This window comes from Streptomyces sp. NPDC004126 (assembly GCF_050275515.1).
In the GTDB taxonomy this organism is placed as follows: Bacteria; Actinomycetota; Actinomycetes; order Streptomycetales; family Streptomycetaceae; genus Streptomyces.
Genome location: NZ_JBNNPF010000050.1, coordinates 1 through 54,307, shown reverse-complemented (window position 1 = coordinate 54,307; position 54,307 = coordinate 1). Strand labels below are relative to the sequence as shown.

General features: G+C 72.7%; 58 protein-coding genes, 1 tRNA gene and 1 pseudogene. 24 read left to right on the top strand and 36 right to left on the bottom strand.

The window, feature by feature from the left end:
- Nucleotides 1-281: 281 nt before the first annotated feature.
- The 3 genes from ACQKM2_RS33210 to ACQKM2_RS33200 all read left to right on the top strand — a co-directional run bounded on the left by ACQKM2_RS33210 (nt 282) and on the right by ACQKM2_RS33200 (nt 3,899).
- Nucleotides 282-1,379 (top strand): M4 family metallopeptidase, encoded by a 1,098-nt coding sequence (locus ACQKM2_RS33210; RefSeq protein WP_427716412.1) that lies wholly within the window; start codon nt 282-284, stop codon nt 1,377-1,379.
- A 50-nt stretch (nt 1,380-1,429) separates the two neighbouring features.
- Complete coding sequence (locus tag ACQKM2_RS33205; protein WP_427716411.1) at nt 1,430-1,933, top strand: hypothetical protein; 504 nt, start codon at nt 1,430-1,432, stop codon at nt 1,931-1,933.
- A 94-nt stretch (nt 1,934-2,027) separates the two neighbouring features.
- The gene (locus tag ACQKM2_RS33200) at nt 2,028-3,899 is read left to right on the top strand and encodes a serine/threonine-protein kinase (protein WP_427716408.1); all 1,872 of its coding nucleotides are present in this window, start codon (nt 2,028-2,030) and stop codon (nt 3,897-3,899) included.
- 75 nt (nt 3,900-3,974) lie between these two features.
- Here ACQKM2_RS33200 and ACQKM2_RS33195 read toward each other — a convergent pair whose 3' ends face one another.
- The 3 genes from ACQKM2_RS33195 to ACQKM2_RS33185 are packed head-to-tail and all read right to left on the bottom strand — an operon-like array spanning nt 3,975 to nt 5,932.
- Complete coding sequence (locus tag ACQKM2_RS33195) at nt 3,975-4,646, bottom strand: pentapeptide repeat-containing protein (protein ID WP_427716407.1); 672 nt, start codon at nt 4,644-4,646, stop codon at nt 3,975-3,977.
- 37 nt (nt 4,647-4,683) lie between these two features.
- Complete coding sequence (locus tag ACQKM2_RS33190) at nt 4,684-5,160, bottom strand: N-acetyltransferase family protein (RefSeq protein WP_427716405.1); 477 nt, start codon at nt 5,158-5,160, stop codon at nt 4,684-4,686.
- 19 nt (nt 5,161-5,179) lie between these two features.
- The gene (locus tag ACQKM2_RS33185) at nt 5,180-5,932 is read right to left on the bottom strand and encodes an aminoglycoside phosphotransferase family protein (RefSeq protein WP_427716421.1); all 753 of its coding nucleotides are present in this window, start codon (nt 5,930-5,932) and stop codon (nt 5,180-5,182) included.
- 206 nt (nt 5,933-6,138) lie between these two features.
- Here ACQKM2_RS33185 and ACQKM2_RS33180 point away from each other — a divergent pair, with 206 nt between their 5' ends.
- Nucleotides 6,139-7,518: an NAD(P)/FAD-dependent oxidoreductase gene (locus ACQKM2_RS33180; RefSeq protein WP_427716403.1), complete on the top strand. Its 1,380-nt coding sequence runs from the start codon at nt 6,139-6,141 to the stop codon at nt 7,516-7,518.
- Between the two features lie 97 nt (nt 7,519-7,615).
- Here the strand turns inward: ACQKM2_RS33180 and ACQKM2_RS33175 are convergent.
- Nucleotides 7,616-7,689, bottom strand: a tRNA-Thr gene (locus ACQKM2_RS33175).
- A gap of 162 nt (nt 7,690-7,851) precedes the next feature.
- Here ACQKM2_RS33175 and ACQKM2_RS33170 point away from each other — a divergent pair.
- The 5 genes and pseudogenes from ACQKM2_RS33170 to ACQKM2_RS33150 all read left to right on the top strand — a co-directional run bounded on the left by ACQKM2_RS33170 (nt 7,852) and on the right by ACQKM2_RS33150 (nt 11,663).
- A complete protein-coding gene (locus ACQKM2_RS33170) occupies nt 7,852-8,736 on the top strand; it encodes an RNA-guided endonuclease InsQ/TnpB family protein (RefSeq protein WP_427716400.1) in 885 nt (294 codons plus the stop codon).
- Nucleotides 8,667-8,855, top strand: a pseudogene (locus tag ACQKM2_RS33165) (zinc ribbon domain-containing protein); the annotation flags it as partial. The gene ACQKM2_RS33170 and the pseudogene ACQKM2_RS33165, both read left to right, overlap by 70 nt.
- 305 nt (nt 8,856-9,160) lie before the next feature.
- Nucleotides 9,161-10,237 carry an ABC transporter ATP-binding protein gene (locus tag ACQKM2_RS33160; protein WP_427716399.1) on the top strand — a complete coding sequence of 359 codons (1,077 nt, stop codon included), beginning with the start codon at nt 9,161-9,163 and terminating at the stop codon, nt 10,235-10,237.
- Nucleotides 10,238-10,427: 190 nt separating this feature from the next.
- A complete protein-coding gene (locus ACQKM2_RS33155; RefSeq protein ID WP_125813845.1) occupies nt 10,428-10,838 on the top strand; it encodes a hypothetical protein in 411 nt (136 codons plus the stop codon).
- Between the two features lie 54 nt (nt 10,839-10,892).
- Entirely contained in the window at nt 10,893-11,663 is a 771-nt protein-coding gene (locus ACQKM2_RS33150) for a nucleotidyltransferase family protein (protein WP_427716396.1), read from the top strand.
- 116 nt (nt 11,664-11,779) lie between these two features.
- Here ACQKM2_RS33150 and ACQKM2_RS33145 read toward each other — a convergent pair whose 3' ends face one another.
- The 6 genes from ACQKM2_RS33145 to ACQKM2_RS33120 form a co-directional block, all read right to left on the bottom strand.
- Nucleotides 11,780-13,357, bottom strand: coding sequence for a DoxX family membrane protein (locus tag ACQKM2_RS33145; RefSeq protein ID WP_427716394.1), 1,578 nt, complete (start codon nt 13,355-13,357; stop codon nt 11,780-11,782).
- A gap of 156 nt (nt 13,358-13,513) precedes the next feature.
- Nucleotides 13,514-14,485: a 23S rRNA (guanosine(2251)-2'-O)-methyltransferase RlmB gene (gene rlmB, locus ACQKM2_RS33140; RefSeq protein ID WP_007265519.1), complete on the bottom strand. Its 972-nt coding sequence runs from the start codon at nt 14,483-14,485 to the stop codon at nt 13,514-13,516.
- A gap of 101 nt (nt 14,486-14,586) precedes the next feature.
- Complete coding sequence (gene cysS / locus ACQKM2_RS33135; RefSeq protein ID WP_427716391.1) at nt 14,587-15,987, bottom strand: cysteine--tRNA ligase; 1,401 nt, start codon at nt 15,985-15,987, stop codon at nt 14,587-14,589.
- A 115-nt stretch (nt 15,988-16,102) separates the two neighbouring features.
- Nucleotides 16,103-16,600: a 2-C-methyl-D-erythritol 2,4-cyclodiphosphate synthase gene (gene ispF / locus ACQKM2_RS33130; RefSeq protein WP_401253171.1), complete on the bottom strand. Its 498-nt coding sequence runs from the start codon at nt 16,598-16,600 to the stop codon at nt 16,103-16,105.
- A complete protein-coding gene (ispD, locus tag ACQKM2_RS33125) occupies nt 16,590-17,336 on the bottom strand; it encodes a 2-C-methyl-D-erythritol 4-phosphate cytidylyltransferase (RefSeq protein WP_427716389.1) in 747 nt (248 codons plus the stop codon). Before ispD ends, ispF begins: the two co-directional genes overlap by 11 nt.
- Before the next feature lie 453 nt (nt 17,337-17,789).
- A complete protein-coding gene (locus tag ACQKM2_RS33120; protein WP_003953493.1) occupies nt 17,790-18,272 on the bottom strand; it encodes a CarD family transcriptional regulator in 483 nt (160 codons plus the stop codon).
- 555 nt (nt 18,273-18,827) lie between these two features.
- Between ACQKM2_RS33120 and ACQKM2_RS33115 the strand changes: the two genes are divergently transcribed.
- On the top strand, nt 18,828-19,499 hold the full coding sequence (locus ACQKM2_RS33115; RefSeq protein ID WP_427716385.1) for a DUF461 domain-containing protein: 672 nt from the start codon (nt 18,828-18,830) through the stop codon (nt 19,497-19,499).
- A 437-nt stretch (nt 19,500-19,936) separates the two neighbouring features.
- Here the strand turns inward: ACQKM2_RS33115 and ACQKM2_RS33110 are convergent, their stop codons facing one another.
- On the bottom strand, nt 19,937-20,617 hold the full coding sequence (locus ACQKM2_RS33110; protein ID WP_007265514.1) for a response regulator transcription factor: 681 nt from the start codon (nt 20,615-20,617) through the stop codon (nt 19,937-19,939).
- On the bottom strand, nt 20,614-21,852 hold the full coding sequence (locus ACQKM2_RS33105) for a sensor histidine kinase (RefSeq protein ID WP_427716382.1): 1,239 nt from the start codon (nt 21,850-21,852) through the stop codon (nt 20,614-20,616). The genes ACQKM2_RS33110 and ACQKM2_RS33105 overlap by 4 nt, the downstream gene beginning before the upstream one ends.
- 227 nt (nt 21,853-22,079) lie before the next feature.
- Here ACQKM2_RS33105 and phoU point away from each other — a divergent pair, with 227 nt between their 5' ends.
- The 3 genes from phoU to ACQKM2_RS33090 all read left to right on the top strand — a co-directional run bounded on the left by phoU (nt 22,080) and on the right by ACQKM2_RS33090 (nt 23,390).
- A complete protein-coding gene (gene phoU, locus ACQKM2_RS33100; RefSeq protein ID WP_007265512.1) occupies nt 22,080-22,757 on the top strand; it encodes a phosphate signaling complex protein PhoU in 678 nt (225 codons plus the stop codon).
- Nucleotides 22,758-22,877: 120 nt separating this feature from the next.
- The gene (locus ACQKM2_RS33095) at nt 22,878-23,027 is read left to right on the top strand and encodes a hypothetical protein (RefSeq protein ID WP_165365008.1); all 150 of its coding nucleotides are present in this window, start codon (nt 22,878-22,880) and stop codon (nt 23,025-23,027) included.
- A 186-nt stretch (nt 23,028-23,213) separates the two neighbouring features.
- The gene (locus tag ACQKM2_RS33090) at nt 23,214-23,390 is read left to right on the top strand and encodes a hypothetical protein (RefSeq protein ID WP_427716380.1); all 177 of its coding nucleotides are present in this window, start codon (nt 23,214-23,216) and stop codon (nt 23,388-23,390) included.
- 108 nt (nt 23,391-23,498) lie between these two features.
- Here the strand turns inward: ACQKM2_RS33090 and ACQKM2_RS33085 are convergent, their stop codons facing one another.
- Nucleotides 23,499-24,257, bottom strand: coding sequence for a phosphoglyceromutase (locus ACQKM2_RS33085; RefSeq protein WP_125813820.1), 759 nt, complete (start codon nt 24,255-24,257; stop codon nt 23,499-23,501).
- 139 nt (nt 24,258-24,396) lie between these two features.
- On the opposite strand from ACQKM2_RS33085, the gene ACQKM2_RS33080 reads away from it, so the two are divergent.
- Entirely contained in the window at nt 24,397-25,671 is a 1,275-nt protein-coding gene (locus tag ACQKM2_RS33080; protein WP_427716377.1) for an MDR family MFS transporter, read from the top strand.
- On the opposite strand, the gene ACQKM2_RS33075 is transcribed toward ACQKM2_RS33080, so the two are convergent.
- Nucleotides 25,668-26,168: a YbjN domain-containing protein gene (locus ACQKM2_RS33075; RefSeq protein WP_427716376.1), complete on the bottom strand. Its 501-nt coding sequence runs from the start codon at nt 26,166-26,168 to the stop codon at nt 25,668-25,670. The two genes, ACQKM2_RS33080 and ACQKM2_RS33075, sit on opposite strands and share 4 nt — an antisense overlap.
- Nucleotides 26,161-27,543 (bottom strand): D-inositol-3-phosphate glycosyltransferase, encoded by a 1,383-nt coding sequence (gene mshA, locus ACQKM2_RS33070; protein ID WP_427716374.1) that lies wholly within the window; start codon nt 27,541-27,543, stop codon nt 26,161-26,163. The genes ACQKM2_RS33075 and mshA overlap by 8 nt, the downstream gene beginning before the upstream one ends.
- Nucleotides 27,544-27,764: 221 nt before the next feature.
- Here mshA and ACQKM2_RS33065 point away from each other — a divergent pair, with 221 nt between their 5' ends.
- The 3 genes from ACQKM2_RS33065 (at nt 27,765) to ACQKM2_RS33055 (ending at nt 31,626) form a co-directional block, all read left to right on the top strand.
- Complete coding sequence (locus ACQKM2_RS33065; RefSeq protein WP_427716373.1) at nt 27,765-28,577, top strand: class I SAM-dependent methyltransferase; 813 nt, start codon at nt 27,765-27,767, stop codon at nt 28,575-28,577.
- Nucleotides 28,578-28,810: 233 nt separating this feature from the next.
- Nucleotides 28,811-29,932, top strand: coding sequence for an NlpC/P60 family protein (locus tag ACQKM2_RS33060; RefSeq protein WP_427716371.1), 1,122 nt, complete (start codon nt 28,811-28,813; stop codon nt 29,930-29,932).
- 467 nt (nt 29,933-30,399) lie between these two features.
- The gene (locus ACQKM2_RS33055; RefSeq protein ID WP_427716418.1) at nt 30,400-31,626 is read left to right on the top strand and encodes a PP2C family protein-serine/threonine phosphatase; all 1,227 of its coding nucleotides are present in this window, start codon (nt 30,400-30,402) and stop codon (nt 31,624-31,626) included.
- 4 nt (nt 31,627-31,630) lie between these two features.
- On the opposite strand, the gene ACQKM2_RS33050 is transcribed toward ACQKM2_RS33055, so the two are convergent.
- The 3 genes from ACQKM2_RS33050 to ACQKM2_RS33040 all read right to left on the bottom strand — a co-directional run bounded on the left by ACQKM2_RS33050 (nt 31,631) and on the right by ACQKM2_RS33040 (nt 33,101).
- A complete protein-coding gene (locus tag ACQKM2_RS33050) occupies nt 31,631-31,969 on the bottom strand; it encodes a DUF2516 family protein (RefSeq protein WP_007265496.1) in 339 nt (112 codons plus the stop codon).
- 124 nt (nt 31,970-32,093) lie between these two features.
- Nucleotides 32,094-32,651, bottom strand: coding sequence for a hypothetical protein (locus ACQKM2_RS33045; protein ID WP_427716369.1), 558 nt, complete (start codon nt 32,649-32,651; stop codon nt 32,094-32,096).
- Between the two features lie 21 nt (nt 32,652-32,672).
- Nucleotides 32,673-33,101, bottom strand: a complete 429-nt coding sequence (locus ACQKM2_RS33040) for a helix-turn-helix domain-containing protein (RefSeq protein ID WP_427716368.1) — start codon at nt 33,099-33,101, stop codon at nt 32,673-32,675.
- A gap of 211 nt (nt 33,102-33,312) precedes the next feature.
- Here ACQKM2_RS33040 and ACQKM2_RS33035 point away from each other — a divergent pair, with 211 nt between their 5' ends.
- Both ACQKM2_RS33035 and ACQKM2_RS33030 read left to right on the top strand, forming a co-directional pair.
- Nucleotides 33,313-34,140: a HEAT repeat domain-containing protein gene (locus ACQKM2_RS33035; RefSeq protein ID WP_427716366.1), complete on the top strand. Its 828-nt coding sequence runs from the start codon at nt 33,313-33,315 to the stop codon at nt 34,138-34,140.
- Nucleotides 34,141-34,326: 186 nt separating this feature from the next.
- Nucleotides 34,327-34,989, top strand: a complete 663-nt coding sequence (locus ACQKM2_RS33030) for a maleylpyruvate isomerase N-terminal domain-containing protein (RefSeq protein WP_427716365.1) — start codon at nt 34,327-34,329, stop codon at nt 34,987-34,989.
- A gap of 101 nt (nt 34,990-35,090) precedes the next feature.
- Here ACQKM2_RS33030 and ACQKM2_RS33025 read toward each other — a convergent pair whose 3' ends face one another.
- The gene (locus ACQKM2_RS33025) at nt 35,091-35,444 is read right to left on the bottom strand and encodes a winged helix-turn-helix transcriptional regulator (protein WP_427716363.1); all 354 of its coding nucleotides are present in this window, start codon (nt 35,442-35,444) and stop codon (nt 35,091-35,093) included.
- An 86-nt stretch (nt 35,445-35,530) separates the two neighbouring features.
- On the opposite strand from ACQKM2_RS33025, the gene ACQKM2_RS33020 reads away from it, so the two are divergent.
- Together ACQKM2_RS33020 and ACQKM2_RS33015 are read left to right on the top strand one after the other, a co-directional pair.
- On the top strand, nt 35,531-36,454 hold the full coding sequence (locus ACQKM2_RS33020; RefSeq protein WP_427716362.1) for an NAD(P)-dependent oxidoreductase: 924 nt from the start codon (nt 35,531-35,533) through the stop codon (nt 36,452-36,454).
- Between the two features lie 107 nt (nt 36,455-36,561).
- On the top strand, nt 36,562-36,903 hold the full coding sequence (locus ACQKM2_RS33015; protein WP_427716360.1) for a DoxX family protein: 342 nt from the start codon (nt 36,562-36,564) through the stop codon (nt 36,901-36,903).
- 38 nt (nt 36,904-36,941) lie between these two features.
- On the opposite strand, the gene ACQKM2_RS33010 is transcribed toward ACQKM2_RS33015, so the two are convergent.
- The 4 genes from ACQKM2_RS33010 to ACQKM2_RS32995 all read right to left on the bottom strand — a co-directional run bounded on the left by ACQKM2_RS33010 (nt 36,942) and on the right by ACQKM2_RS32995 (nt 40,765).
- Nucleotides 36,942-37,898, bottom strand: coding sequence for a sigma-70 family RNA polymerase sigma factor (locus ACQKM2_RS33010; RefSeq protein ID WP_427716357.1), 957 nt, complete (start codon nt 37,896-37,898; stop codon nt 36,942-36,944).
- A 22-nt stretch (nt 37,899-37,920) separates the two neighbouring features.
- On the bottom strand, nt 37,921-38,706 hold the full coding sequence (locus ACQKM2_RS33005) for a putative protein N(5)-glutamine methyltransferase (RefSeq protein ID WP_427716355.1): 786 nt from the start codon (nt 38,704-38,706) through the stop codon (nt 37,921-37,923).
- A gap of 94 nt (nt 38,707-38,800) precedes the next feature.
- Complete coding sequence (locus ACQKM2_RS33000) at nt 38,801-40,045, bottom strand: GNAT family N-acetyltransferase (protein ID WP_427716353.1); 1,245 nt, start codon at nt 40,043-40,045, stop codon at nt 38,801-38,803.
- Nucleotides 40,046-40,177: 132 nt separating this feature from the next.
- On the bottom strand, nt 40,178-40,765 hold the full coding sequence (locus ACQKM2_RS32995; RefSeq protein WP_427716351.1) for an AmfC protein: 588 nt from the start codon (nt 40,763-40,765) through the stop codon (nt 40,178-40,180).
- A gap of 132 nt (nt 40,766-40,897) precedes the next feature.
- Between ACQKM2_RS32995 and dtd the strand changes: the two genes are divergently transcribed.
- The gene (gene dtd / locus ACQKM2_RS32990) at nt 40,898-41,323 is read left to right on the top strand and encodes a D-aminoacyl-tRNA deacylase (protein ID WP_042801357.1); all 426 of its coding nucleotides are present in this window, start codon (nt 40,898-40,900) and stop codon (nt 41,321-41,323) included.
- Nucleotides 41,324-41,338: 15 nt separating this feature from the next.
- Here dtd and ACQKM2_RS32985 read toward each other — a convergent pair whose 3' ends face one another.
- The 13 genes from ACQKM2_RS32985 to ACQKM2_RS32925 form a co-directional block, all read right to left on the bottom strand.
- Nucleotides 41,339-42,307, bottom strand: coding sequence for a YgfZ/GcvT domain-containing protein (locus ACQKM2_RS32985; protein WP_427716348.1), 969 nt, complete (start codon nt 42,305-42,307; stop codon nt 41,339-41,341).
- 20 nt (nt 42,308-42,327) lie between these two features.
- Nucleotides 42,328-42,768 carry a Fur family transcriptional regulator gene (locus ACQKM2_RS32980; RefSeq protein ID WP_427716346.1) on the bottom strand — a complete coding sequence of 147 codons (441 nt, stop codon included), beginning with the start codon at nt 42,766-42,768 and terminating at the stop codon, nt 42,328-42,330.
- 82 nt (nt 42,769-42,850) lie between these two features.
- Nucleotides 42,851-43,423, bottom strand: a complete 573-nt coding sequence (locus tag ACQKM2_RS32975) for an FABP family protein (RefSeq protein ID WP_427716345.1) — start codon at nt 43,421-43,423, stop codon at nt 42,851-42,853.
- A gap of 271 nt (nt 43,424-43,694) precedes the next feature.
- The gene (locus tag ACQKM2_RS32970; RefSeq protein ID WP_427716343.1) at nt 43,695-44,531 is read right to left on the bottom strand and encodes a hypothetical protein; all 837 of its coding nucleotides are present in this window, start codon (nt 44,529-44,531) and stop codon (nt 43,695-43,697) included.
- Nucleotides 44,528-45,373: a hypothetical protein gene (locus ACQKM2_RS32965; protein WP_427716342.1), complete on the bottom strand. Its 846-nt coding sequence runs from the start codon at nt 45,371-45,373 to the stop codon at nt 44,528-44,530. The genes ACQKM2_RS32970 and ACQKM2_RS32965 overlap by 4 nt, the downstream gene beginning before the upstream one ends.
- Nucleotides 45,370-46,170, bottom strand: coding sequence for a hypothetical protein (locus ACQKM2_RS32960; RefSeq protein WP_427716341.1), 801 nt, complete (start codon nt 46,168-46,170; stop codon nt 45,370-45,372). The genes ACQKM2_RS32965 and ACQKM2_RS32960 overlap by 4 nt, the downstream gene beginning before the upstream one ends.
- Nucleotides 46,171-46,286: 116 nt before the next feature.
- A complete protein-coding gene (locus ACQKM2_RS32955) occupies nt 46,287-46,550 on the bottom strand; it encodes a DUF3099 domain-containing protein (RefSeq protein ID WP_427716339.1) in 264 nt (87 codons plus the stop codon).
- 111 nt (nt 46,551-46,661) lie between these two features.
- The gene (locus tag ACQKM2_RS32950; RefSeq protein WP_427716336.1) at nt 46,662-46,952 is read right to left on the bottom strand and encodes a DUF1416 domain-containing protein; all 291 of its coding nucleotides are present in this window, start codon (nt 46,950-46,952) and stop codon (nt 46,662-46,664) included.
- Between the two features lie 73 nt (nt 46,953-47,025).
- Entirely contained in the window at nt 47,026-47,871 is an 846-nt protein-coding gene (locus tag ACQKM2_RS32945; protein ID WP_427716335.1) for a sulfurtransferase, read from the bottom strand.
- A gap of 198 nt (nt 47,872-48,069) precedes the next feature.
- Complete coding sequence (locus tag ACQKM2_RS32940) at nt 48,070-48,153, bottom strand: putative leader peptide (protein ID WP_350206375.1); 84 nt, start codon at nt 48,151-48,153, stop codon at nt 48,070-48,072.
- Between the two features lie 162 nt (nt 48,154-48,315).
- Complete coding sequence (locus ACQKM2_RS32935) at nt 48,316-49,023, bottom strand: LmeA family phospholipid-binding protein (protein WP_427716333.1); 708 nt, start codon at nt 49,021-49,023, stop codon at nt 48,316-48,318.
- A 121-nt stretch (nt 49,024-49,144) separates the two neighbouring features.
- Nucleotides 49,145-50,521, bottom strand: coding sequence for a hypothetical protein (locus ACQKM2_RS32930; RefSeq protein ID WP_427716415.1), 1,377 nt, complete (start codon nt 50,519-50,521; stop codon nt 49,145-49,147).
- Nucleotides 50,522-51,032: 511 nt separating this feature from the next.
- Nucleotides 51,033-51,287, bottom strand: coding sequence for a MoaD/ThiS family protein (locus ACQKM2_RS32925; RefSeq protein WP_007265472.1), 255 nt, complete (start codon nt 51,285-51,287; stop codon nt 51,033-51,035).
- A 502-nt stretch (nt 51,288-51,789) separates the two neighbouring features.
- Between ACQKM2_RS32925 and ACQKM2_RS32920 the strand changes: the two genes are divergently transcribed.
- Both ACQKM2_RS32920 and ACQKM2_RS32915 read left to right on the top strand, forming a co-directional pair.
- Nucleotides 51,790-52,608, top strand: a complete 819-nt coding sequence (locus tag ACQKM2_RS32920) for a response regulator transcription factor (RefSeq protein ID WP_427716330.1) — start codon at nt 51,790-51,792, stop codon at nt 52,606-52,608.
- A gap of 24 nt (nt 52,609-52,632) precedes the next feature.
- On the top strand, nt 52,633-53,655 hold the full coding sequence (locus tag ACQKM2_RS32915) for a LacI family DNA-binding transcriptional regulator (RefSeq protein WP_427716328.1): 1,023 nt from the start codon (nt 52,633-52,635) through the stop codon (nt 53,653-53,655).
- Nucleotides 53,656-54,307 lie beyond the last annotated feature (652 nt).

Sequence of the window (54,307 nt, the reverse complement as noted above, 5' to 3'; positions counted from 1 at the left end):
CGGGGCTGCGCTTCTCGGTGCCGCCCTTGCCGGTGGCCTTGACCTGGGCCCGGACGGAGTCTGGGGGAGGGTAGGGGACCGCTCCGCGCAGCGGCGCCCACACCCCCACCCCCACCCCCACCCCCGCCCGGCCAGGGCAAGGGCAACGGCCCGGATCCGGACACTCCGCCCCGCTCTTCGGACAACCCCGCGCCGGACACCTGCCCCACCCCCGCCCCCCAATGGCACGCTCGGCCCCGCCGTCATCCGGCCACCACCCCGGCCACCGCGAAGGAGCCCGCGTGTCACACCCCCACCGCCCACGCCGCCTCGCCCTCACCGCCGCCGCTGCCACCGCCGCCCTGCTCGGCGCAGCCGCCCTCACGGCCATCACCCCCGCCACCGCGGCCACCGCACCCACCGGCGCGGCCACCGGCACCGGCATCACCCAGTACTCCGGCACCGTCCCCCTCGGCACCACCCACACCGGCACCGCCTACCAGCTCCAGGACCCCACCCGCGGCGGCCAGCGCACCCTGGACGCCCTCAACCAGACCAACAACCCCGGCGTCCCCTTCACCGACGCCGACAACACCTGGGGCGACGGCACCCCCGCCCACCGCCAGACCGCGGCCGCCGACGTCCACTACGCCACCGCCGTGACCTGGGACTTCTACAAGGCCGCCTTCAACCGCAACGGCGTCCGCGGCGACGGCGTCGGCACCACCTCCCGCGTCCACTACGGCAGCGGCTTCGGCAACGCCTTCTGGAGCGACAGCTGCGCCTGCGTCACGTACGGCGACGGCACCACCCCCGGACGCCCGCCGACCTCCCTCGACGTCGTCGGCCACGAACTGGCCCACGGCCTGACCGCCTCCACCGCCCACCTCGGCTACAGCGGCGAGGCCGGCGCCCTCAACGAAGGCACCTCGGACATCCTCGCGACCGCCGGCGAGTTCTTCGCGGAGAACAAGGCCGACCCCGGCGACTACCTCCTCGGCGAGCGCGTCTTCGACGGGCCGCCCCGCCGCATGGACCGCCCCAGCGCCGACGGCGTCTCCCGCGACTACTGGTCGTCCGACATCGCCGGCCTCGACCCGCACGCCGGCTCCGGCCCCGCCCGCCACTTCTACTACCTCCTCGCCGAGGGCAGCGGCCCCAAGGTCATCGACGGCGTCGCCTACGACTCCCCCACCCACGACGGCTCCAAGCTCCTCGGCATCGGCCGCGACAAGGCCACCCGCATCTGGTACCGGGCACTGACCCTCTACATGCGCTCCACCACCAACTACGCCGCCGCCCGCACCGCCACAATCCGCGCCGCCGCCGACCTCTACGGCCCCTCCGCCCCCGAGACCGCCCGCGTCGCCGCCGCCTGGACCGCCGTCAACGTCCGCTGACCCGGACCACCCCGCGCCGGGAGAGGCGCACCCGTGACACCATCGGGAACGTGCTCGACATCGGCTACTCCCTCTCCCGGCGCTTCCCGGACCCCCCGCAGACCGACTACCGCTCCGCGGACGTCCACGCGCTGCGCCACGACCTGTTCTGCGGCGACGTCTACCTCGCCGACACCGACAAGGACACGGAAGTGTCCACAGCCTGGGGATGGGTACCCGTACTCGACTTCGCCTGGGCCCTGTGCGACATCGTCGAGCAGCTCGACGAGGACCCCCGCGGCAGCCGCTCCGCCGACCGCCGGTACGCCGAGCTCGACTTCACCGAGTCCGCCGACCGCATGCTCTTCGAACGCCGCTTCGGCTGGGTCGACATCGAAGCCGACTGGATGGCCCCCGAGGAAGAACCCCTCACCTTCAGCCACCGCCTGCTCCGCCGCGAGGCCCGCGACTTCCTCCACGACCTGATCGCCGACCTCGTCGACATGCACGAGGGCCTCGGCGACAACCCGGTCATCTGGACGCTCCAGTCCCGCTTCCCCCGCGTCCCCGCCTGAGGCACGCCCCTGCCGGGGAGGGCGTTGGATACCCTCTCCCGGTTGGCTTCGGGCGTCGGCAGGCTTTTAACTGCCTGATGGGGGACGGTTTTTCATGAGCGACACGCATCCGGCCGAACTCTTTCAGCCCCTCGGACAGGACGACCCCGCCACCGTGGGCGGCTACCGGCTCAGCGCCGTCCTCGGCTCGGGCGGCATGGGCAAGGTGTACCTCTCGTACACCCTCGGCGGGCGGCCCGTCGCCCTCAAGGTGATCCGGCCCGAGTTCAGCGAGGACGCCGAGTTCCGGCGGCGGTTCCAGCAGGAAGTACGCGCCGCACAGCGGGTCCAGGGCCTGTACACGGCACCCGTCATCGACTTCGACACCGACGGCGCACAGCCCTGGCTGGCCACCGCCTACGTACCCGGCCCCTCCCTCGCGCACGCCGTCTCCGCACACGGCCGGCTGCCGCTGCGCAGCGTCCTGCTGCTGACCATCGGGGTCGCCGAGGCCCTCCAGGTCATCCACGGCGCGGACATCGTCCACCGCGACCTGAAGCCGGCGAACGTGCTCCTCGCCTCCGACGGCCCCCGCGTCATCGACTTCGGCATCGCCCGCGCCGCCGACGCCACCTCCCTCACCAGCAGCGGGGTCAGCGTCGGCACGCCCGCGTTCATGGCACCCGAACAGGCCTCCACCGGCACGGTCACCGCCGCCACCGACGTCTTCGCCCTCGGCCAGATCCTCGCGTTCGCGGCGATCGGCGCGCCCGCGTACGGGGACGGGAACTCGCACGCGATCCTCTACCGCATCGTCCACGAGGACCCCGACCTCAGCGCCCTGCCCGCCGAGCTGAAACCCCTCGTGACCCGCTGTCTCAGCCGCGACCCCGCCGGACGGCCCAGCCTCACCGAGGTCATCGAAATGTGCCACGCCCTCTCCCCCGCGCCGCTGCGCCAGGGCGAGGACTGGCTCCCGAAGGCCGTCGCCGGTTCCATCACCGAACGCCTGCGGCTGCCCGAACCGGCCCGGACCCCGCCGCCGCAGCCCGCGACCGCACCCACCCCGACCGAGCTCTCCGCACCCCCGCAGCCGCCCACCGCCCCGGCACGGCCCGCCGAGTACCCGCTCCAGCCCCCGTCCCCCGCGTACGCGCCGACACAGACGGCCCCCGCGGCCCCGGCGGCGGCCCCCGGCTACCCGACCCCGGCGCCCGGCTACCCGACCCAGCCGCCCGGCTACCAGACGCCCCCGCCCGGCTACCCGACCCCGGCCCCCGGCTACCCGACCGCCCCCGGCTACCCCACCCCGCCGCCGCTCCACCAGCCCGGCTACCCGCCCGCCGCCCCGCAGAAGTCCGGGCCCAACGGACGGATCATCGCCGGAGCCGTCATCGGCGGGCTCATCGGGATCGCGGTCATCGTCTCCCTGCTCCCGGACGGCTCCGCCAAGGACAAGGGGAGCAGCGCCGCCGGCAACCGCGGCAACAGCGGCGCCGCCGCCACCGCCCCCGGTCCCGGAAGCTCGGCCGCCCAGAACCAGAACAAGAACCAGAAGCGGCCCGACCCCACCCCCGCCACGTACCAGGGCATCGACATCACGGCCAACTACCAGGTCATGCTCGCCGACAACCCGCCGCGCCCGGCCACGGGCGGCAACGCCGGCGTCCTCTACAACGGCGGGGACTTCTTCTACTACTACGACAGCCTGTTCGGGGACACGAAGGTCGGCACCGCCAACGGCAAGCTCGTCGTCCTGAACAACGCCCAGAAGGGCTCCCTGGAAACCTGCCGCACGGAGACCCGCTACACCGAGAAGATCGGCCTCGACCAGCTCACCAACGGCTCCGAGATCTGCGTACTCAGCAACGCCGGACACATCGCGGTGCTCACCTACCGCGGCAAGTCCGACTCCAAGGACGCCAGCAACTACATCACCGTCGACCTCACCGTCTGGCGCAACGCCGAAGACCCGAAGAAGCACTGACACCGGCCCCGCCGCCCAGCCCGGCCCGTACGACCCCCGTCCGTACGGGCCGGACCCGCGCTCCGACACCCCCCGCTACCCCACCACCCGCAACCCCACGTGCGCCGCCAGCACCGGCGCCAGCTCGAACAGCTGCCCGGGACTGATCACCGCCCCCGCCAGCGCCTCCACCCCCCGCGCGATACCCAGCTCCGCGGCCCCCCGCAGGTCCACGTCCGCCAGCCGGGCCCCCGTCAGGTCCACCCCCCGCACCACGCAGTCCCGGAACTCCACCCGCTCCAGCACCGCGTCCCCGAAGTCCGGCTCCACCAGCACGCACCCCTCGAACACCACGTCCCGCAACCGCGCCGCCCGCAGGTTCAGGTAGTCGATCTTGCCTCCGCGTACGAGCACCCGCTCCAGCACCGCCCCGTACAGCTGCACCCCGCCGAGCCGCGCCTCCACCAGCTCCACGTCCCGCAGCGTGGCCCCCGACAGGTCCGTCCCCACGCCCCGGACGCCCTCCAGCACCGAGTCCAGGAACCGCGCCTTCGGCAGCCGCGCCCCGTCCAGCCCGCACCGCCGCAGCGCGCAGTCCATGAACCGCGCCCCGGTCCCGTCCTCCGCCGCCAGATCCAGGTCCGCGAACTCCAGCCCGTCGTAATCCCCGTCCGGCTCCAACCCCCCGCCGTCCCACGCCGCCGGCTCCGGCAGCCGCACCTCCGGCCGCCGGGCCGCCTTCACCTTCACCTGTCCGCTCCGCGCCATGCACCCATCGTGGCCCACGGCACCGACAACGGCCCCGCTACCGCGCCCCGCCCAGCCGCGCCAGCGCCCCGTCCGTCAACCGGTACACCGACCACTCCTCCTGCGGCCGCGCACCCAGCGCCTCGTAGAACTCGATCGTCGGCGCGTTCCACTTCAGCACCGACCACTCCAGCCGCTCGTACCCGCGCTCCACGCACGTCCGCGCCAGCTCCGCCAGCAGCGCCTTCCCGTACCCGCCCCCGCGCACGCCCGGCCGTACGTACAGGTCCTCCAGGTAGATCCCGTGGACCCCGCGCCACGTCGAAAAGCTCAGGAACCACACCGAGAAGCCCACCACCTCCCCGGCGTCCGTCTCCGCGACGTGCGCGAACACCGCCGGCCGCTCCCCGAACAGCGCCTCCCGCAACTGCTCCGGCGTCGCACGCGCCTCGTGCGGCACCTTCTCGTACTCGGCCAACTCCCGGATCATGGAGTGGATTTCGGCAACGTCGTCGACCACAGCGGCACGGATCATGGCGCCACCCTAGGCGGTGTCACCGCCCCAGCAGCAGCCCCGCCACCGCCACCTCCCGCCGCGGCAGCCGCCGGCAGCCCTCCTCCACCTCCCACAGGCAGTTCTGCAGCACCCGCCCCAACGTCCACGCCCGCGCCCGCTCCCGGTCCGCCCCCACCGCCTCGGTCAGCAGGTCGAACCGCCAGCACACGTCCCGCTCCCGGTACTCGTTCACCAGCGCCGGCAGCAGCTCGAAACCCGGATCCCCGGCCAACGGCTTCGGATCGATCGCCAGCCACGGCTCACGTTCCCCCGCCAGCACGTTCCCGAAGTGCAGGTCCCAGTGCAGCAGCCGGTCCCCCGGCTCCCCCGCCACCTCCGCCAGCGCCCCCGCACAGTCCCGCAGCACCCGCCGGTCCGCCGCCGAGGCCAGCCCGGCCGCCGCCCGCGGCACCCGCTCCAGCATCCCCGCAGCGACCGCCCCGAGCCCCCGCAGCCCCTCCGGCGCCGGCACCGCGCACAGCCGCGCCAGCAGCCCCCCGATCACCCCGACCGCCGCCCGCACGTCCCGCCGCGCCAGCCGCGCCAGCGGCCGCTTCTCGTCGAGCCGCTCCAACAGCAGTGTCCCCGTCGGCGCGTCCCACTCCAGCAGCCGTACGCTGCCCCGCCCGCCCCACGCCCGCAGCGCCAGCGGCTCCCCCGCCGTCTCCTCGTCCGGGGTCAGCACCTTCAGCGCCGCCGCCGTGCCGTCCGCCCGCTCCACCGGCAGCACCACCGCCGTCATCCCGCGCATCCCCGGCCCGGTCACCCGCAGCCCCCAACGCTCCAGCAACGCCTCCGCCACCACCCGGACACCCCTCCCGAACCAGCACGAAACCCCCCGCCACCCTACGGCGCACCACCCCGCCCGCACAGCGAACATCCCGCCGCGCAACCGGCCCCCGACCACGACATCCGGTACCTGGACACCCCGGCCGCACCCCGTGTACCAACTCCCCCATGACGATCAACGGCGGTATCTCCTTCTGGTACGCGACCGACACGACGGCCCCCCAGCCGACCCGCGCGCCCCTCACCACCGACGCCACGGCGGACGTCGTCATCGTCGGCGGCGGCTACACCGGCCTGTGGACCGCCTACTACCTCAAGCGCGCCGCCCCCGACCTCCGCGTCACCGTCCTGGAGCAGAAGTTCTGCGGCTACGGCGCCTCCGGCCGCAACGGCGGCTGGCTCTACAACGGCATCGCCGGCCGCGACCGCTACGCCGCCCTGCACGGCCACGAAGCCGCCCGCCGCCTCCAGCTCGCCATGAACGACACGGTCACCGAGGTCATCGACGTCGCGACCGCCGAATCCATCGACGCCGACATCCACCGCGGCGGAGTCCTCGAAGTCGCCCGCACCCCCGCCCAGCTCACCCGCCTCAAGGCCTTCCACACCGCCGAGGTCTCCTTCGGCGAGACCGAACGCGAGCTGTACGACGCCCCCGCCACCCGCGCCCGCATCGACATCGCCGACGCCGTCGGCTCCAGCTGGACCCCCCACGGCGCCCGCATCCACCCCCTCAAGCTCGTCCGCGGCCTCGCCGACGCCTGCGACCGCCTCGGCGTCACCATCCACGAATCCACCCCGGTCACCGAGATCGCCCCGCGCCGCGCCGTCACCCCCTACGGCACCGTCCGCGCCCCGTACGTCCTGCGCTGCACCGAGGGCTTCACCGCCGCCCTCAAGGGCCAGAAGCGCACCTGGCTCCCCATGAACTCCTCGATGATCGTCACGGCCCCCCTCCCGCCCTCGGTCTGGAAGCACCTCAACTGGCAGGACGCCCCGCTCCTCGGCGACATGGCCCACGCCTACATGTACGCCCAGCGCACCGCCGACGACCGCATCGCGATCGGCGGCCGCGGGGTCCCGTACCGCTTCGGCTCCCGCACCGACAGCGACGGCCGCACCCAGCCGGCCACCATCACGGCCCTGCGCGACCTCCTGTTCGCCTTCTTCCCGGTCCTCACCGGCACTCCGATCACCCACGCCTGGTCGGGCGTCCTCGGCGTCCCCCGCGACTGGTGCGCCACGGTCACCCTGGACGCCGGTACGGGCCTGGGCTGGGCCGGCGGCTACGTCGGCTCCGGCGTGGCCACCGCCAACCTCGCCGGCCGCACCCTGCGCGACCTGGTCCTGGGCGACCGCACCGACCTGACGACCCTCCCCTGGGTCCACCACCGCGTCCGCCGCTGGGAGCCGGAACCCTTCCGCTGGCTCGGCGTCCACGCCCTCTACGCCGCCTACCGCGAGGCGGACCGCCACGAATCCACCACCCACCGCCCCACAACGACCCCCCTGGCCCGCCTGGCCAACCGCATCTCGGGCCGCGACTGACCCCACCCCGGGAACGCGAAAAGGCCCCGGGTGATCACCCGGGGCCTTCCACTTCCGTACGAATCCCCTCGACCAGATTCCCTCTGACCTGGGACGGAGCCCCCTGTCGGATTCGAACCGACGACCTACGCTTTACAAGAGCGTGGCTCTGGCCAGCTGAGCTAAGGAGGCATGACACCCGTCCGTATACCCGCTGCGGACGAAGCCGCCATCACTCTACACAGCACTCGATTCCCCGATCCATCACATTGATCCCACACCCGTGACCCCTCAGCCACATGTTCGTTGTACGGACTGGTGTGCCGTTCTGAAGATCGGATCTTGGGAGGGGCGATGGCAGACCGCACGACGGGGGAGGAGGCCCGGCGCATCAAGCGTGAACTCCTCGGGGTGGGCGACCGGACCAAACACCAGGGCCGAGCGGCCACGTCACTGAAGGGCCTGCTCCGACAGCCGGGCACGCAGCAGCGCACGCACCGTTTCCGCTTCTACCCGACCGCCGACCAGGCGGACCAGCTCACCCAGACCTTCGGCGCGTGCAGGTGGGTCTACAACGAGGGCCTCGCCCTCCGGGTAAAGGCCTGGGAGGAGCACCGGGTCTCGCTGGGCTTCGCTGAGACTTGTCGGGCGCTGACCGGGTGGAAGCGAATACCGGACACGGCGTGGCTGAAGGAAGCCTCGTCCACCGTGCTCCAGCAGGCGCTGCGCCACCTGGACTCGGCGTTCACGCGGTTCTTCAAGGGGCTGTCGAAGTACCCGAAGCGGAAGTCGAAGCGCCGGTCGAAGGACTCTGCGACCTACGTCCGCACCGGTTTCCGGTGGGTCGAGGATCCGGAGCGTCCGGGTACGGCCTCGGTCACGCTCGCCAAGCAGACGGTGCCTCTGGACGTGCGCTGGTCCCGTGCGCTGCCGCCGGGGCAGTTGCCGGTGAAGCTGACGGTGACGCGCGACCGTGCCGGCCGGTTCTTCCTCTCCGTGCTCGTGGAGGAGGTGATCGCGCCGCTTCCGGAGGTGTTCCTGGCCGACAGCCGGGCGCCGAAGGCGGTGGGGCTGGACCTCGGGCTCGCGACGCTGGTCACGCTGGACGACGGGGAGAAGCTTCCGCATCGCGGTGCTCCGCGTGCCACGCGAAGGGCCAGAAGCTCGACGTCTCGGTCCGGGAGTGGACCTGCGCGGAGTGCGGCGCCGGCCACGACCGGGACACGAACGCTGCGGTGAACCTCCGGGACGAGGGGATGCGGCTGTACTGGACGGTGGCGATGGCGCTACCGCCAGGACGTGTGCCGCCGAGCGTGATCAGGGCTTCGGAGCTGCTGGAGCTCGTCTCGGCGGCATAGCGGAGTGAATTGCGGTACGGACCGACGGGCCGTCGGCCGTCACGCCTGTGGAGCCTGCGTAAGACCGACCAGGTGCGACCCCCAGGGTCTCGCCGGGCCGGCAGTGGCGTCGAAGCAGGAATCATGGCCAAAAGTCGGGTGCTCTGCCATAGGCCCCCACCACCCAATGTCCCCACAATCCGGGCCGTCAGATTGCTGACAGGAGCCGTACCGCCAGGTAGCGTCGGGCGGAGTCCAGGTGACTGGACTAGACCTTCCACTCGGATCGTCCGGCACGTTCCTGCCGGTAGAAGGGATTCACCACCATGGCTTCTGTCACCTTCGACAAGGCGACCCGCCTCTACCCGGGCGGCGACAAGCCCGCCGTCGACCAGCTGGAGCTGGAGATCGAGGACGGCGAGTTCCTCGTCCTCGTCGGCCCCTCCGGCTGCGGCAAGTCCACCTCGCTGCGCATGCTCGCCGGCCTGGAGGACGTCAACGGCGGCGCCATCCGCATCGGCGACCGCGACGTCACGCACCTGCCGCCCAAGGACCGGGACATCGCGATGGTGTTCCAGAACTACGCGCTGTACCCGCACATGACCGTCGCCGACAACATGGGCTTCGCCCTCAAGATCGCCGGCGAGGACAAGGCCACCATCCGCCGCAAGGTGGAGGAGGCGGCGAAGATGCTGGACCTCACCCAGTACCTCGACCGCAAGCCCAAGGCGCTCTCCGGCGGCCAGCGCCAGCGCGTCGCCATGGGCCGGGCCATCGTGCGCAAGCCGCAGGTGTTCCTCATGGACGAGCCGCTGTCGAACCTCGACGCCAAGCTCCGCGTGTCCACGCGTACGCAGATCGCCGCGCTCCAGCGGGACCTGGGGATCACCACCGTGTACGTCACCCACGACCAGGTCGAGGCCATGACCATGGGCGACCGGGTGGCCGTGCTGAAGGACGGCCTGCTCCAGCAGGTCGACACCCCGCGCAACATGTACGACCGGCCGGCGAACCTGTTCGTCGCCGGGTTCATCGGCTCGCCCGCCATGAACCTCGTCGAGGTGCCGATCACCGACGGCGGCGTGAAGTTCGGCGAGAGCGTGGTCCCGGTGTCGCGCGAGGCGCTGTCCGCGGCCGCCGACTCGGGCGACAAGACCGTCACCGTCGGCGTGCGCCCCGAGCACTTCGACATCGGCGACACCGGTGGCCTGACGATCACCGTGAACGTGGTCGAGGAGCTCGGCGCCGACGGCTACGTGTACGGCAGCCGCGACGGCCAGGACCTCGTGGTCCGCGTCAACGGCCGCCAGGTGCCCGAGAAGGGCTCTTCGCTGCACGTGGTGCCGCGTCCGGACGAGATCCATGTTTTCTCGACGTCGACCGGTGCACGGCTGTCCAACTGAGTGACCGGTAGGGGCGTTCCGCCAAGGGGCGCCCCTGCCGCGGCAGTTGCGGGAGCGTGCGCCGCGAACCCGGCAGACCGGGCCATTCGGCCGCACACGTCAACCCTTAAATCGAAAAGCCACGTCGAACCATCCCCCGACCGGGTGACTAAATGTCGCCAAATCCTCACCGAGCGCTACTCTCGCCCTCGTGACCCACACTGCCCGCCGAATCGGCCGTTCCCTCGCCCTGGTCCTGCCCGTCGTCCTGGTCCTGTCCGGGACCCTCGCGGTCACCATGGTCCCCTGGGCGGACAACTCCTCCCAGATCCTGACCGCCTCCGCCGAGGACGTCTCCGTCCCGAAGAAGCCGGCCGCCCCCCAGGACCTGCTGCGCGACAAGCTCCTCGGCGAGCTCCAGCAGGGCGAGCAGCCGGGCGCCGTGCTCACGCACCTCCAGCAGGAGGTGAACGGCCGGCCGTCGCTGGCGGAGCACTGCGTGAGCATCGCCCGGGCGCTGGGCCGGGCCGCCGTGGAGGCGTACGGGCCGACGAAGGCCCAGTCGTACGCGCGCCCCGTGTGCGACACCTCGTACGCGACCGGTGTCGCCTCGATGGGCTGACGGCCCGTCGCGCCTGCCCCGTCCGGGGCGGGGGCCGTCCCTACGCTGGCGGCCATGACCGAGAACGGCCCCGAACCACCCCAAACCACCGATGACGCGGCCGCGTTCCCGGCCCCTCCCACCCAGGCTGTGGTCCTGGCGGGCGGGCAGGGATCGCGGCTGCGGCCGTATACGGACGACCGGCCGAAGCCGATGGTGGAGATCCCGGGCACCGGACTGCCCATCATCGGGCACCAGTTGGCGTGGCTGGCGGCCGAGGGGGTGACCGACGTGGTGGTGTCGTGCGGGCATCTGGCGGTGGTGCTCCAGGAGTGGCTGGCGACGGCCGTGCTGCCCCTCAGGGTGACGACGGTGGTGGAGGAGGAGCCGCTGGGGCGCGGCGGCGGGCTGAAGTTCGCGGCGCGGCGGCTGCCGCGTCCGGACGGGGCCTGGTACGCGGCCAACGGGGACGTGTGGACGCGTTTCCCGCTGCGGGAGATGGCGGCGTTCCACGCGGAGCGGGAGGCGGTGGCGACGCTGGCGCTGGCGCGGCCGCAGATGCCGTGGGGGGTGGTGGAGACGAACGAGTTCGGGCAGGTGCTGGACTTCATCGAGGCCCCGCCGTCGCCTTATCCGATCAACGCCGGGGTGTACGTGTTCGCCCCCGGATTCGCCTCGCTGCTGCCGGACTTGGGGGACCACGAGCGGACGACGTTCCCGCGGCTGGCGCGGGAGCGGCGGCTGGCGGGCTTTCCGCTGCCGCAGGGGGCGTACTGGCGGGCGATCGACACGGCGAAGGACTTGACCGAGGCGGCGCGGGAGTTGGCGGCGCAGGGCGCCGTCTGAGCGGTTTCCGTGTTGCTACGTCGGCCTGTGCCGCCGGCGGGGCCTGCGTCCCGGCATGCGGAAGGGCCCGGTGCGCCGTACGCGCGCCGGGCCCTTCCGCGGCCTGTGGGTGCCGGTCAGCCGAGGAGGCCGCCGACGAGGCCGGGCTGCTTGGCGGGGGCGTCCCCGCCGGAGCCGCTGCGGCTCCCGGAGGAGGTGGCCGGCGGCTGCTGGGGGCTGGACTGCTTGGGGGTGCTGCCGCGCGGGGTCTGGCTGCCGCTGCCGGAGGTCTTGCCGGTGGTGGGCGCTCCGGAGCCGGTGGTGGAGCTGTTGCGGGTCGGGGCGCTGCTGCCGGTGCGGCCGGAGGTGGTGGCGGGTCCGGAGGGCACCGCGGAGGGGGAGGCCTGCTTCGAGGGCTGCTGCTGCCTGCCGGGGGCGGGCTGCTTGGCGGGGGCCTGCGGGAGCGGGCTTCCGGGGAGGTAGTTGCTGGGGGCCTGGCCGGGGCCGGGGACGGTGACGACGGTGGAGGAGCGGACGGCTCCGCCGAGGAGGGAGCCGATGAGGAGGGTGAGTCCGCAGACGACGGTGGCCATGACGGCGCCGCGCCGCAGGACGCGGCGGCGCAGCCGCCAGATCTCGGAGCGGGGGCCGAGGGTGCGCCAGGCCTCGCCGGTCAGGCGTGCGTCGAGGGAGTAGACGGGCGCGCCGGCGATGACGAGGGGGCTCCAGGCGGCGAGGTAGATGATGTCGGGGGCGTCGTAGGCGGGGACGGTCTTCCAGCTGACCGTCATGAGGAGGGCGGCGGAGAGCAGGGCGCCGATGCAGGCGGCGAAGCGCTGCCAGAGGCCGAAGACGGTCAGGACGCCGACGATGACCTGGAGGAAGGCGACGCTGAGGCCTGCTCCGACGGGGTGGGCGAGCGCGAAGTCGCGCAGGGGTTCGGCGAGGGCCCAGGGGTGCAGGGTCTGGAGCCAGGTGACCATGGAGCCGCGTTCGCCGCCGTCGAAGTAGACGGGGTCGCAGAGCTTGCCCATGCCGGCGTAGATGGAGATGAAGCCGAGGAAGACGCGCAGGGGGAGCAGGACGACGCCGAGGTTCATGCGGCGGCCGGGGTAGTAGGAGGCCTGGCCGCGGGCGTCGGGGACGGGGCGCCGGGTGTCGGGGCCCTGGTGGTCGCCGTCGTGGCCGTCGTGGCCGTCGTGGCCGTCGTGGCGGTCGTACGGCTGGGGCCGGTGGTGCTCGCGGGGGAGGTCGCGCACGGCGGCGAGGGGACGGGTCTCGTCGGGGTCGCCGTAGGTGCGCTGGCCGATGACGGTGGGGGTGGCGAGGGTGTCCTCGCCCAGGTCGTGTGCCAGGTCGACCCGGGGGATGGTCTGGGTGGCGGCTCCGCCGTCGTAGTCGTCGTGGCCGCGGCCTGCTTCGCGTACGGCCTGGAGGAGTCCTCCCATGGCCGCGGCGTCGCCGGGGGCGGACTTGCCGCTCCAGACGACGGGTGCGCGGCGGCGGGTGGCTCCGGCGGTCGCGACGGCGGCGGCGCCGAGGAGGGGCGCGCGGCCGGGGGCTTTCGCGGGCTTGGAACGCGCGCTCGGGCTCGGTGCGAGCCGCACGCGGAAGCTGGCGTGGTTGACGATGACCTGTGCGGGGTCGCACGGCACCTTGACCATGCTCAGCGCGGGCTGGTCGTCGAACCCTGACGTTCTGGTGTCCACACTCATCTAACCGAGTGATGAGTGTTTAGGACACTGCCTTGACACGAGGGATCTGTCCGAGACCCGTCAAGATCAAGTCGCCCCGCCCGTGAGGGGCGGGGCGACACGCTCACGGGTCACGTCCCGTGGGCCAGGTGGATCAAGCCGCTGCGGCCGTCCGGGTCAGACGCGGCCGCGCTGGGCGCGCTTGCGGGCGGCCTCGTAGAGGACGACGCCGGCGGCGACACCGGCGTTGAGGGACTCGGCGCCACCCGGCATCGGGATGCGGACGAGGTAGTCGCAGTTCTCGCCGACGAGGCGGCCGAGGCCCTTGCCCTCGGAGCCGACGACGATGACGACCGGGCCGCCGAGGGCGTCCAGGTCCTGCACCTCGTGGGTGCCCTCGGCGGCGAGGCCGACGACGGTGATGCCGGCCTTCTTGTAGTCCTGGAGGGCGCGGGTGAGGTTGGTGACGCGGGAGACCGGGGTGCGGGCGGCGGTGCCGGCGGAGGTCTTCCAGGCGCCGGCGGTCATGCCGGCGGCGCGGCGCTCGGGGATGACCACGCCGTGGCCGCCGAAGGCGGAGACGGAGCGGACGATCGCGCCGAGGTTGCGCGGGTCGGTGACGCCGTCGAGGGCGACGATGAGGGCGTCCTCGCCGTTGTCGTGGGCGGCGTCGAGGAGGTCCTCGGGGTGCGCGTACTCGTACGGCGGGACCTGGAGGACGAGGCCCTGGTGGTTGAGCCCGTTGGTCATGCGGTCGAGCTCGGGGCGCGGGGCTTCCATCAGGTTGATGTTGCCGCGCTCGCCGGCGAGCTTGAGGGCGTCGCGGACGCGCTCGTCGTTGTCGATGAACTGCTGGACGTAGAGGGTGGTGGCGGGCACGCCGTCGCGCAGCGCCTCGAAGACCGGGTTGCGGCCGACGACCATCTCGCTGGTGCCCTTGGGGCCGCCGCGGCGGGGCGCGGGGCGGCGCTTGGCGGCCTGGCGGGCCATGGCGTTGGCGATGCGGTTCGCCTTGTGCTTCTTGCGGTCCTCGGCCTTGGGCGTGGGGCCCTTGCCCTCCAGGCCCTTGCGCCGCTGGCCACCGCTGCCGACCGTCGCGCCCTTCTTGTTGGACGTGCGGCGGTTCCTGCGCTGGCTGTTCCCGGCCATGACCTCTACCTGTTTTCGTTCGTGCTGCGATATGTACGTATGAAGAGTGTGCCGCCCGGAAGCCCGGGCGGCACAACACGGCTGGTCCGGGTGGGTCCGGATCAGCGGGGGCCGAGGGTCCAGCGCGGGCCGCTGGGGCTGTCCTCGATGACCAGACCGGACTGGTTCAGCTGGTCGCGGATGGCGTCGGCGGTCGCCCAGTCCTTGCGGGCGCGGGCGGACTCGCGCTGCTCCAGGACCAGGCGTACGAGGGTGTCGACCGCCCCGTGGAGGTCCTCGCCGCGGTCCGCCTCGCCGGCCCAGTGCGGGTCGAGCGGGTCCAGGCCGAGGACGCCGAGCATCGCGCGCACCTCGGACAGCCGGGCGATCGCCTCGTCCTTGTCGTCCGCGGCGAGCGCGCTGTTGCCCTGGCGGACGGTGGTGTGGACGATGGCCAGCGCCTGAGGGACGCCCAGGTCGTCGTCCATCGCCTCGGCGAAGGCCGGCGGCACCTCGGCGGCGGCCTCGACGGGACCGCCCGCCTTCTCGATGACGCGCTGGTAGAAGCCCTCGATGCGGGCGAAGGCGGACTCCGCCTCGCGCAGCGCCTCCTCGCTGTACTCGATCATCGACCGGTAGTGCGGGGTGCCGAGGTAGTAGCGCAGGACGATCGGACGCCACTGCTTGACCATCTCGGAGACGAGCACCGAGTTGCCGAGCGACTTCGACATCTTCTCGCCGGACATGGTGACCCAGGCGTTGTGCACCCAGTAGTTCGCGAACGCGTCGCCGAAGGCCTTGGCCTGGGCGATCTCGTTCTCGTGGTGCGGGAAGATCAGGTCGAGCCCGCCGCCGTGGATGTCGAAGGCCTCGCCGAGGTACTTGTGCGCCATCGCGGAGCACTCCAGGTGCCAGCCGGGACGGCCGCGGCCCCAAGGGGTCTCCCAGGAGGGCTCGCCGGGCTTGACGGACTTCCACATGGCGAAGTCGCGGGGGTCGCGCTTGCCGGTCTCGCCGGTGGACTCCGGCTGGCGGATGTTGTCGAGCTCCTGGCGGGAGAGCGAGAGGTAGCCCGGGAAGGACTTCACGTCGAAGTAGACGTTGCCCTCGGACTCGTACGCGTGGCCGCGCTCGATGAGCCCGCGCATCATCTCGACCATCTCGGTGACGTGTCCGGTCGCGCGGGGCTCGTAGGTGGGCGGCAGGCAGCCGAGGGCGCCGTAGCCGTCGTTGAAGGCGCGCTCGTTGTCGTAGCCGATGGACCACCAGGGGCGGCGCTGCTCGGCGGACTTCGCGATGATCTTGTCGTCGATGTCCGTGACGTTGCGGATGAACGTGACGTCGTAGCCGCGGTAGGTGAACCAGCGGCGCATCATGTCGAAGTTGAGGCCCGAGCGGATGTGCCCGATGTGCGGGGCCGCCTGCACGGTCGCGCCACACAGGTAGATCGAGACGCAGCCCTGTTCGAGCGGGACGAAGTCGCGGATCTGCCGGGCGCTGGTGTCGTACAGGCGAATAGTCACGGCATCCAGGGTAGTGCGCCGACGGCAGTGCCCCGCGACCGTTTGAGGCCGCCCGAACGGTTTGTTGCCGAAGAGGTGACATCCGTAACGGGCGGCCCGTGGCCGTACGTCGTACTCAGGTCCGGTTCGTCCGGTAGACGAGGGCGGTGGCGATGGCGGCCAGGCCTTCGGCGCGGCCGGTGAGGCCGAGCCCGTCGGTGGTGGTGCCCGAGACGGAGACGGGGGCGCCCGCCGCCGCCGCGAGCGCCTTCTGCGCTTCCTCGCGCCGCTTGCCGATCTTCGGGCGTACGCCGATCACCTGGATCGCGATGTTGCCGATCTCGAAGCCCTCGGCGCGGACGATCCGGGCGGCCTCCGCCAGGAGGGTGACACCGGCGGCGCCGGACCACTCGGGGCGGGAGGTGCCGAAGTGCGCGCCGAGGTCGCCGACGCCGGCGGCGGAGAAGAGGGCGTCGCAGGCGGCGTGGGCGGCGACGTCGCCGTCGGAGTGGCCGGCGAGGCCGTCCTCGCCCTCCCACAGCAGGCCGGCGCACCACAGCTCGCGGCCGGTCTCGAAGGCGTGCACGTCGGTGCCGATCCCGACGAGCGGGATCAGGGGCAGGTCAGTAGACATCGGTGGCCCTCCTGCGGGCGAGTACGGCCTCGGCGAGGACCAGGTCGAGCGGGCGGGTGACCTTGAAGGCCTCCTCGTGGCCGGGGACGGTCACGACGGTGACCCCGGTGCGCTCCACCATGCCGGCGTCGTCGGTGGCGCCCTCGCCGCTGACGGCGATGGCCTCGTGCGCGCGCAGTAGGGTGGCGAGGTCGAAGCCCTGCGGGGTCTGCACGGCGCGCAGCCGGGCCCGCTCGGGCGTGGCGACGACCGGCTCGGGCTCGCCGGGCGCGCCGGGCTCGACCTCCTTGACGGTGTCGGCCAGGGGCAGGGCGGGGACCACGGCGGGGGCTCCGTCGCGGACGGCCTCGACGACGGAGTCCACGGTGTCGACGGGGACCAGCGGGCGGGCCGCGTCGTGGATCAGTACGGAGGTGATGTCGGCGGGGAGGGCGGCCAGGCCGGCGCGCACGGACTCCTGGCGGGTGTCGCCGCCGGGGACGACGAGGATCTCGGTGCGGTCGGGCAGGGCGTGCTCGTCCAGGAGGTGGCGCACCTCCGCCGCGCCGTCGGGCGGGGCGACGACCACGACCAGGGCGACCGCGCGGGAGCGGGCCATGGCGCGGACGGCGTGGATCAGCATCGGGGTCCCGCCGAGGGCCCGCAGGGCCTTGGGGGCGCCGGGGCCGAGGCGTACCCCGCGGCCGGCGGCCGGGATCACCGCGGCGGTGCGGTGGGGGCGGGATTCGTCAGACATCAGTAGCTCCGAGCCAGGTTTGTGACTTCGGCCGACATGGGTATGGCCTTGGGCGTACCCCCGGCTCCGGCCGGGGTCAGTGCCGGGTGCGACGCCCTCGCCCCTTCCGTGACGTCCGGTCGAGCCGGCTGCCCGGACCCGGCACGCCAGTACCGGGACCGTGCGGGTGTGCACACGCAGGGTACGGCGGGATGAGCGCAGGGTACGGCCGTCAGGGTACGGGCGTGCGACCCGGGGCCGGCCGGGCCGGGACCGGGTGGAGTACCGGGCCGGGTGGAGCGGCCGTGCGCGGGTGCGGTGCGGGCGGGTGCGGCGGGTGCCGTGCGGGTGCCCGGACGCGTACGTGCCCGACGTGCCCCGGACGCAGACATGCCGCAGCGCCCGGCAACAGCCCCCTCGAAACCGAGAGGGCGGGTCATCGGGCACCGCGGCACACTGTGGCCGGTTCGTGCGTCAGGACGCAAGAACCTCGTCGAGGAGGGCCTCGGCCTTGTCCTCGTTGGTGTTCTCGGCGAGCGCGAGCTCGCTCACCAGGATCTGCCGCGCCTTCGCGAGCATGCGCTTCTCTCCTGCGGAGAGACCGCGCTCGCGCTCACGACGCCACAGGTCGCGCACCACTTCGGCGACCTTGATGACATCGCCAGAAGCGAGCTTCTCCAGATTTGCCTTGTAGCGACGGGACCAGTTCGTGGGCTCTTCTGCGTACGGTGCGCGGAGCACCTCGAAGACCCGGTCCAGCCCGTCCTGGCCGACTACGTCGCGAACGCCGACGAACTCTGCATTGTCCGCAGGCACACGAACCGTCAGGTCGCCCTGGGCGACCTTGAGCACCAAGTAGGTCTTGTCCACGCCTTTGATCTGGCGAGTTTCGATGGCCTCGATCAGCGCGGCCCCGTGATGGGGATAGACCACGGTGTCGCCAACCTTGAACGTCATGTGACAGGTACCCCTTCCGTGGCTATCCAGGGTAACACGAGAACTGACTGTTATGAATGGCGTTTTCGCAGGTCAGGGCACATCTCGGGGCTTGACAACAGCGACACGAACGTGCTGCGAAAGGGTTCCGGAGGGGGGTATTCGCAGGTCGGAGGCGCTGTGCGGACCGGGCGAAACGACCACGTTACACCTGGCGGACGCGGCCACGAGTGTGACGTACGTCCCGTTTTGCCGGGTTCTCTGACGCGAAACGGAAGTACTCCGTTCGACTGGCGGCCACCCGTACGCAGCGGGTTCAGGCCCAATCTGCAATTGATCACGACACCGCGTTCGAGGGAATCCCGGAATTGATCACGGAGCGGCCCCGGACGGGATAGCGGAATGCAAGATCGCGGGAGCGGCGCAGCACGGTGTGCGCACTGCGGAGGGTCGGGTGCGGGGGCGGGGCGGCGGCTCGGTAACCTAAGCGCGCTGACACACCCTTAGGGCGGCTTTACCTCGGCCGCCCTGAGCCTGTACCCGTCCCGTCCGTACGTCCAAGGAGTTGCCGCCGCCGTGAGCCGCAGCCTTCGACGCGGCGCTCTCGCCGCTACCGCCGTCGTGTTCTCCCTTGCATCGCTCGCAGCGTGCGGTGCGGGCAACGACGCGCAGACTCTCGAGATCAAGCCGGACAACGCCGCTGTCACCAAGGGCGACATCAAGATCCAGAACGCCCTGGTGATCACCAAGGGCGAGAAGGAGAAGAAGGGTCCGGCCGCCCTCTCGGCGACCGTCTTCAACTCCGGCACCAAGGCCCAGACCCTGGACGGGATCACCCTGAAGGGTGGCAAGTCCAAGGTGGTCCTGAAGCCCGCCGAGGGCTCCGGCAAGATCACCGTGCCCGCCGGCGGCTCCGTGGTGCTGGGCGGCAAGGGCAACGCCTCCGCCGTCATCGAGGGCGGCCGCGAGGCCGTCCAGAACGGCAACGTGCAGGACGTCGTCTTCCAGCTGAGCACCACGGGCGACGTGGAGCTGGGCGCGTTCGTCGTCCCGGCCACCGGCATGTACGCGGGCTACGGCCCGACGGAGGCCCCGGCCGCCGCCCCGGCCCCCGCCCCGTCCGGCAGCCCCTCCGGCTCCCCCTCCCCGGCCGCCTCGGGCTCCCCCGCCGCGTCGGGCTCCCCGGCCGCCGGCGCCACCCCGTCGGGCGCCGCGTCGCCGTCCCCGTCGCGCAGCGCGGGCCACTGAGCGCAGCAGCAGACAAAAGGGGGAGGGCCCCAGCCGCGATGCGGCTGGGGCCCTCCCCCTTTTGTCGCCGTGCCGGCCTACGGCTCGAACTTGTAGCCCAGGCCGCGGACCGTGACCAGGTAGCGCGGGGCGCCCGGGTCCGGCTCGAACCCCTTCCCCGTGCAACCCTCGCGCGGCACGGCCCCAGGGGGCCGCACCGGCTTCGGGACGCTGCGCCGGCCTCCGACCGGCCGTGGGGCCGCCCCTGCGCCGCCGGCTTACGGCTCGAACTTGTAGCCCAGGCCGCGGACCGTGACCAGGTAGCGCGGGGCGCCCGGGTCCGGCTCGAACCCCTTCCCCGTGCGACCCTCGCGCGGCACGGCCCCAGGGGGCCGCACCGGCTTCGGGACGCTGCGCCGGCCTCCGGCCGGCCGTGGGGCCGCCCCTACGCCGCCGGCTTACGGCTCGAACTTGTAGCCCAGGCCGCGGACCGTGACCAGGTAGCGCGGGGCGCCCGGGTCCGGCTCGATCTTGGCGCGGAGGCGCTTGACGTGGACGTCCAGGGTCTTGGTGTCGCCGACGTAGTCCGCGCCCCAGACCCGGTCGATCAGCTGCATGCGGGTCAGCACCCGGCCCGCGTTGCGCAGCAGCATCTCCAGCAGGTCGAACTCCTTCAGCGGGAGGTCGACCTTGGCCCCGGCGACGGTGACCACGTGCCGGTCCACGTCCATGCGTACGGGCCCTGCCTCCAGGGCCGCCGGGGTGACCTCCTCCGGCTCGCCGCGGCGGCGCAGGACCGCGCGGATGCGGGCGACCAGCTCCCGGGAGGAGAAGGGCTTCGTGACGTAGTCGTCGGCTCCTATCTCCAGCCCGACGACCTTGTCGATCTCGCTGTCCTTGGCGGTCACCATGATCACGGGGACGTTGGAGCGACCGCGCAGCTGCCGGCAGACCTCGGTGCCCGGCAGGCCGGGCAGCATCAGGTCGAGGAGGACGAGGTCGGCGCCGTTGCGCTCGAACTCGTCGAGCCCGTCGGGCCCCGTCGCGGCGATCGCGACCTCGAAGCCTTCCTTGCGGAGCATGTAGGACAGGGCGTCGCTGAAGGATTCCTCATCCTCGACGACGAGCACTCGGGTCACGGAAGGACCTCCGGGGCAGGAATGACTGGTTCTGGGTCAAGCTGGGGTCTGGCGGGTTCGGGGGCGGTCGCCGGGGCCGGCGCGGCCGCCTCGGGGAGTCGCAGGGTGAACGTGGAGCCCTGGCCCTCGGAGCTCCACACCGACACCTCCCCGCCGTGCGAGGCCGCCACGTGCTTCACGATCGCGAGGCCCAGACCGGTTCCGCCCGTGGCGCGGGAGCGGGCCGGGTCGACGCGGTAGAAGCGCTCGAAGATGCGCTCGCGGTCCTTCTCCGGGATGCCTATGCCCTGGTCGGTCACGGCTATCTCGATCAAGTCTCCACCCGGTGCCGCCACCCGGCGCGCGGCGATGCCGACGCGGGTGCGGGCGGGGCTGTAGTTCACGGCGTTCTCCACCAGGTTCCCGAGGGCGGCGGCCAGCTGCCCCCGGTGTCCCCATACCCGCAGGTCGGCGGTGCCGCCGGCGGCCATGGTGATCTGCTTGGAGGTGGCCGTGTGCCGGCAGCGGTCGATGGCCTCCGCCACGAGCGTGTCCACCCGTACCGGCTCGGCGTCCTCCAGTGCCTCGTCGTTCTGCACCCGGGAGAGGTCGATGAGCTCCTGCACGAGGTTGATCAAGCGGGTGGACTCGATCTGCATGCGGCCCGCGAAGCGGGTGACCGCCTCGGGGTCGTCGGACGCGTCCATGACCGCCTCGGAGAGCAGCGAGATCGCGCCGACCGGGGTCTTCAGCTCGTGCGAAACGTTCGCGACGAAGTCGCGGCGCACCGCTTCGATGCGTCGGGCCTCGGTCAGGTCCTCGACCAGCAGCAGCACCAGGCGCGAGCCCAGCGGGGCGACGCGGGCGGAGACCGCGAGGGCCTCGCCGCGGCCGGTGCCGCGCCGGGGCAGGTCGAGCTCGATCTGGCGTATCTCGCCGTCCCTGCGGGTGTCGCGGGCCATGTGGAGCATGGGCTCCACCGCCAGCTTCCCGCCGCGGACCAGCCCGAGCGCGTACGCGGCCGAGCTGGCCTTGACCACCGCGTCGCCCTCGTCGAGGACGACGGCGGAGGAGCGGAGCACGGAGAGGACCGTGTCCACTCCGGGCGGCAGCACCGCGTTGATGTCGGGGCGCATGGAGCTCCGGGTGGGGCGGGCCTGGTCGCGCTCGCTCCAGCGGAACGCCAGCATGGCGATGACGCCGGTGCAGAGACCGGCGATCGCCGCAGCTGCGGCGACCGCCGCGTTCACGTCCATGTGTCCAGGTTAAGCAGGCCCGCGGACACTTCCACAGCCGTTCGGGTGGCACCTCGAACAGTCGTCGCCCAGAGTTCACCCTGACGACGGGGTTGATTCATTTGTGATGCCGGAGTCGGACGCGTTGGCGACCGAACGTGTAAACGTGGGGCCGAACACCCCGCACGAGCAGCAATGAGCAGACAAGCAGTAGCGAGCAGTAGGCAAGCAGGCCGGAGAGGGACACCATGCGCGACGCGTACCACGAGGAACTGGACTCGATCGGAGAGAGCCTGGTCGAGATGGCCCGGCTCGTCGGTTCCGCGATCGGGCGGGCCACGACCTCCATGCTGGACGCCGACCTGAAGCTCGCGGAGAGCGTCATCGCCGCGGACCAGAAGGTCGACGACCTGCAGCACGACCTGGAGGCGCGCGCCATCGCCCTGCTGGCCCGGCAGCAGCCGGTCGCCACCGACCTGCGCATCGTCGTCACCTCGCTGCGCATGAGCGCCGACCTGGAGCGCTCCGGCGACCTGGCGCAGCACGTGGCGAAGCTGGCCCGGCTGCGCTTCCCGGACACGGCGGTCCCGCGCGACCTGCACGCGACGATCCTGGAGATGGGACAGCTGGCGCAGCGCCTGATGGCGAAGGCGGCCGAGGTCATCATCACGAAGGACGTGGACCTGGCGCTGCAGCTGGAGCAGGACGACGACGAGATGGACCAGCTGCACCGCACGCTGTTCCAGCACCTGATGGACGACCGCTGGAAGCACGGCATCGAGACGGCCGTCGACGTGACGCTGCTGGGCCGCTACTACGAGCGGTTCGCGGACCACGCGGTGTCGGTGGCGAAGCGCGTGGTGTACCTGGTGACGGGCGAGCACGCGGACGAGCTGCAGCAGCCGACGCAGGTCGAGGGCGTCTGAGCCGCTCCCCGCGGCACTCCGCGCGGAGCGCCCCAATGCGCCGTTGACGCGCCGGTGTGGCTGGGCATGAATGAGGCGAAGGCACCACGACTTCCCGTACGCCGCCTGCGAGGAGGCACCATGCCCGAGACCCCTGTCCCCATCACGCCGGAACAGGAGCAGCCGCCCCGCCCGGAGCCGCTGCGCCTCCCGCTGCTCGCGGCCTGCGGCTGCGGCTCGGGCTGCGGCTGCGGCTGCCAGTCCGGCGCCCCGTGCCAGTGCGGCGGCTGACCCGCCCACGACACCGAGAGGGCCCCGTCCGATCCGGACGGGGCCCTCTGGCGTCGGTCCCCGTGCCTGCCCGCCGGAACACCGGGCTCCGGACCCCGTACCGGATCCTGATCGGCAGCTGTCTCCGGGAACCGGCCGGCGGTCGGGGACGTGTGAAGATCTTGTACGACACCCGACGGGGGCAAGGTGAACGAGGAAGAAGCAGCGCGGGCTGTTCGGCGCGGGATGATCGACTACCACAACCGTGTGGCCGCGCAGCAGGCCGCCGAACGCGACCGCGAGGCCAAGGGGTGTATGGGCTGCATCTTCATCATCCTGGCCTTCGGCGTGATCCTCATGTGGGTGTCGGTCAAGGGCCATTAGGCCAGGCACTGCCGGACCGCTCCCGGCGGCCCGCGGACGGCCCCGGTCAGCGAGAAGCCCCCCACCCGCCGGGAAACGGCTGGTGGGGGGCTGTTCCGTGCTTCGGGGCTACTTCTTGCCCTGGTTCTTGACGGCTTCGATCGCGGCCGCGGCGGCCGTCGGGTCGAGGTAGGTGCCGCCCGGGTTCAGGGGCTTGAAGTCGGCGTCGAGCTCGTAGGAGAGCGGGATGCCGGTGGGGATGTTCAGGCCCGCGATGTCGGCGTCGGAGATGCCGTCCAGGTGCTTGACCAGGGCGCGCAGGCTGTTGCCGTGGGCGGCGACCAGGACGGTGCGGCCGTCGAGGAGGTCCGGGACGATCGCGTCGTACCAGTACGGCAGCATGCGGACGACGACGTCCTTGAGGCACTCGGTGCGCGGGCGCAGCTCCGGCGGGATGGAGGCGTAGCGCGGGTCCTCGGACTGGGAGAACTCGGTGCCGTCCTCAAGGGCCGGCGGCGGGGTGTCGTAGGAGCGGCGCCACAGCATGAACTGCTCCTCGCCGAACTCGGCGAGGGTCTGGGCCTTGTCCTTGCCCTGGAGGGCGCCGTAGTGGCGCTCGTTCAGGCGCCACGAGCGGTGCACGGGGATCCAGTGGCGGTCGGCGGCCTCCAGCGCGAGCTGGGAGGTGCGGATCGCGCGCTTCTGGAGCGAGGTGTGCACGACGTCGGGGAGCAGGCCGGCGTCCTTGAGCAGCTCACCGCCGCGGACCGCCTCCTTCTCGCCCTTCTCGTTGAGGTTGACGTCCACCCAGCCGGTGAACAGGTTCTTCGCGTTCCATTCGCTCTCGCCGTGGCGGAGGAGGATCAGCTTGTACGGTGCGTCGGCCATGCGTACGAGCCTAGTGGACGCCGTAGGGCGCCCGCGCGCCCCCGATTGACGGACGGCGTCAATCCAGTGGACGGCGGCGGGGGCCCGTTCGTAACGTGCCAGGAGATCGATTGGTGCTTACGTCTTCGGGGGAATCCGTATGTCCGCTGCCAGTTTGAGACGGGCTGCCCGGGAGAGCGTGTCGGGGCTGCCGCGCGCCTTCTGGTGGCTGTGGGCCAGCACGCTGGTGAACCGGCTCGGGGCTTTCGTCGCCACGTTCATGACCTTGTACCTGACCCTGGACCGGGGCTATTCGGCCTCCTTCGCGGGACTCGTGGTCGCCCTGCACGGTCTGGGCGGTGTGGTGTCCTCGCTGGTGGCGGGCGTGATGACGGACCGGCTGGGCCGGCGGCCGACGATGCTGGCGGCGAACGTGTCGACGGCGCTGTCGGTGGCGCTGCTGGGGTTCATGGAGCACCCGGCGGCGATCGCGGCGGTGGCGGGCCTGGTGGGCATGGCGTCGAACGCCTCGCGCCCGGCGGTCTCCGCGATGATGGCGGACATCGTCCCGCCCGAGGACCGGGTACGGGCCTTCGCGCTGAACTACTGGGCGATCAACCTGGGCTTCGGGATCAGCTCGGTGGTGGCGGGCGTGGTGGCCGAGTACAGCTACCTGGCCGGCTTCCTGGGCGAGGCGGCGCTGACGCTGCTGTGCGCGGTGCTGGTGTTCGCGAAGCTGCCGGAGTCGCGTCCGGTGAAGGAGGAGGCGGAGAAGGGGGCGGAGCCGGAGATCGGGCTGGGGACCGTGCTGCGGGACGGGCGGTTCATGGCGGTGGTCGGGCTGTCGTTCCTGATCTCGCTGATCTTCACGCAGGGTTCGGTGGGCCTGCCGGTCGCGATGGGCCGGGCGGGCTTCTCGCCGGGGGACTACGGGCTGGTCGTGGCGGCGAACGGGCTGCTGATCGTGATCCTCCAGATCCCGGTGACGCGCTTCATCGAGCACCGCGACCCGAGCCGGCTGCTGGTGATCTCGGCGCTGCTGGCGGGGTACGGCTTCGCGATGACGGCCTTCGCGGGCTCGCTGTGGGCGTACGCGCTGACGGTGTGCGTGTGGACGCTGGCGGAGATCGTGAACTCGCCGACGCAGATGGGGCTGGTGGTGCGGCTGTCGCCGGTGCACGGGCGGGGGCGGTACCAGGGGATGTACACGATGTCCTGGGCGGTGGCGGCGCTGGTGGCTCCGCTGATGGCCGGGTTCGTGATCGACCGGTACGGGGCGGGGTGGCTGTGGGGGGCCACGGGTGTCCTGGGGACGGTGGCCGCGGCGGGGTACTGGCTGCTGATGCGGAGCATTCCCGTGGGGGCGGGGGACGCCGTGGCCGCCTCCGACGCCGGTGCGGTCGCGCCGCCGAAGGCCGTCCCCGCCGAGGCCTAGCCGGCCGGGCGGGTCAGGTGCTTGAACGCGTCCAGGTTGCGGGTCGACTCCCCGCGCGAGACGCGCCACTCGTACTCGCGCCGGATCGCGCTCGCGAAGCCCAGCTCCAGCAGGGTGTTGAACGCGCCGTCCGCCGCTTCCAGGACCGTGCCCAGGAGGCTGTCCAGGTCCTCGGGGGTGACGACCGACAGCGGGAGCCGGGCCGTGAGGTAGACGTCGCCGAGGGGGTCCACCGCGTACGCCATCCCGTACAGCTTGAGGTTGCGTTCCAGCAGCCAGCGGTGGACGCCGGCCTCGTTCTCGTCGGGGTGGCGGATGACGAAGGCGTTGACCGAGAGGGAGTGCCGGCCGATGCGGAGCGAGCAGGTGGTGCTCAGCTTGCGGGTGCCGGGGAGCTGGACGACGTACGTGCCCGGTTCGGGGCTCTCCCAGCTCAGCTCGGCGCCGGCCAGCGTGGACTCGATGACCGCGGCGGTGCCGGCGGCGGTGTCAGCCATGGTGGGAGCGTACGCGACGGCGATGATCATGCATGGCGGCGGTGTACACGTCGGCGGTGCCGGCGGCGGCGGTGTCCCAGCCGAAGAACTGCGCGTGCCGCGCGGCCTCGGCGCCCATCCGGTCGGTGAGGCCGGGGTCGTCGACGAAGCGGCGCAGCTCGCGGGCGTAGTCGACCGGGTCGTGGCCGGGTACGAGGATGCCCGTGACCCCGTCGTTGACGGCGACCGGGAGCCCGCCGACCTCCGCCGCGAGGACCGGCGTACCGGTGGCCTGGGCCTCGATCGCGACGAGGCCGAAGGACTCGCTGTACGACGGCATGACCAGCACAGACGCGGCCCGGAACCAGTCGGCGAGGCCGTCCTGGGCGACCGGCGGGTGGAAGTGGACGAGGTCGGTGATGCCGAGCTTCGCGGCGAGCTTCTGCAGGCCCTCGGGCTTGGCGAGGCCGCTGCCGCTGGGGCCGCCGACGACGGGGACGAAGAGGCGGCGGCGCATCGAGGGGTCGCGGTCGACGAGCTCGGCGACGGCGCGGAGCAGGATGTCAGGGGCCTTGAGGGGCTGGATGCGGCCGGCGAAGAGCGGGATCACGGCGTCCTGCGGCAGGCCGAGGCGGGCGCGGGCGGCGGCGCGGCCGTCGCCGGTGGTGAAGCGGTCGAGGTTGACGCCGGGGTGGACGACGGCGACCTTGCCGGGGTCGGCGTCGTAGTGGCGTACGAGTTCCTCGGCTTCTTCGGCGGTGTTGGCGATGAGCCGGTCGGCAGCGGCGACGATCTGGGTCTCGCCGATGACGCGGGCGGCGGGCTCGGGGGTGTCGCCCTCGGCGAGCGCGGCGTTCTTGACCTTGGCCATGGTGTGCATGGCGTGGACGAGCGGGACGCCCCAGCGTTCGGCGGCGAGCCAGCCGACGTGGCCGGAGAGCCAGTAGTGGGAGTGGACGAGGTCGTAGTAGCCGGGGCGGTGGCGGGCCCAGGCCTGCATGACGCCGTGGGTGAAGGCGCACAGCTGGGCGGGCAGCTCTTCCTTGGCGAGGCCTTCGTAGGGGCCCGCGTCGACGTGCCGTACGAGGACCCCGGGGGCGAGCTCGACCACGGGCGGCAGGCCGCCGGTGGTGGCGCGGGTGAAGACCTCGACCTCTATGTTGATCGCGGCGAGGCGCTTGGCGAGCTCGACGATGTAGACGTTCATGCCGCCGGCGTCGCCGGTGCCGGGCTGGTGCAGCGGTGAGGTGTGCACGCTGAGCATGGCCACGCGGCGCGGCTTGCGGTGGTGGCCGACGGCCGGGAGGCGCAGGCGGGGGGCGTCGGGGCGGGTGGCGCGGGCGGCGGCGATGCGTCCGCTGATGCTGCCGCCGAGACGGGACACGTACTGGCTCAAGGGAGCAGTTCCTCTCGCTCGGACGACGGTCGACGGTCCTCTGCGGCCCGCTCCGGCGGCGGGTCGGCAGCGCCGGTGGGGCGGCATGGCTGCGGGAGCGCGGTCGGCGCCCTGCTAGGAGTGCAACCCGAACGGCGGTCCGCCGCATTCCGGGAGTCCGGATGTTCCTGGTCGTTTGCCGGATTTTTATCTTGGCCGCGCGCTCCGCTTACGCTCGGCGCATGGTCTCCCGCAGCACTCCGCCGTCCCCGAAGCGCCCCGTGGGCACCGTGACGCGCGGGACGACGAACCCGAACCGGCTGCGCCGCATGGACCGCTGGATCGCGGCCGCGCACGGGGCGGCGCTGCGCCGGGCGGACGCGCCGGTGGCGGTGGACCTGGGGTACGGGGCCGCGCCGTGGACGGCGGTGGAGCTGCTGGCGCGGCTGCGGGAGGCGGCCCCCGGGGTGCGGGTGGTGGGGATCGAGATCGAGCCGGCGCGGGTGGCGGGGGCGAAGCCGTACGAGCGGGAGGGGCTGAGCTTCCGGCACGGCGGCTTCGAGGTGCCGTTGGACGGCGGTGAGCGGCCGGCGCTGATCCGCGCGGCGAACGTGCTGCGGCAGTACGACGAGGAGCAGGTCGCGGAGGTGTGGCAGCGGCTGTGCGGGCGGCTGGCGCCGGACGGGCTGCTGGTGGAGGGGACCTGCGACGAGATCGGCCGGCGGCACGTGTGGGTGGCGCTGGGGCCGGAGGGGCCGCGGACGGTGACGTTCGCGACGCGGCTGGGTTCGCTGGAGCGGCCGTCGGATCTGGCGGAGCGGCTGCCGAAGGCGCTGATCCACCGGAACGTGCCGGGTGAGCCGGTGTTCGCGTTCCTGCGCGACTTCGACCGGGCGTGGGCGGCGGCGGCTCCGTACGCCTCGTACGGGGCGCGGCAGCGGTGGATCCGGACGGCGCGGGCGCTGGCCGCGGACTGGCCGCTGGCGGACGGTCCGGTGCGGTGGCGGCAGGGGGAACTGACGGTGCGGTGGGAGGCGTTGCGCCCGGCGGGGTGAACATCGCGCGGTGGGGAACCGGCGTTGGGGGCGGTCCGTTGAGTCGGCTGGGACGGCCGGGGCGGGGGCGGTCATGATCGGTGAGGCATCCGGAGGGTGTTGGAATTCACCGAGTCGTGGCACCATCCCGGTGACAGTGCCAAGTTACTGATGAATAGTCAGATCTGATGTCCGGTCCGGTTTGTCTTCCTTGCCCGGGGGCGTCGGTCTGACCCGGGGCGCCTGGGGGAGCCATGGGGACCGTGAAGCGAGCGTCGTCGCGTCGGCAGGGAGCGTCCACTCTCACGCTGCTGTGCGCCATGGCGATACTGGCGGCCCCGGGCCTCGCGGGCACCGCGTACGCCGCCCCGGGCGCCCCCTCGGCCCCCTCGGCTCCCTCGGCTCCCGCCGCACCGGCGGCTCCCGCGCCCGAGCCGGGCGCCAAGTCCCTGGAGCAGGTCCGCAAGGAGATAGAGGACCTCTACCGGCAGGCCGGCACGGCCACGGACGCGTACAACCTCGCGGAGGGCGAGACGAAGGCCCAGTCCGAGCGGATCGTCCAGATCGCCAACCTGGTGGTGGCGGGCCAGGACCGGATCTCCTCCCTGAAGGACCGGGCGGGCGCCGCCGCCCGCGCCCAGTACCGCTCGGGCGGCCTGCCGCCGGGCGCGCGGCTGGCGTTGAGCGACAGCCCGGCCGACTACCTGGACGGTACGGGCCGGTTGCGGCAGGGCGAGAAGGCCACCACGGACCTGCTGTCGGAACTGAACCGCACGCAGACCGACTTGGAGCGGTACGCGAAGGAAGCGGGCGCGCTCTGGCAGAAGATGGAGGACAACAGGGCCAAGAAGGAAGCCGCCAAGAAGGAGATCGAGGAGAAGATCAAGGCGGCGGAGGCCCTAGAGAACAGGCTGGAGGCCGAGGAGAAGGCCCGGCTGATCCAGCTGGAGCAGGAAGCGCAGTACAAGGCGCAGACGGCGTGGCTGTCGTCGGGCGCGATGAAGGACGTCAAGGGCGCCGCCACGGACGCGGGCAAGCGGGCCGTGCAGTGGGCCACCGCACAGATAGGGAAGCCGTACGTCTGGGGCGCGACGGGCCCGGACTCCTTCGACTGCTCCGGACTGACCTCGCAGGCCTGGCTGGCGGCGGGGCGGGGGATCCCGCGCACCTCGCAGGAGCAGCTGCGGCTGCTGCCGAAGGTGGCGGTGAAGGACATGCGGCCGGGGGACCTCATCATCTACTTCGACGACGCGACCCACGTCGGGATGTACGTCGGCGACGGCGCGATGGTCCACGCCCCGCGGCCGGGCCGCACGGTGACGATGGCGGGCGCGGGCTCGATGCCGATCAAGGCCGTGGTCCGCCCCGACGCGTAAGCCCTGGCCGGGCGGTTTCCGGACCCCGGGGCCCTGGCGGCCCCGGGAACCCCGTGGGCTTCGCCCCCGGACCCCGGCACGGGGGCTCCGCCCCCGGCGGTTACGTGCGCTCCGCGCGGGTGCGGGTCACTGCACGGCGCTACCGCGCCGCGCCTCAAGCGCCGGCCCGGGCCACGGGCACCGGACCCGCCCCGCACCCGACGGCCGGAGGCCGGCGCAGCGGCGCGAAGCCGGGGAGGCCCCCTGGGGCCGAACCGCGCGAGCGGCGCGTGAAGAAAAGGGGTCTCGGTGGGCGGGATGCCGGGCGGCCGGGCCGTGACGTTGGTCATCCCCCCGGCACGGTTTTCCCCCGCGATAGGGGCATATGACGGCGGCCCTCCCCCGGCGGCCATTCCGCTCGCCCGCACCCGCCCGCTAGGGTCACCCGCATGAGCGCACCTTCGGGGGGAGGCAAGGAACCGGAGACGATGCCCGTACCCGTACCGCGGCAGAGGGACACCCCGGCCACGGACGGCGGCCCCGCCCCGCAGGCGGCGTCGCTGACGCTTCTGGTGGTCGAGGACGACCCCGCCGGCGGCCTCACCGTCCCCGAGATCCTCGACGCCGACGGCCACCGGATCCGGATCCGCAGCGCCCGCAACCTCACCGAGGCCGCGCGGCTGCTCACCCCGGACGTGCACTGCGTGCTGCTCGACCTGGCCCTGCCCGGCCCCGACGAGGACGGCCTCGGCGTCCTGCGCGAGGTGCTCCGCATCGCCCCGCGCCACGCCGTGCTCGTCCTGACCGGCGAGGCCGACGCGGACCGCGCCGCCGAGGCCGTACGCGTCGGCGCCCAGGACTTCCTCTACCGCGACGAGCTCGACGGGCGCCTGCTGAGCCGCGCCATCCGCTACGCCGTGGAGAGAAAGCGGGCGGACATCGCCCAGTACAAGCTTGCAGAATCGAAACTTCGCGCCCAGGAGAACGCCCGCCTGGAGCGCGGCCTGCTCCCCACCCCGCTCCTGGACGGCTCCGACCTCCGTTTCGCCGCCCGCTACCGCCCCGGCCGCAGCCGGGCCCTGCTCGGCGGCGACTTCTACGACACCGTCCGCACCCCCGACGGCACCGTCCACGCCATGATCGGCGACGTCTGCGGCCACGGCCCCGACGAGGCCGCCCTCGGCGTCGAGCTGCGCATCGCCTGGCGCGCCCTGACGCTGGCCGGGCTGTGCGGGGACGACCTGCTCGCCACGCTCCAGGAGGTCCTGGAGGTGGAGCGGCCCTGCGAGGAGATCTTCGCGACGCTGTGCACGGTGGACATCTCCCCGGACGGCCGGCGCGCGGGCCTGTGCCTGGCCGGGCATCCGGCCCCGCTGATATCGAGGCCGGGCAAGCCCGCGCGGCTGCTCCCGTACGAGAACAGCGGCCCGGCGCTCGGGCTGCTCCCCCGGGCCCGCTGGCCCCGCCGGCAGGTCGACCTGGGCGGCACCTGGAGCCTGATGCTCTACACCGACGGGCTGATCGAGGGCCGTATCGGCGACGGCCGCGAGCGCCTCGGGCAGGACGGGATGGTCGAGATGATCAACCGGCACATCGAGCGCGGCCTGAGCGGCGAGGCGCTGCTGGAAGCGTCCGTGACCGAGGCCCGCCGCCTCAACGGCGGCGAGCTCACCGACGACGTCGCCGTGGTCCTGCTCTCCCGCGCAGCGGGGTGAAGGTTCAGCGGCCGCCGTTGTACGGCCCGTAGGGGCCGTCGCTGCTGCTGCCGCCGCGGCGCGGGCCGCCGCCCGAGACCTGCTTGAGGGCGGGGCGCACGTCGACGAAGAAGACGATGCTCGCGACCAGGCCCGCGATCTGCAGGAACAGCATCCCGAGGAAGAAGTCCACGAGGACGGTGATCCCGAGGATGACCAGCCAGAAGGTCTTCGTCTGCTTCTCGGCGGCGCGGTACGCGTCCTCGCGCGCCAGCAGCGCCAGCACGAAGGCCGCGACGGCGAGCGCCAGCATGGCGTAGCCGAGCAACGGGAGCACCCCGTTATCGAACCCCTGCATCAGCATCGTCTCGACCGCCTTCTCGCATCCGGCACCACTGGCTCCACTGCTCCACGCTACCGCCGGAGCCGCCTTCCGAAACGACAACGAACCGGGCACCCGCCGGGTGCCCGGCCCGGAAGGGGGTCGTTCAGGCCTCTTCGCCGGTCTCGGCGGCGGCCTTCTTGGCGGCGGTGCGACGCGCGGCGGGCTTCTTCGCGGCGGGCTTCTCCTCGCCGGCGGACTCCGCCGACGCCTCGGCCGGGGCGGGCTCCTGCGCCGGCTCCGGCGCGGGCTCCGGCTCCACGGCCCCGGCGATGTCCACGATCTCCTCGGCGACCTCGCCGCGCCAGGCCCGTACGGTCTGCTCGCCGTGCTCGGCGACCTTGTCGTAGGTCTCCTTGGCCCGGACGGCGTACTCGGCGGCCACGCCGACGCCGCGCAGCGCGAGGTCCTGGGCGGTCTCGCCGAGCTTCTTCGGGTCGATCGAGCCGAGGACCTCGGTGACCTTGGCGGTGACGGCCTCCTGCACGGCCTTCGGGTCGGTGTTCTTCACGGCCTCGATGCGCGCGGGGGCATCGGCGCGCAGCTGCTCGATGAGCGCGGGCACCTTCTTGGCCTGCTGGACGGCGAGGTCGGCCGTGCCGGCGGCGAAGTAGAGGGGGGTGGGGTCGGTGAGGGTCTTCTTCAGGTCATCGGCGATGGCCATGTGCGTCCTCCCGGATCACAGTCAATTCGTAGGGGGCATCGCGACGTCGTCGCCGGCGCTGTCGGCGCCGCCGGCCGCGTCCTCGCCGGGAGCCTCGTCGGCCTCCAGCGCGTTCTCCTTGCGGAACGCGTCGTAGATCTGGAGCAGCACCTGCTTCTGCCGCTCGTTGATCGACGGGTCGGAGAGGATGACGGCCCGCGTCTCCACCTCGTCCCGGTCCCGCTCGTCGAGGATCCCGGCCTGCACGTACAGCGTCTCGGCGGAGATCCGCAGCGCCTTGGCCAGCTGCTGGAGGATGTCCGCGCTCGGCTTGCGCAGCCCGCGCTCGATCTGGCTCAGGTACGGATTCGACACCCCCGCCGCGTCGGCCAGCTGCCGCAGCGAGAGCTGGGCCTGCCGCCGCTGCTCGCGGAGGTATTCGCCGAGGTTTCCGACGTTGAGCGATGCCATGCCCCGATCCTGCCCCACCGTGCTAACTATTGCAAGCGCTTGCTAGCAAGAGCTCGCACTGCGACTGGTTCCCAGCGGCTGAGCGAGCCGGCTGCACCGAACGCCGCTGTCAGACGCCTGTTGGACAATCCGTTCCACGAGCCTGCACCACAGCGGGAGGCCCGCAGGGGCAGGCCCTCCTGTGCGGTCTGAAGCATCCAGGGGGAACGGATTGAAAGACCAACGGGCAGCCGAGGATCTCACCCTGCGCCTCGACGAACTGGCGGCCGGACTCACGGATCCGGACTGCGACCTCGACGAGCTCGCAGACATCGAAGAGGAGCTCATAGCCGCCCGTCGACGGGAACTGGTTCCGCACCTGGAACAGCACCTCGCGGCAGCCGTGAAGGCGGGCAACTGGTACGCCCGTCATGTGCTCGCCCGGATTCTGGCCGAGACCGCCGGCCGCACGTCCCTGGCTGCCCTGTTGCGGGCCTACTCCCGCGATCTTGGTGACGACCAGGACTCTCTGTCGACGACGCTCCATGTACTCGCGCAGGAAGACCCGGCCTCCGCGCGCGAAATCCTCCTGCCATACGCCGTCGGCAACGACGAAGACCTCCGCAGGGCGGCGCTCTGGCTGCTCGGCTTCGTCCCCGCACCCGCCGATCTCGACCTGCTTGCCGACGCCGTGCAGGACCCGGACGAAGGCATACGAAGCGCGGTTGTGGGCACGCTCGCCAGCCACGGGACGCAGCCGGCGGCCATCGACCTGCTGGTGGACTTGCTGGACGACCCTTCCCCGCAGGTGCGCACCTCCGCTCTCAGCTCTCTCGGCTTCCTTCGGCAACCCGGAACCCTCCCGAAGATCCGCTTGCTCGCGAACGACGGCAACCCCCGCGTTCGAGCCTGGGTCGCAATCGCCTTGGGCCGCTTTCCCGCTCCGGAACCCGCAGACCCCGCGACCTCGGCCGTGCTCGACCAGCTGGCAGCAGACGCTGACCCGTACGTTCGTGACCAGGCAACCGAGGCATGTCGGCACCAGTCCCTCCGCAGCTGACGAGGCGTGCGCTTCATACGGCGCCGGGCAGGCCCGGTTGCGCTGGCTGGGCTGCCCCATTGACCACCGCGGCGGTCATGGGCGGGGCCGTCGTTCCTCGGCACGCTCGCGCACAACGGCAGGCGTGAGCAACGCGCTCACCGAACGACGCAACCACCCCGGCCCGCCCGGTGCTAGCTTGCGGGGGTGGACCTCTTCTCGGTGTCGTGGGCGGCGCTGCGCGCGGTGGTCGGCGGGCTGGCCGACGAGGACTTCGGGCGGCCGTCCGGCTGTCGGGGGTGGCTCGTGCGGGACCTGGTGTGCCATCTGGTCATCGACGCCCAGGACGTGCTGATCACCCTCGCCACGCCCTCCGACGCCGAACCCACCCGGGACGCGGCCACCTACTGGGAGGTCGGCGCCGCCCCCGACGGGGAGGACCCGCTCGACGCGCTGACCGTGCGGCTGGCCGCCGCCTACGGGGAACCCCGGCTGCTCACGTTCCACCTCGACGACGTCGGCTCCGCCGCCGGACGCGCCGGCGTCCTCGCGGACCCCGCCACCCACGTCGGAACCCGCGGCCAGGTGCTCACCGCCGGCGACTACCTGTCCGCGTACGTCCTGGAGTGGACGCTGCACCACCTCGACCTGGTCGCGCACCTCCCGCACGCGCCGCGGCCGCCCGCCGAGGCCCTCGCCGGGGCCCGGGCGCTGCTGGAGCGGATCGCCGGGGCCGCGTTCCCGGCGGGGTTCTCCGACGAGGACGCGCTGCTGGTCGGCACCGGCCGGCGCGCCCCGACCCCGGGCGAGCAGGCCGCGCTCGCGGGGCCCGGGGAGCTGGGCGCGCGGGTGCCGCTCCTCCTCGGCTAGCCCCGCCACCCCCGGGTACCCACCTTTTTGTGGGTACTTGGCGGGCGGCCGCCGCCCGGCGAAGCTTGATCCAGCGGCCGGGAGGAAGGGAGCGGAAGGGTTCAGGAAGCCGCGCGGCGGGACTCCGCCATGCGGTCCAGCCGCCGGTGGCCCCAGTCGGACAGCGGCGCCACCGCCTCCGCGAGTGCCCGGCCGAAGTCGGTCAGGGAGTACTCGGTCTTCAACGGCAGTACGTCGTGCACCTCCCGGTGCACGATCTCGTCGGCCTCCATCTCGCGGAGCGCCTGCGTCAGCACCTTCTCACTGAGGCCCGGCATCCGGCGCCGCAGCTCACCCGGACGCTGGGGACCGTCCTCCAGCATCCAGAGCAGGGACGTCTTCCACTTCCCCTCGATCACCGCCATCGCGGCGGTGACCCCGCAGACGTTCGGATCCTGTGCGCGCCTTCGCGTCATCCCGCCGTCCCCCTCCTGCCGATCGCTTCTCGCGTCTCGCATCTCGTATCTCGTATCAGCCATGTTTTCACGGGAGTTGAGTTTCCATGTCCACGTCCACCTCCACGTCCACGACCACGCAGCAGCCCACCGTCACCGTGCTCGGGCTCGGGCCGATGGGCCGGGCCCTGGCCGGCGCCCTCCTCGACGCCGGGGTGCGCACCACCGTCTGGAACCGCACCCCCGGCCGCGACCAGGACCTCGTCGCACGCGGTGCCGTCGCCGCCGCCTCGGCACAGGAGGCGGTCGCCGCCAGCGCGCTGACCGTGGTCTGCGTGGTCAACTACGACGCCGCCGACGCGATCCTGCGGCCCGACGCCGTCACCGCCGCCCTGAAGGGCCGCACCCTCGTCAACCTGACCGCCGACACCCCCGCCCGGGCCCGCGACACCGGCGCCTGGGCCGCCGGCCACGGCATCCGCTACCTCGACGGCGCCATCATGACCCCGACCCCCACCATCGGCACCCCGGACGCGGTGTTCATCCACAGCGGCCCCGAGGACCTCTACCGCGAACACCGGCCGGTCCTCGACCTCCTCGGCGGCACCCACACCCACCTCGGGGAGGACATCGGCCGCGCGGCCGCGTACGACATCGCCCTGCTGGACGTCTTCTGGACCTCCATGTCCGGCTACGCCCACGCCCTGGCGGTCGCGAAGGCCGAGGGCGTCAGCGCCCGCGAACTGACCCCGTTCGCCCAGGGGATCGCCGCGATCCTGCCGCCGCTCTTCGAGGAGTTCGCCGCCGACGTGGACAGCGGCAGCTACTCCGGTCGGCTCAACCCGCTGACCTCCGGAGCCTCGTCCATGGCCCACATCATCCACGCCTCCGAGGCACACGGCATCGAAGCGGCCCTGATGCGCGCGACCGAGGGCCTGGCCCAGCGGGCCATCGCCCACGGCCACGGCGGCGACGGCTTCATGCGCGTCTCCGAACTCCTCGGCAGGACAGCCGTTCCCGCCGGAGCCTGACCCCGAACAGCCCGCCGGAAAGAAATTCCGGCGGGCTGTCACATCCGCGCGGCGCGGCGGGTCAAAGGGATGTCGCAGCAAGCGAGACCGCCCCGAAGGAGCCCCCGATGTCCACCACCGCCACCGTCTTCACGATCATCGCCGCCGTCCTCGCCATCTACTCGGCGGTCTCGCTCTACACCCGCTCGAAGTACACGGTCGAGCCCCTCGTCCAGTACGGCGTCCCCGAGAAGTCGTGGAACCTGCTCGCCACCGCCAAGCTCGCCGGCGGCCTCGGCCTCCTCGCCGGGTTCGTCGTCCCGGCCATCGGGATCGCCGCCGGCATCGGCCTGGTCCTGTACTTCATCGGCGCCGTCATCGTCACCCTGCGGGCCCGGGACTACGCCCACGTCGTCTTCCCGGTGATCTACTCCGCGCCGATGGCCGTCGCCCTCGCCCTGACCGTCTGACCATCTGACGGCCGGGGCGGGGCGGCGGCCCCGCCGCCTCAGCCCTCCAGCGCCGACAGGTCGAGCTCCTTGAGCCGCGCCAGGTCGGACAGCACGTCGATCGCCACGATCTTCCCTCCGACGACCGTGAAGGCCATGACGGCCACCGCGTTCGCCTTCGGTACGACGACCACCCCGGCGGCGCCGTTGATGAGCGCGGGCCGCACGAACGGCGTGAGCGCGCGGTAGCTCGCCGCCTGGCTCGCCACTTCCCGCGCACCGGTGAAGACCACCGTCTGCCGGCCGCCCACACCCCCGTCGGAACGCAGCACCACGTCCGGGTCGAGCACCGCGACCAACGCCTCGAACTCCCCGTCCCGCGCGGCGGCGAAGAACGCGTCCACCGCCTCCCGCTGACGGGCCAGGTCCGCGTCGGGCGCCGGGGCCTGCCCCTGCACCTTGCGGCGCGCCCGGCTGGCGAGCTGCCTCGTCGCCGCCGCGGACTTCTCGATCAGCGGCGCGATCTCGTCGAACGGCACCGCGAACATGTCGTGCAGGACGAACGCCAGCCGCTCCGCCGGAGCCAGCGACTCCATCACCACCATCAGCGCCAGCCCCACCGAGTCGGCGAGCAGCACCTCCTGCTCGGGGTCGATCCGCCGCATCGGGCTGATGAGCGGGTCCGGGACCCGCGTCTCCAGCCGCTCCACCGGGTCCTCGCGCCGCGCCTCGCGCGAGCGCAGCAGGTTGAGGCAGATCCGCGAGACCACCGTCGTCAGCCAGCCCCCGAGGTTCTCGACCCCGCTCACGTCCGTCCGGTTCAGCCGCAGCCAGGTCTCCTGGACGGCGTCGTCGGCCTCGCTGAGCGAACCGAGCATCCGGTAGGAGACCGCCCGCAGATGGCTGCGGTGCTCCTCGAACAGCTCCGTCAGCGCAGCCCCGCCACCATCGCTGCCGCTGCCGCTGTCGCCTTCGCCCACGGCCTCGTCCACGTCCACGTCCACGACGTCGTCCACTTCCGCCCCTCCCCTTGCTTCCTCAGGCAGCCGGAGCCGGCGCCCGTCCGATGACCACCGTCGCGTACAGCTCCTCCGAGCTGACCGCCCGCACCACGAGACCTCCCCCGGTCAGCGCGGACGCCGTCAGCGGCGCCTGCCTGGCACTGGTCTCGATCAGCAGGTGCCCGCCCGGCGCGAGCCACTCCAGCGCCCCCGCCGCGACCCGGCGGTGCACGTCCAGGCCGTCCGCGCCCCCGTCGAGGGACACCAGCGGCTCGTGGTCGCGGGCCTCGGGCGGCATCAGCCCGATCTCCCCCGTCGGCACGTACGGGGCGTTGACCACCAGCACGTCCACCCGCCCCCGCAGCTCCGCGGGGAGCGCCGCGTACAGGTCGCCCTCCCACACCGCACCGCCGTACGGGGTCACGTTGCGCCGCGCGTACGCCAGCGCCGCCGGGTCGATGTCGGCCGCGTGCAGCTCGACCCCGCCCGGGACCTGGGCCGCCACCGCCGCGCCGAGGGCGCCGACACCGCAGCACAGGTCCAGCACCACCGCACCGGGGCGGGCCAGCTCCACCGCCTCCTGGACCAGGAACTCCGTGCGCCTGCGCGGCACGAACGCCCCCGCGCCCACCTCCACGCGCAGTCCGCAGAACTCCGCCCAGCCGACGACGTGCTCCAGCGGTTCGCCGTCCACCCGGCGGGCGACCATGCCCGCCAGGTGCCCGTCGTCGGTGGCGGCCGCGACCAGCAGGTCGGCCTCCTCCTCCGCGAAGACGCAGCCGGCCGCGCGCAGCCGTTCCACAATCGATGTCACGTAGCTCAATCCTCTTGGTTCTGCCGGTGCCGACGATAGGCCCCCGGCGACGCCCGCACCCGGCCGGACGGCCGCGTCCGTCATGTCACCGCCCTTCCGGGCCTCAGAAGGTGTCCGGACACCACGGCCGGCGCGCGGTACGGAACACCGCGTCCGCCAGCGCCACGGCCCCCGGCTCCAGCTCGGCGACCCGGCCCAGCTCGGCCAGCCGCACCGCCGACGCGTCACCGAGGTACAGGGACCCCAGCGCGGACACGTCGAGCCGCACCCCGGCCGGCTCCTCCGTACGCGTACACGTGCCGGCGCCCGCGTCCAGCCGGTAGCGGCCGCCCGCCGGGCCCCTCGCGTCCTCGACCTCCAGCACGAGCACCCCGGGCACCTCGTACGTCCGCGCGCCCAGCGCCCGTACGACGTCCAGGACCCGCACCCACAGGAAGTCGGCGGCCGACAGGGGCCGGGCGGCCCGCGCGTCGGGCAGCAGCTCCGGCAGCAGGTCGTCGGGGGCCCGGTTGCCGGTGCGGACCTTCAGCACCCAGTCGATGGAGCACAGGAAGTGCCACAGCGCCCGCTCGGCCTGCGGGGTCGCCGCGAGGAAGTCGACGACCTGCACGGTGTTCAGCGGGGTCTTGGCGTCCGTCCAGTGGTCGTCGGCCTGGTAGACGGCCAGCCCCGCCACCTCACCGGCCGCGTCCCGGTAGACGGCCTGCATCTTCTCCCGGTACGGGCGGTGCGACATCTGCTCCAGGCCCGTCTTCAGGCTCCACCAGCGGGCGTCCCGGTCGACCATGCCGTGCCGTGAGGCCCGCAGCCGGTCGTGCAGGGCGGGGCCCACGCGCCGCACCTCGGCGGCGTCGACCAGGTCGATCCGGCCGCCGTCGACCGGCGCCGGACTGCTGCGGTCCAGGCCGGTGCGGGCGACGTCGACCTCCCACTCGGCGTGGACGGTCGCGGCGCCGTAGCCGTAGCGCCCGTAGATCGGGTACTCGGCGGCGATCAGGGTCGACAGGACGTCACCGCGCGCGTGCGCGGCGGCCAGTTCGGCCTCCATCATCCGCGTCAGCAGGCCCTGGCGGCGGTGGGTGGGCAGCACGGCCACGTTCGAGATCGCACTGCTCCCGACGGCCGCGCCGCCGGGGACGGTCAGTTCCTGGGCGAAGGAGCGGAAGGTGGCCACGCACCGGCCGGTCTCCTTGTCGAAGGCCCCTTGTGCGCGCGCGAGATCGGTGTGCGCGGCGCGCTGGGCCACATCGGATTCGGTCGGGGTGCCCGGAGTCAGGAAGCCCGTGTTCAGGGTGGTGAGCCAGGCGGGGAGTTCGGATGCGGCGATCGGCCGCACGTCAGCGCTCATAACCGGCCACGCTAACCGCCGCGCCCGGCACCGGTCGCCCCAATTTCCGCGGCCCGGCGGCCGCCCCCGCGGCCCGCCGACCGCCGGCCGCGACCGCCCTCGCCCTACGCCCTGCGCCCTACGCCCTGCGCCCTACGCCAGCAGGTCGTCCACCTGCGCCTCGCCCTCGCGGTAGCGGCGCGTGATCTCCGCGCTGGAGTCGTCGGCCATCCGCTGCAACTGCTGCCGGCGCCGCGAGACCTGCTGCTCGTAGCGGACCAGCCGGCCCATCGCGTCGTGCAGCTCCCCGTCCGTGCGCGCCTCCAGGTCGGACAGCTCCACGTCGGACAGCATCTCCGCCGCCAGCAGCCGGTACTCCTCGTTGTGCGGGGTGCCGAGGGTGACGTGCCGGGCCGAGGCGCTGCGGCTCGACGGGGCGTCGGCGAGGATCTCCGAGAGCCGGTCCACCACCGGCGCCTCGGTAGCCGTCCGGCGGGCCAGCTCGGCCCGCAGGATGTCGATGCGGCCCTGCAGGAGTCTGCGTACGTAGCTCAGGTCGGCCTCGTCGCGCTGCGCGTCGCGCCGCAGCGCGCGCAGCTCGGGCAGGCCGAGGGCGGTGGCGGGGGTGGTCGGCCCCAGCGGCTCGCCGGTGCGCTGCGCGGGAGGCCGTCCCGTGGTGCCCGCGGGGGTGTCCGGAGCGGGTGACGCGGGTGCAGGTGCGGAGGTACCAGAAGTGTTCATGACGTTGTATCCGTCCCCTCGACCGGTGCTGGGGGCACCGCCTGCGTGCATGGTGCCACTCTCCGTGGTGCGTACGCAGTCCCAGTCCACCCGATCGGCCCCGGACGGGTGCACTCCTGGTACACAGGTGGTATGCGAGCAGTGGTGCAGAGGGTGGACGGCGCGAGCGTCGTCGTGGCGGGCGAGACGGTCGGCGAGATCGTCGGCGAGGGGCTGTGCGTACTGGTGGGGGTGACCCACGACGACACCCCGGAGAAGGCGGCGGTGCTGGCCCGGAAGCTGTGGTCCGTGCGGATCCTGGAGGCGGAGAAGTCCTGCAGTGACGTGGACGCGCCGCTGCTGGTGATCTCGCAGTTCACGCTGTACGGGGACGCCCGCAAGGGCCGCCGTCCCACCTGGAACGCGGCCGCGCCCGGCCCGGTGGCCGAGCCGCTGGTCGACGAGGTCGTGGCGCAGCTGCGGGCGCTGGGCGCGACGGTGGCGACGGGCCGGTTCGGCGCGGACATGCGGGTCTCGCTGACGAACCACGGCCCGTTCACCATCGTCATCGACGTGTAGCGGCGGTCGGGGCGCTCAGGGCGCTACGACGACCTCCTGCGCGGCGGCCGTGTTCCCGGCCAGCAGCGGGGCGTCGACCGGAACGTTCCGCTTGACCAGGGCCAGGGCGATCGGGCCGAGTTCGTGGTGGCGGACGGCGGTGGTGACGAAGCCGAGCTGCCGGCCGTCCTCCCCGTCCGCGGCGAGCCGTACGGGCGTCCCGTGCGCCGGGAGCAGCACCTCGGAGCCGTCCAGGTGCAGGAAGACCAGGCGGCGCGGGGGCTTCCCCAGGTTGTGGACGCGGGCCACCGTCTCCTGGCCCCGGTAGCAGCCCTTCTGCAGGTGCACGGCGGTGCCGATCCAGCCCAGCTCGTGCGGGATGGTGCGGTGGTCGGTCTCGGCGCCGACGCGCGGCCGGTGCGCCTCGACGCGCAGCGCCTCGTAGGCGAGGAGCCCGGCGGCGGGGCCGTGGGCGGCGGCGAAGGCCTCCAGCTGCTCGCGGGGCAGGAAGACGTCCCGGCCGTGCGCGGTCTCGCGTACGACGTGCTCCTTGCCGGGCTCGGCGATGGAGCCGGCCGGGAGGTGGACGACGGCGAAGTCGGCCGTGCGGTCGGCGACTTCGACGCGGTAGAAGAACTTCATCGACTCCAGGTAGCCGAGGAGGGCCTCCTGGGTGCCGGGCTCGACGTGCGCCCAGACGGTCTCGCCGTCGTCGACGAGGTAGAGGGCGTGCTCGATGTGCCCGTTGGCGGAGAGGATCAGCGCCTCGGTGGCCTGTCCGGCGGGGAGGTCGCTGACGTGCTGGGTGAGCAGCAGGTGCAGCCAGCTCAGCCGGTCCGCCCCGGTGACGGTGACGACCCCGCGGTGGGAGAGGTCGACGAAGCCGCGGCCGTCGGCGAGGGCGCGCTGTTCGCCGTAGAGCTCTCCGTAGTGGGCGGCGACGCCCTCGTCACGGCCTTCGGCCGCTACGGCGCCGGGAAGATGGAGCAAGGGGCTGCTGGTCATGCCACCAGCCTACGACGGCGTCAGGAAGTGGCTTCCTGGCGCTTGGCCGCAGCGCACTTCTTGCACAGCCCGAAGATCGCGAAGTGCTTCATGTCGGTCTCGAAGCCGAAGGTGGCGCGGAGCTTCGCCGTGAACTCGTCGGCGATGTCCACGTCGGCCTCGATGACGCCGGTGCACTCGCGGCAGACGAGGTGGATGTGGTGGTGCCGGTCGGCGAGGTGGTAGGTGGGGGCTCCGTGCCCGAGGTGGGCGTGGGAGACCAGGCCGAGCTCCTCCAGGAGCTCCAGGGTCCGGTAGACGGTGGAGATGTTCACCCCGGAGGCCGTCTTGCGGACCTCCACGAGGATCTCGTCGGGGCTGGCGTGCTCCAGGGCGTCGACCGCTTCGAGCACGAGCTGGCGCTGCGGTGTCAGCCGGTAGCCGCGCTGCCGCAGATCGCTCTTCCAGTCGGTGGTCACCACCCGGCCAGTGTAAGCGCGGAAAGGGGACCGCGGTCAGCCCGCGGCCCCCTTCCTTCGGGTGCCTGTGCCCTGCCGGTCCGGCTCAGCGGAAGAAGGCGATGCCGTCCTCGGGGAGCTCCGGGAGGTTGCGCGCCATGTCGGCGATCTCCTCCGGGGTGACGACCTTCTTGAGCTGGGCCGACATGTACGGGCGCAGCTCGACGTCCGGGGTGGCCTTCTCGCCGACCCACATGAGGTCGCTCTTCACGTAGCCGTAGAGGCGCTTGCCGCCGCTGTACGGGCCGGACGCGGCGGTACGCGCGACCGCGTCGGTGACCACGTCGATCTGGGGCTTCTGGTCGGCGAGCTCGCCGTACCAGACCTCGACGACGCCCTGGTCGCGGACCATGACGATCTCGACCTTGCGGTCCTCGTCGATGCGCCAGTAGCCCGACTCGGACTCCAGGGGGCGCACCTTGTTGCCCTCGGCGTCGAGCACCCACGTGTGGGAGGTGTACTCCAGGAAGTCCCGGCCGTCGTGGCTGAAGACGACTTCCTGGCCGAAGTTGCACTTCTCCTCGCCGGGGAAGTCGAACACGCCTGCGCCTTCCCAGGTGCCGAGGAGGAAGGCGAGGGGGACGAGGCCCGGGTTCAGGTCGGACGGGATCTGGATCATGGTTGGCTGCTCAGGCGATCTGTGGGAGGGGTTCCGGGGCGGTCGGCTGGGCGGATGCTCAGCGCTGACCCTGGTACAGCTTCTTGACGGCCAGGCCGGTGAAGGCGAGGACGCCGACGCAGACCAGGACCAGCAGGGAGGTGAAGACTGCCTCAAGCACGGGGTGCTCCTCGGAGGATTCGGTGCGGGTGGACGGGGCCGGTCCCCAAGCCTACTGGCCCGGGGCCCGGCGCACGGTGTGAGGTAGGCCGTAGCGGCCGCCCCCGCCGGTTCAGCCCAGCAGCTGCTGCTGCAGGATCACCGCCTGGTGGAGCGGGACGACGGCGGCGCCGCCCTTGCGGCTCTGCAGGATCACGGCCTGGATGTCGCCCGACTGGACGCACCCGGCCCGGACCTGCTCGTCGCCGAACGGGACGGACTCCTCCAGGACGGTGACGCCGGTGGGGTCGGGGGCCGACTGGGCGATGCGGGCCTTGCCCCAGGCGTCGTCCGTCTCGACGCGGTTCACGCCGTTCAGGTTCATGTCGGGACCGCAGCCGGTGAAGGTGTCCGCGAGACCCGAGGCGTGGAAGCGCAGCAGGTAGACGCGGGTGCGGGTGCCGTCGGGGGTGGTCCAGCCGCGGGCGGCGATCTGGCGCAGCCCGTTGTCGGTGAACCCCTGCTTCATCTTCGCCCGCGCGGTGCCCTCGTACTCCTCCAGGAGGGTGTCCACGGTGACGGCCGAGTCCTTCTCCAGCTTCAGTCCGGTGTCGGGGGTGGAGCCGAGGGGGGCGGGCAGGAGGAGCTGGGTGAGGCCGGCGTAGTGGATGCCGTCCTTGTTGTCCGTGGCGAAGGGCAGCGCCGCGCCGGGCGGGAGGGCGGGCTTGGCCAGGGCCGGGTACGTCCAGCGGCCGTCCGCCTCGGTGGACAGGCCGGGGACGTCGGTGCGGTCGGCCTGCGTGATGCCGTACGCGGTCCCCGCGCCGGCGGCGGCGAAGACGAGGACGGCGGCGGTCCAGCGCAGGGCGGCGCGCAGCACGCGCCGTTCCCCGGGCGCGGCGGGGGCCGCCGCTTCGGGGGCGGCGGGGGCCTCGGGGGCCGGGGCGGTGGTGGTGTTCTGCTCGGTCACACGGACTCCCCGGGGGACTTCAGGCGGGACAGCTGGTTCTTGAGGAAGCCCGTGGCCTCCAGCTTCGAGAACCCCTGCTTCTTGGGCCCGTAGGCGCGGAGGCTGACCAGTACGTCGCCCTGGACGGCCACGCAGTACATGGAGTCGATCTGCGGGTCCTTCTCGTCCCCGACGGGCAGCAGGGCGCACTTGGCGTCCGGGTATCCGTCCACCGTCGGCGCGTCGCGGTCGCCGCCGCCGAGCTCCAGCAGCTTCTTGCTGACCTCGGAGAACGCCCCCAGGGCCTTCGGGTCGGCCTGCATGATGCGGATCTCCACGACCATGCCGCCGCCGGAGGCGGCGTAGCTCCGGCCGGCGAGGCCCTTGAGCTTGAGGTCGGCCAGCATGTCGTCGCGCTTCTTCCGCTGCGAGCTGGACAGTCCCTTGCGGGCCTCCTTGAAGCCCTCGACCGCCTTCTCGCCGGAGACGAAGAAGTCGTTGCCGTCGCCGGCGAGGTCGGGGCCGAGCGTGAATTCGGGAGGAAGCGGGAGCAGCTTGCCGGAGAGGTCGTTCGGGGGCACCGGTGCGGCGTTCGCGGCCTCGGGCAGCTCCTGGCCGGCCGCGGCCCAGTAGGCGGTCGGCGCGGTCCGGTCGGCGCCGGCGAGGGCGTAGGACGCCCCGACCCCGCCGCCCGCGAGGAGGACGACGGCCACACCCGCGGCGATGAACGGCGCCTTCTTGCGGCGGTCCGCCCGGGGCGCGGCCTGCGCCTCGGCCGGGGGCTCGGCCGGGGGCGCAGCCTGCGCCTCGGCCTGCGGCTCGGTCTGCGGCTCGGTCTGGGGCTCGGTCTGGGGCTCGGTCACAGTCGCTCCAGCTGTCGCTTGGCCAGGTCGAGGACGTCGCCCTCGGAGATCGCGCGGCCGCGCTTGTCGAAGTAGTAGATGTCCATGACGACGTCGCCCCGGCGGACGATGGCCCGCCCTTCGCGCACCGGCATGTACCCGGGCTCCGTATGGGCCTCCGAGGCCACCCAGACGTGTCCGAGCTCCGCGGGGACGCCGGGGACGGCCACGCCGTCATTGCCCGCGTACCTCTTCTCGGGCATGTAAGAGGCCTGGTCCTTCTGGTAGCCGTCCGCTCCGGCGAAGTCGCGGAACTGTACGAGCCGGACCTCGACCAGGACGTCGCCCTCCGTCCACACCCGCGTGGCGAGGCGCCGGAAGCCGTCCTTCACGTTGCCGCGCAGGGCGAAGTCCGGGTTCTCGAAGGTGGTCGAGAAGGAGTCGAGGGTGTCGTAGCCCTCGGCCTCGACCTTCGCTCCGGCCGGCGCCTCGATCAGGAGCTCGCTGAGGTCGCCGTCCGTCTTGTGCCAGCGGTTGGCGTTGATCGACTTGACCGTCGTCGCGTCGTCCGGCGCCAGCGCCTTCGGCGCGTCCAGCTTCTGCTGTGCCAGCGGCGGCAGGGCCGTGGGCGGGCGCTGGTACTGGACGGCGTAGCCGGTGACGGTGCCGGCGACCGCGCCCAGGACGAGGGCGGCGGCGATCAGCAGCGTCGTACGGCCGCGGCGGCGCGGTGCACGGGCCGGAACGGTTACGTCCGGAATTGCCGGGTCAACCGGCGGAATTTCCGGAGTACCCGATTCCTGGATTTCGTTTTCCAAGGCGGGGTCCCCCCACAGGACTGGAGCCGCGGGATCGTTCGCCCGCGCACATCCAAGACACCCTGGGGCGGGGAGCCGTTGTACGCATCTTTATTACGCTTTTATATAGGCGGCATTCAGTCTTCCGGATGCCGCTTTCCATCCAGTTCGTCCCACCACTCGTCCGATTTCGGATCACCCGAGGGGTCGTCCCACCAGCGGTCGTCCGGCCCCCGCCGGTTCGCCACCATCGCGGCGACCGGCGGAATGACCATGGCGACCACGCACAGCGCGACCGCCGCTTCGACCGAGAAGAGGCGCACGAAGGACCAGGCGGAGACGAAGAGGAACAGGCATCCGCCCATGAGCCAGAAATAGGCGCGTCGGCGCCGCGCGTACATGCCTCCAGCGTAGGTCCGCGGGCGGACGGCGCGAAGGGCCGCACCCCGTTCCAGTGGCGTCCAACCCCCGGGGGTGCGGCCCTTCGGCCGGTACAGCGGTGCGGTCGTGCGTCAGACCGCGATGGCGACGTCCGTCACGCCGCCGGCCTCGGCGACGGCCACGGCACGGTCGGCCTGGGCACCCGGGACCAGCGCCCGCAGGGTCCAGGAGCCGGGGGCCGCGTAGAAGCGGAACTGGCCCGTCGCGGAGGTGGGGACCTCGGCGGTGAACTCGCCGGTCGAGTCCAGCAGGCGGACGTAGCCGCTGATGGGCTCGCCGTCCTTGGTCACCTGGCCCTGGATCGCGGTCTCACCGGGCTTCAGCGTCGCGAGGTCGGGCCCGCCGATCTGTGCTCCACACATGTTCTCTGTCCTGTCCTAGAGAGGTTCTGCCGCTACGAGGGGCGGACGTCGCGTGCCCGCCCCGCCGCCGGGATTACTTGTTGGGGCCGAGCTCGATCGGCACGCCGACCAGCGAGCCGTACTCGGTCCAGGAGCCGTCGTAGTTCTTGACGTTCTCCTGGCCCAGGAGCTCGTGCAGCACGAACCACGTGAGCGCGGAGCGCTCGCCGATGCGGCAGTAGGCGATGGTGTCCTTCGCCAGGTCCACCTGCTCGGCCTCGTAGAGGGCGGTCAGCTCCTCGTCGGACTTGAAGGTGCCGTCGTCGTTGGCGTTCTTCGACCACGGGATGTTGCGGGCGCTCGGCACGTGGCCGGGACGCTGCGACTGCTCCTGCGGCAGGTGCGCCGGGGCGAGCAGCTTGCCCGAGAACTCGTCGGGCGAGCGGACGTCGACCAGGTTCAGGGAGCCGATCGCGGACACGACGTCGTCGCGGAAGGCGCGGATCGAGGTGTCCTGGGCCTTGGCCTTGTACTCGGTGGCCGGGCGGTTCGGGACGTCCTTGCCGTCGACCAGGTCGCGGGAGTCGAGCTCCCACTTCTTGCGGCCGCCGTCGAGGAGCTTGACGTCCTGGTGGCCGTAGAGCTTGAAGTACCAGTAGGCGTAGGACGCGAACCAGTTGTTGTTGCCGCCGTAGAGGACGACGGTGTCGTCGTTGGAGATGCCCTTGGCGGAGAGGAGCTTCTCGAAGCCCTCCTGGTCCACGAAGTCGCGGCGGACCGGGTCCTGGAGGTCCTGCTTCCAGTCGATCCGGACGGCGTTGGTGATGTGGTTCTTGTCGTACGCGGACGTGTCCTCGTCCACCTCGACGATCACGACGTTGGCGTCGTTCAGGTGGGCTTCGACCCAGTCGGCGTCTACGAGGACGTCGCTGCGGCTCATGGTGTTCTCCTCCGGGGCAGTTGCGGCGGGGCTGTGCTGGGGCTGCTGCGAAGCGGGCTGTGCTGGTGCGTGCCGTTCCGGGTGCGGCTCTCGGACCCTGCGCGGGGAGGCGTCAGGGGGCAGGAGGCTGGTGCGCGGCGGTGCGGTCACGCGGATGAAGGGCCGTCGGTCCGGCCGGCGGAGCGGAAGGCTCACACCTCACATGGAGCGACAGAGCATGGCGGCGACGCGACACAGGTCCACTGCCCGCCGCTTCGTGAGGTCCGCCTGCTGATGCTTCATAGCCATGGATCGTAGGGACGAACCGGCCACCCTGTCACCGGCGTGTCATATGTCGAGACAGGATCGTCCGTATTTCGGGACGAGAAAGCCCCGGACGGCCTCGTCGCGGCCTTCCGGGGCTGGTGGGGCGGCCCGTCCTTCTGCGGATCGGACCGCTCCGTCTCACGATCCGGCCAGGGACACGTCCGAACCGCTCAGGGCCAGGTGCACGCCGGACTCGTCCGAGGTCAGCGAAGCGAGCTTGAGCCCGGCCGGCAGGCCGTCGTCGATGCGCCGGTCGAAGTCGGTCCGCTTGCGCACCGCGCTCTCGATTCCCGGGATGCCCTCGCCCGGGACGGCGTCCGCGCGGACCCGGACGACCTTGGAACCGCCCGCGTCGACGAGGGCGACGGTGGACACCACGCTGCGGGTCATGGTCTTGCCCAGGAAGTCCAGGGTCGCGGTGACCTTCACCTTGTTCGGCGCCCCGCCGTAGGTGAGGACCACGCCGTTCTGGGAGGCCTTGGTGAGGTCCTCGTACGAGATCTGCGCGGAGCCCTCGGCCCGCTTGGCCGTACCGCCGTTGTAGCCCTCGTTCAGCTTCACCTCGTGGAACGAGGCCTTGAGCTCCGACAGCCGCGTCTTGCGGCCGTCGGCGGTGACGTCGACGCCGTCGAGCTTCAGGTCCACCTGCTCCAGGTCGCGGCTGAGCGCCTGCGTCAGGAAGGGGAAGCCGTGGATCTCCACCTCGGCGCTGCCCGCGAGGCCCTGCCGGGACCGGACCTGCTCGGCCAGCCGGTCCTCGGCATAGCCGACCGCCCAGCGGTCGACGCCCACGAACAGCCCTCCCAGCACCACGCCGATGATCACCACGACACGTATGAAACGCACGTGCCCCTCCCCCAACTAGTCGGTACGTACGTTCTAGTGGACCATGATCGGCGGTGAGGGCGGTGTCAGCGGCGCGGCTGCCCCGGGGCTGTCCGGGGCTGCCGGGGGCTGCCGGAGGGCGTCAGCCGACCACCCGGCCCATCAGGTAGACGACGGGGGCCGCGGCGGCCAGCGGCAGCGCGACACCGGCCGTCATGTGGACGAACTTCGACGGGTAGTCGTACGCGGCCACGCGCAGCCCGATCAGGGCGCACACCCCGGCCGCGAGGCCCACCAGCGCCCCGCCGGCGCCCAGCCCGGTCAGCCCGCCGACCGCGATGCCCGCACCGGCCGCGGCGGCCAGCGAGACGCCGACGGAGGCCGGCGTGGGCAGCGGCAGCGCCCGCGCGAACACCGCGACGGCCACGGCGACGGCACCGGTGGTCACCGGCTCCCAGTCCGCGGCGAGGAAGCCCGTGCAGACGATGGCCAGCGCGGCCGAGGCCACCGAGGCCATCAGCCCGTACATCCGCTCGTCGGGGTCCGCGTGGCTGCGCAGCTGGAGCACCAGCGTCAGCAGCACCCAGGCCCCGAGCGTGCCGATGACCGCGCCGGGGGCGTACGTGCGGTCCAGCGCGAGCACCGCGCCGTCGGCGACGAGGGCCCCGGCGAAGGCCAGGACGATGCCCTGGCGGGCCGGCCACATGCCGTTGAGGCGGAACCAGCCGGCCGCGGTGAGCCCCTGGAGGGCGATCAGCGGGACCAGCAGCGCCCACTGGCCGACCGCGGCGGCACCGGCCGTCAGCAGGCCGAGCGCGGCGGTCAGTATCGCCGACTGCGGACCGGGGTCGATGATCGGCGACCGGCCCTCGGCACGGGCCTGCGCGGGGTCGACGGCGCGCAGGGTGTTGCCGCCGAGGGTCGGCGGCGAGTACTCGCCGGACGAACCGGGCACGGCGGCCTGCGGCGCCTGGGCCTGCGGCTGCGGCTCCGACGGGACCGGCGGCAGGTACGCGGTCTGCTCGGCGGCCGCCCCGGGGCCCTCGGCGGGCTCCCGCACGGGCGGCAGGTACGCCGTCTGCGCGGCGGCGGAGGCGTCCGCGGCCCAGGCGTCGTGCGCCGGGTCCTGGGGCCGCACCGGCGGCAGGTACGCGGTCTGCTCCGCGGCCCCGGCGGGCTCCCGCACGGGCGGCAGGTACGCCGTCTCGGCAGCAGCGGCGGAAGCCGCACCGCCGCCCCCGGTGGCGTCCGGCCACGGCACGGCCGGAGCCTGCGGCTGCGGAGCCTGCGCCGGCTCGTCCCGGAACCAGCCCTCGGGCGCGGCGGGCTGCTGCTGGGCCGGCACGGGCGGCAGGTACGCCGTCTGCTCGGCCGCCCCGGCGGGCTCCCGCACCGGCGGCAGGTAGGCGGTCTGCTCGGCGGCTCCGGCGGGCTCCCGCACGGGCGGCAGGTACGCCGTCTCGGCGGCAGCGGCGGCGGAAGCCACACCTCCGCCCCCGGTGGCGTCCGGCCACGCCACGGCCGGAGCCTGCGGCTGCGGAGCCTGCGCCGGCTCGTCCCGGAACCATCCGTCGGGCACGGCGGACTGCTGCTGCGGCTGCGGAGCCTGCTGGGCCGGCACGGGCGGCAGGTACGCCGTCTGCGCGGCCGCGTCGGCGGACCAGCCGCCGTGCGCGGGAGCCTGCGGCTGGGGCTGGGGCTGCGGCTGGGGCTGCGGCTGCTCGTCGCGGAACCAGCCCTCGGGCGCTGCGGGCTGCTGCTGGGCCGGCGCCGACTGCGGGTACGCCGTCCCGCCGCCCCCGGTGGCGTCCGGCCACGGCACGCCGCCGCCGGTCTGCCCCCACTGCCCCTGCGGGGCCTGCGGCGCCGGGGCGGCCGGCTGCCCGGGCACCGAGCCCAGCGGCGGCTGGACCGGCTGGTACCCGGTCTCCCAGGTGTCGGACTGCCAGGTCTGGGTGGCGTACGGGTCCTGTTCGGCGGCCTGCCGCTGCTGCCGCTGCTGCTCTTCGGGAGTGCTCATCGGTATCCGCTCACCCGCCCGCGAACGGCGGGAGCACCTCGACGGTGCCCCCCTCGGTCAGCAGGACGGCATCGTGCGGGCGCTTGCCCACGGGCTCGTCGTTCACGAGGAAGGAGCAGCGCTGCAGGACCCGGGTCAGTTCCCCCGGATGGCGGTCCCGCACGGCGTCGAGCGCCTCGGCCAGTGTGCGCGCCGAGTACGGCTCCTCCGCCGTCTCGGCCGCGGCTTTCGCCGCCGCCCAGTAGCGGATGGTTCCGGTTGCCACTGCAGCTCCTATCGCTCGGCCGACCGGGCGGTCCCGTGGTCGGCTCCGTCGGCTCTCTACCGTCGGCCTCCATGATGACCCCTCCGGCCCGTCACCCCGGCGTGCCTCAGCGCGCCGTCCGTGCGCCCCGAGGCCCCGCAGGACCGGTCGGCGGACCGCTCGATCCGGCGAAACCAGGGCATACGCAGGAGGAAGGCGTGGCGCGAACCACAGAATGCGGTGCACGGCAGCCCTCGGCCCCGAAAGGGCCGGTGGGCTATTCTGGCGGCGTAGAGGATCCGGGCAACGTAGCCCCCGGGTCCTTTTGTGCTTTCAGCACGTTGAACGGACCGAGAACAGTGGTATCCATCCGGACCCCAGGGCGCGGGGGCCGGACGGCATGCCAGGCAAGTCGTACGAAGCCGTACCACGCACGTCCTCGACGGGACCGAGGAGGAACCGACGTGATGGACCAGCGAAGCAAACAGGAGCACGGCCGCCCGAACCGGGCAGGTGGCCGGGCATGAGCTCTCTCCTCCTGTTGACCAATGCCCTTCAGCCGTCGACCGAGGTGCTGCCCGCGCTCGGCCTGCTGCTGCACAACGTCCGGGTGGCCCCCGCCGAGGGACCGGCCCTGGTGGACACCCCCGGCGCCGACGTCATCCTCGTCGACGGCCGCCGCGACCTGCCGCAGGTGCGGTCGCTGTGCCAGCTGCTGCGGTCCACCGGACCCGGCTGCCCCCTGATCCTCGTCGTGACGGAGGGCGGCCTCGCCGCCGTCACCGCCGACTGGGGCATCGACGACGTACTCCTCGACACCGCCGGCCCCGCCGAGGTCGAGGCACGGCTGCGGCTGGCCACCGGCCGCCAGCAGCTGGGCTCGGACGACTCCCCCATGGAGATCCGCAACGGCGACCTGTCGGTCGACGAGGCGACGTACAGCGCGAAGCTGAAGGGCCGGGTCCTCGACCTCACCTTCAAGGAGTTCGAGCTGCTCAAGTACCTCGCCCAGCACCCCGGCCGGGTCTTCACCCGCGCCCAGCTGCTGCAGGAGGTCTGGGGCTACGACTACTTCGGCGGCACCCGGACGGTCGACGTCCACGTACGGCGCCTGCGGGCCAAGCTCGGCCCCGAGCACGAGTCCCTGATCGGCACCGTGCGCAACGTCGGCTACCGCTTCGTCACCCCGGAAAAGGTGGAGCGCGCGGCCGCCGAAGCCGCCGCCAAGCAGGCCCCCGGAAAGGCCGCGGCGCAGGCCGCGGACCGTACGGGAGGACCCGTAGCCCGTTCGGAGGAAGCTCCTGTGACCATCCAGTCGGCCAAACACCCTGCCCAGAGGTAGGTCACCCCGCGTAGACTTCCGCGCGTGGCCAAGGTGACGCGGGATGACGTAGCGCGACTTGCGGGTACTTCTACCGCCGTCGTGAGCTACGTCATCAACAACGGACCCCGGCCGGTCGCCCCGGCCACGCGCGAGCGTGTACTCGCCGCGATCAAGGAGCTGGGGTACCGGCCCGACCGCGTGGCCCAGGCCATGGCGTCACGCCGCACCGACCTCATAGGCATGATCGTCCCCGACGCCCGCCAGCCGTTCTTCGCGGAGATGGCGCACGCGGTCGAGCAGGCCGCCGCCGAACGCGGAAAGATGGTCCTGGTCGGCAACTCCGACTACCGGGACGAGCGCGAGGTCCACTACCTCCGCGCCTTCCTCGGGATGCGGGTGTCGGGGCTGATCCTGGTCAGCCAGGGCATGAGCGAGCGCGCCGCCTCGGAGATCGACGCGTGGGACGCGCGGGTGGTGCTGCTGCACGAGCGCCCGGAGGCCATCGACGACGTCGCGGTCGTCACGGACGACATCGGCGGCGCGCAGCTCGCCACGCGGCACCTGCTGGAGCACGGACACGAGTACGTCGCCTGCATCGGCGGCATCGAGAACACCCCCTCGGTCGGCGACCCGGTCGCCGACCACGTCGAGGGCTGGCGCCGGGCCATGCTGGAGGCCGGCCGGTCGGTCGAGGGCCGGCTCATCGAGGCCCCGTACAACCGCTACGACGCCTACCGGGTCGCCCTGGAGGTCCTGGCCCGCCCGGACCGGCCCACGGCGGTCTTCTGCGCGACGGACGACCAGGCCATCGGCGTGCTCCGCGCGGCGCGCGAGCTGCGCATCGACGTCCCCGAGCAGCTGGCGGTGGCCGGCTTCGACGACGTCAAGGAGGCGGCCCTGACGGACCCGCCGCTGACGACGATCGCCTCGGACCGCCCGGCGATGGCCCGCGCGGCGGTGGACCTCGTCCTGGACGACGCCCTCCGCGTGGCCGGCTCCCGCCGCGAACGCCTGAAGCAGTTCCCGTCGGCCCTGGTGATCCGCCGCAGCTGCGGCTGCCGCTAGTCGGGCGCGGGGCGCGGCGCCGCCGCGCTGCCTCCCCTCGCCCCCCGACGGCACGAAGCGCGGGCCCGCTATCTCCCCCTCGACCCCGTGGGGTGGGGCGGTGGCTGCCCACCCGCCCCCTCGTCTGCGGGCCGGGGGCCGGGGGGCGGTATCCCCACGGACCGGATCAGAGAAGCCTGGGGGTTTCCCGTCAGTCCCATCGTCCTTCCGGTTCGGGCCGGTCCCTCAAGGGCGCTCCTTCGTCGCGTCGCTACGCGATGTCGCTTCGCTCCACCCTTGACCGACCGACCCGAACCGGAAAGCCGAAAGACTGCCGGGAAACCCCCAAAGAAACGGCACGGTCCATGGAGGAGGGACGGGTCCGTCAGCGATGGGCGAGGGACCGGGCGCCGGCCCGCCGGGCATCCGGGCCCTCAGATGTCCAGTTTCCGGGCCAGGGGCGCGGCAACCCGCACGAGAGGTTGATCAAAGCGACCTGCGGAGCCCCCCAGGCGCGACAGATCGCTACGTGCTCCTCACATCTCAGCGTCCGCCGACCGCCCTGGGCTGATACCCGCACCAGAGGTTGATCAGAGCGCTGCGGGAAGCCGACTCGCGCGTCAGATCGCTACGCGCTCCTCGAATCTCAGCGGCCGGCGACCGCCTTGGGCTG

Coding starts and splice junctions, on each gene's coding strand:
- ACQKM2_RS33195 (WP_427716407.1), bottom strand. CDS start 4,646: ATGGCGCGGAGCGGACAGGTGAAGGTGAAGGCGGCCCGGCGGCCGGAG.
- ACQKM2_RS33075 (WP_427716376.1), bottom strand. CDS start 26,168: ATGGCTGACACCGCCGCCGGCACCGCCGCGGTCATCGAGTCCACGCTG.
- ACQKM2_RS33080 (WP_427716377.1), top strand. CDS start 24,397: ATGTCCGCTGCCAGTTTGAGACGGGCTGCCCGGGAGAGCGTGTCGGGG.
- ACQKM2_RS33020 (WP_427716362.1), top strand. CDS start 35,531: ATGTCCACGTCCACCTCCACGTCCACGACCACGCAGCAGCCCACCGTC.
- rlmB (WP_007265519.1), bottom strand. CDS start 14,485: ATGGCCGGGAACAGCCAGCGCAGGAACCGCCGCACGTCCAACAAGAAG.
- ACQKM2_RS33150 (WP_427716396.1), top strand. CDS start 10,893: ATGACCGAGAACGGCCCCGAACCACCCCAAACCACCGATGACGCGGCC.
- ACQKM2_RS32955 (WP_427716339.1), bottom strand. CDS start 46,550: ATGTACGCGCGGCGCCGACGCGCCTATTTCTGGCTCATGGGCGGATGC.
- ACQKM2_RS33190 (WP_427716405.1), bottom strand. CDS start 5,160: ATGATCCGTGCCGCTGTGGTCGACGACGTTGCCGAAATCCACTCCATG.
- ACQKM2_RS33170 (WP_427716400.1), top strand. CDS start 7,852: ATGGCAGACCGCACGACGGGGGAGGAGGCCCGGCGCATCAAGCGTGAA.
- ispF (WP_401253171.1), bottom strand. CDS start 16,600: ATGTCTACTGACCTGCCCCTGATCCCGCTCGTCGGGATCGGCACCGAC.
- ACQKM2_RS32995 (WP_427716351.1), bottom strand. CDS start 40,765: ATGAACACTTCTGGTACCTCCGCACCTGCACCCGCGTCACCCGCTCCG.
- dtd (WP_042801357.1), top strand. CDS start 40,898: ATGCGAGCAGTGGTGCAGAGGGTGGACGGCGCGAGCGTCGTCGTGGCG.
- phoU (WP_007265512.1), top strand. CDS start 22,080: ATGCGCGACGCGTACCACGAGGAACTGGACTCGATCGGAGAGAGCCTG.
- ACQKM2_RS33085 (WP_125813820.1), bottom strand. CDS start 24,257: ATGGCCGACGCACCGTACAAGCTGATCCTCCTCCGCCACGGCGAGAGC.
- ACQKM2_RS33045 (WP_427716369.1), bottom strand. CDS start 32,651: ATGGCCATCGCCGATGACCTGAAGAAGACCCTCACCGACCCCACCCCC.
- ACQKM2_RS32920 (WP_427716330.1), top strand. CDS start 51,790: ATGAGCTCTCTCCTCCTGTTGACCAATGCCCTTCAGCCGTCGACCGAG.
- ACQKM2_RS33065 (WP_427716373.1), top strand. CDS start 27,765: ATGGTCTCCCGCAGCACTCCGCCGTCCCCGAAGCGCCCCGTGGGCACC.
- ispD (WP_427716389.1), bottom strand. CDS start 17,336: ATGTCTGACGAATCCCGCCCCCACCGCACCGCCGCGGTGATCCCGGCC.
- ACQKM2_RS32945 (WP_427716335.1), bottom strand. CDS start 47,871: ATGAGCCGCAGCGACGTCCTCGTAGACGCCGACTGGGTCGAAGCCCAC.
- ACQKM2_RS32940 (WP_350206375.1), bottom strand. CDS start 48,153: ATGAAGCATCAGCAGGCGGACCTCACGAAGCGGCGGGCAGTGGACCTG.
- ACQKM2_RS33025 (WP_427716363.1), bottom strand. CDS start 35,444: ATGACGCGAAGGCGCGCACAGGATCCGAACGTCTGCGGGGTCACCGCC.
- ACQKM2_RS33120 (WP_003953493.1), bottom strand. CDS start 18,272: ATGACGTTCAAGGTTGGCGACACCGTGGTCTATCCCCATCACGGGGCC.
- ACQKM2_RS33145 (WP_427716394.1), bottom strand. CDS start 13,357: ATGAGTGTGGACACCAGAACGTCAGGGTTCGACGACCAGCCCGCGCTG.
- ACQKM2_RS32975 (WP_427716345.1), bottom strand. CDS start 43,423: ATGATCCAGATCCCGTCCGACCTGAACCCGGGCCTCGTCCCCCTCGCC.
- ACQKM2_RS33050 (WP_007265496.1), bottom strand. CDS start 31,969: ATGCTGATGCAGGGGTTCGATAACGGGGTGCTCCCGTTGCTCGGCTAC.
- ACQKM2_RS33185 (WP_427716421.1), bottom strand. CDS start 5,932: ATGCGCGGGATGACGGCGGTGGTGCTGCCGGTGGAGCGGGCGGACGGC.
- ACQKM2_RS33060 (WP_427716371.1), top strand. CDS start 28,811: ATGGGGACCGTGAAGCGAGCGTCGTCGCGTCGGCAGGGAGCGTCCACT.
- ACQKM2_RS32985 (WP_427716348.1), bottom strand. CDS start 42,307: ATGACCAGCAGCCCCTTGCTCCATCTTCCCGGCGCCGTAGCGGCCGAA.
- ACQKM2_RS33000 (WP_427716353.1), bottom strand. CDS start 40,045: ATGAGCGCTGACGTGCGGCCGATCGCCGCATCCGAACTCCCCGCCTGG.
- ACQKM2_RS33180 (WP_427716403.1), top strand. CDS start 6,139: ATGACGATCAACGGCGGTATCTCCTTCTGGTACGCGACCGACACGACG.
- ACQKM2_RS33160 (WP_427716399.1), top strand. CDS start 9,161: ATGGCTTCTGTCACCTTCGACAAGGCGACCCGCCTCTACCCGGGCGGC.
- ACQKM2_RS33200 (WP_427716408.1), top strand. CDS start 2,028: ATGAGCGACACGCATCCGGCCGAACTCTTTCAGCCCCTCGGACAGGAC.
- ACQKM2_RS33055 (WP_427716418.1), top strand. CDS start 30,400: ATGCCCGTACCCGTACCGCGGCAGAGGGACACCCCGGCCACGGACGGC.
- ACQKM2_RS32950 (WP_427716336.1), bottom strand. CDS start 46,952: ATGTGTGGAGCACAGATCGGCGGGCCCGACCTCGCGACGCTGAAGCCC.
- ACQKM2_RS33095 (WP_165365008.1), top strand. CDS start 22,878: ATGCCCGAGACCCCTGTCCCCATCACGCCGGAACAGGAGCAGCCGCCC.
- ACQKM2_RS33015 (WP_427716360.1), top strand. CDS start 36,562: ATGTCCACCACCGCCACCGTCTTCACGATCATCGCCGCCGTCCTCGCC.
- ACQKM2_RS33105 (WP_427716382.1), bottom strand. CDS start 21,852: ATGGACGTGAACGCGGCGGTCGCCGCAGCTGCGGCGATCGCCGGTCTC.
- ACQKM2_RS33040 (WP_427716368.1), bottom strand. CDS start 33,101: ATGGCATCGCTCAACGTCGGAAACCTCGGCGAATACCTCCGCGAGCAG.